The following is a 52,823-nucleotide window of genomic DNA, read 5'->3' on the forward strand; positions in this document are numbered from 1 at the left end:
CCGGAGCCGGAGGCGGCCGCCGCGGCCTGGCCGATGCCGCCGTCGCCGACGAACACCGCACCGGGGATGGTGGAAGCCGCGCCCGCCACCGCCAGGACCGGCGCACCGCCCTGGAGAGCTGCGAGGTAGCCGGAGGCACCGGTGGCACCGAGGACGAGCGGGAGCAGGACGAGGGCGAGGCGCTTCGAGACGTCCTTGGCCTCGGCCGCGACGATCATGCAGCGGGCGCACTCGTCGAGGTGCAGCTCGAGGCGACGGTGATCACGCGTGGCGAGGTTGCCGCGCGAGTAGGCGCCGAGATGCTCGATCGTCCACTGGCACTCGGAGCCGGGGCTCGCGCTGCGCAGGTGTGCCTGGATCCAGGCCTCTCGAAGTCCTTCGCGGGCGCGGAAGGCGAGCTGCGACACCGCGCCGGCCTTCATGCCGAGGAGCGGAGCCACCTCCTGGGGCTTCATCTGCTCGATCTCGGTGTACCAGAGCACCTCCTGCCACCGGGAGGGGAGGCTGCGGAACGCCTGGGCCGTGAGGCTGCGATCGAGCGCCTCGTTGGTGGCGTGCTCGGTGCTGTCCGGGTCGGCGACCGTGTCGAGTTCGTCGATCGCGGTCTCGCGGCGGGCTCGTCCCCAGGCGGCCGCCGTGTTGCGGATGCTCGTGAAGAGGTAGGCGCGGAACGAGCCGTTGGGACCGCCACCCTTGAGGATCGCCTGGTAGATGCGGGTGTAGGACTCCTGCACCAGGTCGTCCGGATCGATGGAGGAGGTCACCGAGCGTGCGACCGCCATCCCGGACGGGTAGTGCCGCCTCCAGAGTTCCCCGAACGCCCCCTTGTCGCCGGAGCGGACGCGGAGGATTAGGTCGGCATCGCCGATGGTGTCGTCTGGTGTGGTGTTCTCTCGGTGCACGGTCATCCATCTGGTCCCGGGGCACACAGCCGTCCCCAGGAGGAGAGACGCGAGAAGGCGTCTTTCATTACGCGGTCAGACCATTCTCTCGCGAAATCGGCATGGAGGCCAGCCCCGGTGCGGACTCGGAGGAGATGCTCGGGAGGGCTCCGCGGTGCTCAGCGCGGACCGCCCGAGAAGTTTTCTGAACTTTTTTCCGAGAACCGCGTAATGAACCGGGCCGCCCTTCGTCTCATCCCGTAGAGACAGCCGAAATGGACTCCACCGGGGGGCGGAGTTCCGGCGCTGGTGCGGGGGGTACTGCACCAGTGGGCGGGTCGGGATCCTCGGGGGAGGAGCTCCCGGCCCCGCCCGCTCGAGCGGGAGGGAATGGGCCGCCGATCTGGGGAGAACGGCGGCCCACCACTCCCACACCTGCGAGACGCACGTCACCGATCTGGGGAGTCCGGTGACACCGTCTCGTCCGATCGACCGGAGACCGCAGCGCTGCGCGTCGCGCGAAGCGCTGTCCTCCTAGGCGGGCAGCGCCGGACCTGTCCAGACCCGCGCGACGCGCAGCTCCGCGTCCAGAAGCACCGCATCGCCGAGCAGGCCGGGGCGCAGCGCGCCGAGGTGGGCGTCGCGTCCGATCGCGCGGGCCGGGGTCTCCGTGAGCGCCCGCACGACCTCCGCAAGAGGCACGCCCGCCGCCACTGCCCGCTGCAGCGCGACGTCCTGGGTCAGCGTGGAGCCGGCGATCGAGCCGGTGTCGTCGGCGCGGGCCACGCCGTTCTCGACGGTGACCTTCACCGCACCGAGGTCGTACTTGCCGTCGGCGCTCCCGGCCGCGGCCATGGCGTCGGTGATGAGCGCCACGCGGTGCGGCGCCGCGTCGAACACGAGCTTGACGACGTGCGGGTCGAGGTGGACGTCGTCGGCGATGGCCTCCAGGATCACCCGGTGATCCGCGGCCGCGGCGAGCACCGGGCCGGGGGCGCGGTGGTGGATCCCCGGCATCGCGTTGAAGGCGTGGGTCAGCAGCGAGGCGCCGGCCTCGAAGGCGGCGACGGCCATGGCGGCGTCGGCGTCGGTGTGCCCCACTGCGGCCGCGGCACCCGCCGCGACGATCTGACGGACGGCGTCGATCCCGCCGGGGAGCTCCGGCGCGATGGTGACCTGACGGACGGTGCCTTCTCCTGCATCCAGCAGGCGGGTCACGTCGGCCGCGACGGGGTGCCGCAGCAGCGAGGGCTCATGAGCGCCGTGGTGACCGGGGTCGAGGAACGGGCCCTCCAGGTGCGAGCCGAGCACGTCCGCATCGGTCCTGGTCAGGGCGGCGATCAGGGCGACGCTGCGTGCGAGGTCGTCGATCGTGCCGGTGACGAGCGAGATGACGGCCCTGGTGGTGCCGTGCTCGCGGTGCAGATCCCGTCCGGTCCGGATGGCGTTCACGCCGTCGTCGTACGCCGCGCCCGCGCCGCCATGACCGTGGATGTCGACGAAGCCCGGCGTGAGCAGGGCGCCCGCGCCTGCCACGGCCGCGCCATCCACGACCTCGGTCGCCGGCTCCCAGTCCGTCCCCGTGCCGCGCGCGGCGACGACGCCGTCCTCGATGCGCACCCACCCGTCCTCGACGATCTCCCCGCGGTCGACGAGGCGGACGGAGTGGATGACCAGGGAACCGGTCGCGGAGGAGAGGGTCTTCAACGGGCGCTCCAGGGGATCTCGGGGGCGGGGTGGAAATCGACCCCCTCAGCCTTCCACAGCGGCGCGAGGGCGCCGACCCGGGCGCGGAAGGACTCCCATGTGCGGCCCACGCCGTCGCGCGGCGACCAGGCGATCTCGGCCTGGGCGGCGGCACGAGGGAACACGAGCCGCTCCACCTCGTCGAGCGTGCGGGTGGTCTCGGACCACAGCGGAGCCTCGATGCCGAGGATCGCCTCGTCCGGCACGGCGAGCACGTCGGTCGGCTCCCACTCGTACGCGCGACGGACGTCGATGATCGCGGCCCAGGTGAGACCGAGCGGGAAGTCGGCGGTGTACTTCATGTCGAGGTAGGTCGCATCGGCCGCCGACATGATCAGGGCTCCGCCGCGCTCGACGAAGTGCGCGGCCTCCTCGGCGTGCGTGCCCGTCGGCGTCGTCATGCCCCAGTACTGGCCGATCGTGCCGCGGGCGATACCGGCCGCCGAGCCCATCTCGTGCCACGCGACCGGGGTCTTGCCCTCCTCGACGACGATCGCCGTCGCGCGCTCCGCGAAGAGGTCGAAGTCGGCCTGGGGCGTGCCGAGGGACTCGTCGCCGCCGATGTGGATGTAGGGCCCCGGGGTCATCTCGGCGAGCTCGCGGACCACGTCGCGGACGAACCGATACGTCTCCTCCTCGTGGATGCGCACGCTGGAGTGCCCGACCCCCCAGCCCAGATAGGGCTCGCCGGCCACGGGGAGCGGCTGGCCGAGCTGCTCGGACTGGGCGATCAGCGCGTCGTTCAGGACCGGGGCCTCGACCAGCTCCGGGTAGGCGACGCCGATCGCGTGGGTGTGGCCGGGAAGGTCGATCTCGGGGATCACGATCATGTGGCGCGCGGCCGCGTACGCCACGATCTCGCGGTAGTCGTCCTTGGTGTAGTAGCCGCCGGGGGCGCCGTCGGCGGCGGTGGCGGCGGCCCGCTCGGTGAGCAGCGGCCAGGATTCGATGTGCACGCGCCAGCCCTGGTCGTCGGTGAGGTGCAGGTGCAGGTGGTTGAACTTCAGCGCGCTCGTGCTGTCGATGAACCGCTTCACGTCGTCGACGCCGAAGAAGTGCCGCGCCACGTCGAGCATCACGCCCCGGCGGGCGAAGCGCGGGGCGTCCGCGATGTCGGCGCGGAGCAGCGCCCAGCCGGCGTCGTCCTCCCGGAGCAGCTGCAGCAGCGTCTGGACCCCGTAGAAGAGCCCCGCCTCGTCGGCGCCGATGAGGATGGCGCGGTCGCCGACCTCGAGCGTGTAGCCCTCCGGCGCGGACGAGGCCGCGTCGACGAAGAGCTCGATCTCGGCGGGGCCGGAGTCCACCGCGGTGAGACGGAGGCCGGTGCGGCGTTCGACGGCGTCGATCAGCTGTCCGGCGGCGGGGGAGGAGCCGAGCACGCGCGTCGTCGCGGCGAGCGGCAGACGTCCCTCCCTGGCCTTCGCGGACACCGGAGCGGGGACGAGGGGCAGATCAAGAGGTAGGACCATGAACAAAACCTAGCCGCCGAAACACCGCAAGGGAACAGGGGGATCGAAACGATTCTGCAGGTGGTGGGCACGATGCCCGAAACGACCGCGTGCGCGGCGTCGCGCATCGGCTATGCTCGTAACCGTCGCGACTGGCGTCTGGGTGGACAACCACCGGGGAGCGACTGACCACGGAATTCGACCGCGCGCCTGGGCCGATAGGAACACCCTTTTCGAATCCGTCGTCAAAAGGAGCACGTCATGACCGACCGTTACTTCAACGCCCCGCTTTCCGAGGTCGACCCGGAGATCGCCGAGGTCCTCGATCGCGAGCTGAAGCGCCAGCAGACCTTCCTCGAGATGATCGCCTCGGAGAACTTCGTCCCTGTCTCGGTCCTGCAGTCGCAGGGCTCGGTGCTCACCAACAAGTACGCCGAGGGCTACCCCGGCCGCCGCTACTACGGCGGCTGCGAGGAGGTCGACGTCGCGGAGGAGCTCGCCATCTCCCGCGCCAAGAGCCTGTTCGGCGCCGAGTTCGCGAACGTCCAGCCGCACTCCGGTGCGTCCGCGAACGCCGCGGTCCTGCACGCGATCGCCCGCCCTGGCGACACCCTGCTCGGCCTCTCGCTCGACCAGGGCGGCCACCTCACGCACGGCATGAAGATCAACTTCTCCGGTCGCCTGTACGACATCGTGGCCTACGGGGTCGACGCCGAGACCTCGACGATCGACATGGACGAGGTGCGCCGCCTCGCGATCGAGCACAAGCCCAAGGTCATCATCGCCGGGTGGTCCGCCTACCCGCGCACGATGGACTTCGCCGCGTTCCGCGCCATCGCCGACGAGGTGGGCGCGATCCTCTGGGTCGACATGGCGCACTTCGCCGGCCTCGTGGCCGCCGGTCTGCACCCCAACCCGGTGCCGCACGCGCACGTCGTGTCCTCGACGGTGCACAAGACCATCGGCGGCCCCCGCTCGGGCTTCATCCTCACCAACGACGCCGATCTCGCCAAGAAGATCAACACCGCGGTCTTCCCCGGTCAGCAGGGCGGTCCGCTCATGCACGTGATCGCGGCGAAGGCGACCGCCTTCAAGCTCGCCGGCACGCCGGAGTTCAAGGAGCGCCAGGAGCGCGTGCTGCGCGGTGCGAAGCTCATCGCCGAGCGCCTGTCGCAGCAGGACGTGAAGGACGCCGGCATCGCGGTGCGCTCGGGCGGCACGGACGTGCACCTCGTGCTCGTCGACCTCCGCGACGCCGAGATCGACGGCAAGCAGGCGGAGGACCTCCTGCACGACATCCACATCACCGTGAACCGCAACGCCGTGCCGAACGACCCGCGTCCGCCGATGGTGACCTCGGGTCTGCGGATCGGCACGCCCGCGCTCGCGACCCGCGGCTTCGGCGACGCCGAGTTCACCGAGGTGGCCGACATCATCGCCCTCGCGCTGCTCCCCGGTGCCGACATCGAGGCGCTCCGCGCCCGCGTGGACGCGCTCGCCGCGGCCTTCCCGCTCTACCCGGACCTGCAGCAGTGACCGCGGTCGTCCTCGACGGCAAGGCGGCGGCGGCCGAGATCCGCGCCGAGCTGACGGAGCGGGTCGCCGCACTGAAGGAGAAGGGCGTCACCCCCGGCATCGCCACGGTGCTGGTGGGAGCCGACCCCGCCTCGCAGCTCTACGTGGGCATGAAGCACCGGCAGTCCGAGGCGATCGGGATGAACTCGATCCAGCGCGAGCTGCCAGCCGATGCGACGCAGGCTGACGTCGAGGCGCTGATCGACGAGCTCAACGCCGATCCCGCCTGCCACGGGTACATCGTGCAGCTGCCGCTGCCGAAGCACCTCGACACGGACGCGATCCTGGAGCGGATCGATCCGGCGAAGGACGCGGACGGCCTGCACCCGACCAACCTCGGGCGCCTCGTCCTCAACGTCAACGCGCCGATCCACACGCCGCTGCCGTGCACCCCGCGCGGTGTCATCGAGCTGCTGCTGCGCAACGACTACGACCTCAAGGGCAAGCACGTCGTGGTCGTCGGCCGCGGTGTCACCATCGGGCGCTCGATCGGGCTGCTGCTGACCCGTCGCGACCTCAACGCCACGGTCACGCTGACGCACACCGGCACAATCGACATGCCGCGTTACCTGCGGGAGGCCGACGTGATCGTCGCGGCCGCGGGGGTCAAGCACCTCATCCGCGCCGAGGACGTCAAGCCCGGAGCCGCGGTGCTGGACGTGGGGGTCACCCGCGAGACCGATCCGGAGACCGGCAAGAACCTCGTGTTCGGTGACGTCGCTCCCGAGGTCGCCGAGGTCGCCGGGTACCTGTCCCCGAATCCGGGAGGGGTGGGGCCGATGACCGTCGCCCTGCTCATGACCAACGTCGTCGAGGCGGCCGAGCGGACGGTCTGACTTCCGCGCCGCGTCGCAGATTCACGCGAACGCCGCAGGGATCCCCGGGATCCCTGCGGCGTTCGTGCGTTTCTGCGGACTCAGACCTGGCCGTGCAGCGAGCTCTCCACGCCGCTGATCCGGGCCTGCTCGTCGAAGCGGATCGTCGCGGTGCCCGAGGCGTCCGTCACCGTGGCGCCGGAGAAGGACTCGTCCGTCCAGGTGAGGGTCCAGCCGGCGAGACGCGCGAGGTCCCAGACCGCCGTGCGGGCATCGGGAAGGGGTGTCTGCGCGAGGGTGCGGGGGAGGGCCACCACCGTGTCGGCGACCGTGAGCGGAGCGAGCGGGGCGTCGAGCAGGAACACCGCGCGGGTGCCGCCGTCGACGGGGGCCGAGTAGTAGGGGGAGCGCCCGGTGAGCTCCACCGCCACGCCGCCGATCGTGTGCGCCGCGCGGGCGATCCACTCCGCGTCGCCCGAGGCGTCGGCCGGGAACGGGACCTCGGGGGCGGTGAGCTCGGCGATCCCGTGCTGCTCGCCGTACGCGCGGAGCTGCGCGGCGACACCCTGGGGGTCGCCCTGGGGGTGCGCCCACGCCCACAGCAGCGAGCGCGGGCCGGGGGCGATCGTGGCGATGAGGTGCGCGCGGGTCACGAGCTGCCGGGTCGGGTCGTCGTTCGCGGTGAAGGTCAGCGTCCCCGCCGCGAGGTCGGCGTCCCACCGGTGCTCGCCGAGTGCGTCGGCGGCCGCGGAGAGGGCGTCCTGGCGGAGCGCGGTGAAGAGGGCGGCACGGTCGGCGAGGGGCTGCAGCGGGGGGAAGGTCATGCCCACAGTCTCCCCGGGATTGCTATGAATCCGCCACTCCCGCGCGCTCCGTGACGGCCGCCGCGGGCCGCCCCATCCGCCACACCGCGGGGACGAGCAGCGTCACCAGAGCGATCGCCGCATAGAGGACCGCGGAGGTGGTGAGCACGGTGGCCGGCTCCGCATGCGTGATGAGCCAGCCGTACACGAGCGTGCCGATGGGCATCACGACGAAGCTGCCGAGCATGTCGTAGCTCGCGACCCGCGAGAGCTTCTCCCCGGGGATGTTCTCCATCATCGCGAGGTTCCAGCCGGTCGCGAAGACCTCGGCCCCGGCTCCGGCGACGAACGCCGCCATCGCCAGCAGGACCACGGCCGGATGCACGCCGAGGAGGGTGAGTGGCAGGGCGAACGCCGCCATCCCGATCATCCCGTAGCGCAGGGGCCGGCGGAGCGGGAACCACATCAGCAGCAGGGTCATCACGAGGACCCCTGCCCCCTCCGCGCTCACGACCCACCCCCAGCCGGAGATGCCGAGGCGATCGTCGTTCTTCGCGATGTACGGGCCGACGACGCCCCAGGCGCCCACGTGGATCGCGTTCATGATCATGAAGGCCAGCACGATGGTCCACAGCCAGGAGCGGCTCCAGAACTCGTGCCACCCCACCCGGAGGTCGTGGAACATCGTGGTGCCGCCGGAGGCCGCGGGTGGCGGGAGCTTCACGAGCGCGAGGACCGGGATCGCGAGCAGCCACCCCGCCGCCTGCACGACCATGGCCCACGCGGGTCCCGCGGTGGCCACCAGGACCCCGGCGATGACCGGGCCGCCGATCGTGACGGCCGAGCGGACGAACGACAGCATCGCGTTCGCCTGCTGGAGGTGCGCGGGGGTGGTCAGCTGCGGGATGATGCCCTGCATCGCGGGGAGCACGAACGCGGAGGAGGCGCCGTTGATCGCGGAGAGCACGGCGAGGAGCGGGACCGTGGCCGTGCCCGTGAACAGGAGAGCGGCCATCGCCCCGACCGACAGGATGTCCACGACGTAGCAGGACTGGATGATGAGGGCGCGGGGGAGGCGGTCGGCGACGACCCCTCCGAACAGGACGAACACGATGTTGCTGATCGTGAAGGCCGCGAGCACGATCGAGAGCGACCGGGCGTCGTTGTCGATCTCGAGCACCGCGAACGCCAGCGCGATCGCCGACATCGAGCCCGTGACGAGGGTCAGGGCGCGCGCGAGGAAGAACCACCGGAAGTTGCGGTCCTGCATCGCCGCCAGTCTGTGCACCGGCTCATCCTTCCCGCCCGCTCCGAATCGCGCAAATGGCACCATTCCGGCCGCGGATGGAGCCAGGTGCGCGACTCGAAGTCAGTAGCTGGGGCGGCCGGAGGCGTCGGAGCGGGGGAGGAAGCGGGCGGCGAGGGCCTCGGAGGCGCGGGCGAGGAGGGCGACGTCGGCGCCCACGGCCACGAAGTCCGCACCCGCCGCGAGATACGCGTCGGCGGCGGAGGGGTCGAAGGCGTTCACGCCCACGGGTTTCCCTGCGCCGTGCACCGCGGCGAACACCGACTCCACGGCGGCGACCACGTCCGGATGCGTCTGCTGTCCGAGCAGGCCCATCGACGCGGACAGGTCGGAGGGGCCGACGAACACCGCGTCCACCCCGTCGACCGCGGCGATGTCGGCGGCGGCCTCGACCCCCGCGGCCGTCTCGATCTGCACCGTCAGCGACACGTGCTGCGCGGACTCCTGCAGGTAGCGGTCGACGCGGTTCCAGCGGGCGCTGCGGGCCAGGGCGCTGCCGACCCCGCGGACGCCCTCGGGGGGATAGCGGGTCGCGGCCACGGCGGCCCTGGCCTCGTCGGGGGAGGACACCATCGGCACGATGAGGTTCTGCGCACCGAGGTCGAGCACCTGCTTGATCGCGACCGCATCGTTGAAGGGCACCCGCACGAGGGGCGTGACCGGATAGGCCGCGACCGCCTGGAGCTGGGTCAGCACGGACTCGAGCGTGTTCGCCGAGTGCTCCATGTCGATGAGCAGCCAGTCCAGCCCGGAGCCCGCGGCGACCTCGGCCAGCAGCGGGCTGCCGGAGCACACCCACATCCCCACGAACGGCCGGTCGGACGCGGCGAGCTGCGCGCGGAAGGACGGCTCTAGACGAAGCGGCATGTGATGGTCCCCATCGGTCCGTAGTCGCACAGCACCTCGTCGCCGCGCGACACCCACATCGGGCGTGTGAACGATCCTGCCAGGATGATCTCCCCCGCCTCCAGACGCGCGCCGTGCTGATGGAACTTGTTCGCGAGCCACGCCACCCCGGTGGCCGGATGCCCGAGCACGCCGGCGGCGACACCGGTCTCCTCGATCTCCCCGTTGCGGGAGAGCACGCCGGGCACCCACCGCAGGTCGATCTCGTCCGGGCGCTTGCGCACCGTCCCCAGCACCATCGCCCCGTACGCGGCGTTGTCGCTGATGGTGTCGACGATCGTGCGGCCCTCGAGCTCGATGTGCGAGTTCAGCACCTCGAGGGCCGGCACGGCGTAGTCGATCGCGGCGAGGGCGTCCTCCAGCGTGCAGTCGGGGCCCTCCAGCGGTTCCTTGAGCACGAACGCCAGCTCGACCTCGATGCGGACGTTGGAGAAGTGATCCGTGGGGATCTCCGCGCCCGACTCGTACACGGTGTCGTCGAACATGACGCCGTAGTCGGGCTCGGTGATCCCCGTCGCCTGCTGCATGGCCTTCGAGGTCAGGCCGATCTTGCGCCCGACCAGCCGGCGGCCCGCCGCGACCTGCGAATCCCGCCACACGCCCTGGATGGCGTAGGAGTCCTCCACGGTCGCCTCGGGGTACCGCGCGGTGATGCGCGGGATCACCCCGTGCGTGCGGTCGGCCTCCGCGAGCTCCGCGGCGATCTGCGCGATCGTCTCCTCAGACAGCATGAGCGTCTCCTAGAGCTGGTGGCCGAGCTTGTACTCGCCCTGCTTGTACTCGGGCATCGAGGTCTCGCCCTCGTCCGCGCGGGTGTAGGAGAAGCCGTCGGCGCCGATCGTCACGGCCATCTCGCTGGAGTCCGTGCGGGCGACGACGGGCTGCGGGTTGCCGTCGAGGTCGAGCACGAGCGAGGCGTCCGTGTACCAAGAGGGCACCACCGGGGTGCCCCACCAGTCGCGGCGCTGGTTGTCGTGCACGTCCCAGGTGACGACCGGGTTGTCCGGGTCGCCGGTGTAGTAGTCCTGCGTGTAGATCTCGACGCGGTGGCCGTCGGGGTCGCGCAGGTAGAGGTAGAACGCGTTGGAGACGCCGTGCCGGCCGGGGCCGCGCTCGATGGCGTCGGAGCGGCGCAGCGCCCCGAGCTTGTCGCAGATCGCGAGGATGTTGTGCTTCTCGTGCGTCGCGAAGGCGACGTGGTGCATCCGCGGACCGTCGCCGCCCGTTGCCGCGGTGTCGTGGACGGTGGGCTTGCGGCGCATCCACGCGGCGTACACGGTGCCCTCGTCGTCCTGGATGTCCTCCGTCACGCGGAAGCCGAGGTCCTGGTAGTGGCGCACCGCGCGCGGCACGTCAGGGGTGACCTGGTTGAAGTGGTCGAGGCGCACGAGCTCGCCGGGGGTGTGCAGGTCGTACCGCCAGGACAGGCGCTCCACGTGCTCGGTGGCGTAGAAGAACTCGTACGGGAAGCCGAGCGGGTCGACGACGCGCACGGAGTCGCCGATGCCCTTCACGAAGCCGTTCTCCTGACGACGGACGTCGCAGCCGAGCTCCGTGTAGAACTCCACGGCGCGGTCGAGGTCCTCCGCGGCGCGCACCCGGTACGAGAACGCGGCGACCGCGGCGATGGGTCCCTGACGCAGCACGAGGTTGTGGTGGATGAACTCCTCGGTCGAGCGCAGGTAGATCGCCTCGTCGTCCTCCTCGGTCACGTACAGGCCCAGGATGTCGACGTAGAACTGCCGCGACGCGGCCAGGTCGGTCACGACGAGCTCCATGTACGCGCACCGCAGGATGTCCGGCGGCGTGCTCTTCGGCGTCGCGACGGGGTTGTCGCTCTGGATCGGGGCCTCCTGGCTCACGTAGTAGCCGGAGGAGGTGAGGGTCTTGGCGGTCTTGTCGGTCATGTCAGCGTCCTTGCTTGTGTCCGGCGGGCGTCAGTTCTTGCCGAACGTCGGGTTGTGCGGGGTCGAGGCGAGCGTGATGTGCACGCTCTGCTGATCGGTGTAGAAGTCGATGGAGCGGTAGCCGCCCTCGTGGCCCAGGCCCGATGCCTTCACGCCGCCGAACGGCGTGCGCAGGTCGCGGACGTTGTTGCTGTTCAGCCACACCATGCCGGCCTCGACGGACTGCGCGAACGTGTGGGCGCGCTTGAGGTCGTTCGTCCAGATGTAGGCCGCGAGGCCGTACTTCGTGTTGTTCGCGAGTGCCAGCGCCTCCTCGTCGGAGTCGAACGGGGTGATCGCGACGACCGGGCCGAAGATCTCCTCCTGGAAGATGCGGGCGTCGGGGGCGACGTCGGCGAACACCGTCGGGGCGACGAAGTTCCCCTCCTCGAAACCCTCGGGACGACCGCCACCGGCGACCAGGCGGCCCTCGGTCTTGCCGATCTCGACGTAGGACATCACCTTGTCGTAGTGCTCGGGGTGCACGAGAGCGCCGACCTCGGTCTCGGGGTCGTGCGGGTAGCCGACCTTGACGCGCTGCGCCTGCGCGGCATAGCGCTCCACGAACTCCTCGTAGATCGAGCGCTCCACGAGGATGCGGGACCCGGCGGTGCAGCGCTCGCCGTTGAGGGAGAAGACGCCGAAGATGGTCGCGTCGACGGCGGCCTCCAGGTCGGCGTCTGCGAAGACCACGGCGGGCGACTTGCCGCCGAGCTCCATCGACAGGCCCTTGAGGAACGGCGCGGCGTTGCCGAAGATGATCTGCCCCGTGCGGCTCTCGCCGGTGAAGGAGATGAGCGGCACGTCGGGGTGCTTCACCAGCGCGTCGCCGGCGTCTTCGCCGAGGCCGTTCACGAGGTTGAAGACGCCCTGCGGCAGGCCCGCCTCCTCGAAGATGCCCGCCCACAGCGAGGCGGAGAGGGGCGTGAACTCGGCCGGCTTGAGGACGACCGTGTTGCCGGTCGCGAGCGCGGGGCCGAGCTTCCAGGACTCGAGCATGAACGGCGTGTTCCACGGGGTGATGAGCCCGGCGACGCCGATCGGCTTGCGGTTGACGTAGTTCATCTGCTTGCCCGGCACCTTGAAGGCGTCGTCGGCCTGGGCGACGATCAGATCGGCGAAGAAGCGGAAGTTCTCCGCGGCGCGGCGGGCCTGACCGAGGGCCTGCGTGATCGGCAGCCCCGAGTCGTACGACTCCAGCTCCGCGAGCCGGGCGTCGCGCGACTCCACGATGTCGGCGATCCTGTGCAGCACGCGCGAGCGCTCCCGCGGGAGCATCCGCGGCCAGGGACCCTCGTCGAAGGCGCGCTTGGCGGCGGCGACGGCCCGCTCGATGTCGGCCTTCTTGCCGGCGGCGGCCGTCGTGTAGGTCTGGTTCGTCACCGGGTCGAGCACGTCGAACGTGTCGCCGTCGATCGAGTCGACGAAGGCGCCGTCGATATAGTGCTGGATGTGGTCGGGCAGGTCGGCGGGGATGCGGGAGTCGGTCATGATGCTTCTCCTTCGGCGGGGACGGAACGGGTGTGCAGGGCGTCGAGGAACGCGTCCCTCGTGCGCCACCGGTGGTTGCGGGCGGCGAGCTCGATCTCCAGCGGCTCGGCGCCGTCGCGGATCAGCTCGAGGATCTGGGCGTGCTCGTCGACCGAGTGGTGGGCGCGGCCGGGCACGTAGGCGAAGGTCGAGTCGCGGATGCCGGACAGCCGGGCCCAGCCGCGGTGCACGAGGTCGAGCAGGTGCGGGTTCGGGCACGGCTCGAACAGCACGGAGTGGAACTGCCGGTTGAGCTCGGTGAACGTGTGCGGGTCGAAGTGGTCGAGCAGGCGGCTCATCCGCTCGTTGACCTCCGCGGCCTGCGCGAGCGCGTCCGCGCCGAGCAGGGGAGCGGACAGCGCGGTGGCCGCGCCTTCGACGAGTCCGAGCGTCTGCATGGTGTGGGCGTACTCGCCCTCATCCACGAGGGTCACGCGGGCGCCGACGTTGCGCTCGAAGGTCACGAGCCCCTCGGCCTCCAGGCGGCGGATCGCCTCGCGCACCGGGACCACACTCATCCCCAGCTCCTCGGCGATCGGACCGAGGACCAGGCGGTAGCCGGGACCGTAGGTGTGCGCCGAGATGCGCGCGCGGATCCAGGCGTACGCCTGCTCCGACTTGCTGGCGCTCTCGACCGTGCTCACTTCCGCTCCGCTCCGGTGCCGGTCGCCTGCTCGTAGCGGGCGCGCCACTCGGCGTTCATCGGGAAGAGGCCGTCGACCGGGTGCCCGGCGGCGACCTGCTCGGCGATCCAGGCGTCCTCGATCTCCTGGGCCACGGCGTCGGCGGCGACCTCGGCGGCGAGAGCCGGCGGGATCACGATCACGCCGTCGCCGTCGCCGACGATGATGTCGCCGGGCTGCACGGTGGCGCCGCCGCACGAGATCGTCACGTCGACGTCCCACGGCACGTGCTTGCGGCCGAGCACCGAGGGGTGCGCGCCCTGCGAGAAGACGGGAAGCCCGATCTCGGCGACGGCCTGGAAGTCGCGCACACCGCCGTCTGTGACCACGCCCGCCGCGCCGCGGGTCTGCGCGCGCAGGGCGAGGATGTCGCCGAGCGTTCCGGTGGTCGCGTCGCCGCGGGCCTCGATGACGATGACCTCGCCCTCGGCGACCGCATCGAACGCGCGCTTCTGGGCGTTGTACCCGCCGCCGTGGGTGCGGAAGAGGTCTTCGCGGAACGGCACGAAGCGCAGGGTCTTGGCGGTGCCGACGATCTTCGTGCCCGGGAGGTTGGCGGAGACGCCGTCGATGAAGCAGGAGTGGTGTCCGCGCTTGCGCAGCTGGGCCGAGAGGCCGGCGGTGGGGGCTTCGAGGAGCTGGGCGCGGAGCTCGGGGGTGAGCGTGGGCGCGGTGTCCTCGGCGGGCAGGCCGGCGAGCTCGCGGGAGCCCCAGGCCTCGGTGCGCTGGAGGTCGTCGACCGCGGGGAGCGAGCCGAGGTCGCCGTCGAAGGGGACGTCGCCCTGCGTGACCGTCGTGACCAGGCGGCCGGACGTGGGAGCGCCGGGGGCGTCCGGGGCGTCGACCTCGATCTCGACCACGTCGCCGGGGACGATGACCGATGAGCCCGCGGGGGTGCCCGTGAGGATCACGTCGCCGGTCTCCAGCGTGAAGTGCTGGGAGAGGTCGGCGACGAGCTGGGCCAGCGGGAAGATGAGCCCGGCGGTGGTGTCGTCCTGGCGGAGCTCGCCGTTCACCCAGGCGCGCACGCGGAGGGCCGCCGGGTCGACCGTGCGGGCGTCGATCAGCTCCGGACCGAGCGGGGTGTACCCGTCGCCGCCCTTGGAGCGGACGTTGGAGCCCTTGTCGTTGGCGCGCAGGTCGTAGAGGCCGAGGTCGTTCGAGGCGGTCACCCACTGCACGTGATCCCAGGCGTCGGCGAGGGCGACCCGGCGGGCCGGGGCGCCGATGATCAGCGCGATCTCCCCCTCGAACGCGAGCAGCTCGGTACCGGCGGGGCGCTCGACGGTACCGCCGGAGACCCCGACCGAGCTGGCCGGCTTGAAGAAATAGGAGGGGTGGGCGGGGCGTCGACCACGCTGGTCGGCCCGCGAGGCGTAGCTCAGGTGGATCGCGATGATCTTCCCCGGGCGGGCGATGGTGTCCGTCACGGATGCGCCTCCTCGCGCTCGTCAGGACGCGTTGTGCGTCGTATCCGAAATCATATATCATCGTCTCACCCCTCGGCAAGCAGATCGGATTCACGTCCGTGCGCGCCGTGACAACGCGGTCACAAGCACAAAGGAGACACCCCATGAGCGGGCAGTCACAGGATGGGTTCACGCCCACCGGAACCATCGCGACGGCGGCCGACCGGCGTCGTGTCGTCTTCGCCACCGTCGTCGGGACCACCGTCGAGTGGTACGACTTCTTCATCTACGCCACGGCGGTCGGGCTCGTCTTCGGACAGCTCTTCTTCGCTCCGCTCGGCGCCAACAGCGCTCTCGTCGGCTTCGCCACGGTCGGTGTGAGCTTCCTCTTCCGTCCCCTCGGCGCGTTCCTCGCGGGCCACTACGGCGACAAGTTCGGCCGCAAGGCCGTGCTGATGTGGACGCTGATCCTCATGGGTGCCGCGACCGCCCTGATCGGTCTGCTCCCCACCTACGAGACCATCGGCGTGCTGGCGCCGATCCTCCTCGTGCTGCTGCGCATCGTGCAGGGCATCTCGGCCGGCGGCGAGTGGGGTGGCGCGGTGCTGATGGCCGTCGAGCACGCCCCGCGCAAGAAGCGCGGCATCTTCGGCGCCTCCCCGCAGATCGGCGTGCCGCTCGGCCTGCTGCTCGCGTCGGGCGTCATGGCGCTGATGACCGTGATCGCTCCGGGAGACCAGTTCCTCGCCTGGGGCTGGCGCGTGCCGTTCCTGCTGAGCGTCGTGCTGATCCTCGTGGGCTACTACGTCCGCCGTCGCGTGGAGGAGAGCCCGGTGTTCGCCGAACTCGCCGAGCGCAAGGAGAAGGCGAAGATGCCGATCGTGCAGCTCTTCCGCAAGCACCTGCTGCTCGTCATCATCGCGGCCCTCGTCTTCGCCGGGAACAACGCGGTGGGCTACATGACCACCGGCGGCTACATCCAGGGCTACGCCACGAACCCCGACGGACCCATCGGCCTCGAGCGCGGACCGGTGCTGTGGGCGGTCGCCGGATCGGCCGTGACCTGGCTGCTGACCACGCTGCTGGCCGGCTGGGTGTCGGACCGCATCGGCCGTCGCACGACCTACCTCATCGGCTGGGTGCTCCAGCTCGTCGGCGTGTTCACGCTGTTCCCGCTCGTCAACACCGGCGAGGTGGGGCTGCTGTTCGCCGGTCTCGCGATCCTCACGATCGGCCTGGGCTTCACCTACGGGCCGCAGGCGGCGCTGTACACCGAGCTGTTCCCTGCGAGCATCCGGTTCTCCGGCGTCTCCATCTCGTACGCGATCGGCGCGATCGCCGGCGGCGCCTTCGCGCCCACCATCGCGACGTTCATCGTCGATCAGACCGGCTCCACCGAGGCGGTCACCTGGTACCTCGCGGGCATGACGCTCCTCGGCCTCGTCGCCACGCTCCTGCTGCGCGACCGCTCGGGCATCCCGCTCGGTCCGGACCACGAGGAGGAGCAGTCCGTCAGCCCGATCCGCGGGCTCGCGAAGGTCTGACCTCCCCGCCACGAGAGCGCACGTCCCTGAGGGGCGTGCGCTCTCGCGCGTCCGGCTCAGCCGTCGAGGGCCTCGCGGATGAGATCGGCGGAGCGCCGGAGGCGCGCGGCGATCTCCCCGTCGTCCAGGTCGGTCGCGACGTGTACGACGGCGATCGCGGCGGGCCGCTGACCGCGCAGGCGGAGCGGGACGGCGACCGACTGGACCGTGGGGATGACCTCGTCGTGGCTCGTGGCGTAGCCGCGCGCGGCGGCGGCGTCGACGTCGGCGCGCAGGGCGGGGGAGATGTCGACGTCGACCTCCGCGCCGTCGAGCTGCGCGAGGATCGCCTTCCCGGGGGCGCCGACCGTGACGGAATGCCGCGCGCCGGGGCGCTGGGCGACGCTGGCGACGGCGTGCCGCGGCTCGACGCTGGCGAGGGTGATGCACTCGGCCCCGTCGAGGACGGCGAGGAAGCAGGTCATGCCGAGCTCGTTCGCGATGGCGGTGAGCTCCGGCAGGGCCTCGGCCTGGAGGTCGTGGGCGACGCCGGCGGCGAGGGCGGCCATGCGGGCGCCGAGGCTCACGGCGCCGCTCGCGTCGCGGATCACGAGACCGTGGTCCTCCAGTGTGCGGAGCAGGCGGTAGGCGATGGACCGATGCACATCGAGGCGCCCCGCGATGTCGTCGATGGTCAGCGCACCGCGGGCGTCGGCGAGCACCTCGAGGATGCGGATGCCGCGGCTCAGCGTCTGCGAGGCGGGGGCGACGGGGCGCTCGGGCATGGCTCTCCTTGCGATGCGCGAGGCACCGGTCTAGGCTGTGTTCAATAGTAGAACACTGTGTTCGAATATAGAACACGATGCTCCTGGGCGCAAGACCCGACGAAGACGTCCGGAAGGAATCGACGACGATGCAGTTCCACCACCACGGCTATGTGTCCGGAGACCCGCGCGTGCAGGACGCCGCCGGCACCGGGATCGACCGCCCCGCCGCCCTGCCCGACGAGGTCGACGTCCTCATCGTCGGCTCCGGCCCCGCGGGCATGCTGCTCGCGGCGCAGATGTCGCAGTACCCCGACATCACGACCCGCATCATCGAGAAGCGCGAGGGCCGCCTCGTCCTCGGACAGGCCGACGGCATCCAGCCCCGCAGCGTGGAGACCTTCCAGGCCTTCGGCTTCGCCGAGCGCATCATCGCCGAGGCCTACAACATCGGCTGGATGAACTTCTGGGGCCCCGACCCCGAGCACCCCGATCGGATCGTGCGGACCACCCGCACCGCCGACTACGCCTACGACATCTGCGAGTTCCCGCACCTCATCGTCAACCAGGCCCGCGTGCTGGACTACTTCGCCGAGGCGGCGGCCGACGGTCCCGGACGGATCGTGCCGGACTACGGCGTGGAGTTCCTCGGGCTCACCGTGCACGACGAGGGCGAGTACCCGGTCGAGGTGAGCGTCCGCCATGTCGGCGAGGCCGACGAACGCGTCGTCCGGGCGAAGTACGTGGTGGGCTGCGACGGCGCCCGGAGCGGGGTGCGTCAGGCGATCGGACGCACGCACGTCGGCGCGAGCGCCGCGCACGCCTGGGGCGTCATGGACGTGCTCGTCAACACCGACTTCCCGGACTGGCGCACCAAGTGCGCGATCAACTCGAAGGCCGGCAACATCCTGCACATCCCGCGGGAGGGCGGTTACCTCAGCCGCATGTACATCGACCTCGGCGAGGTCGCGGCGGACGACGATCACCGCGTGCGCCAGACGCCGATCGAGGAGATCATCCGGCGCGCCAACGCGATCCTCCACCCCTACACGCTCGATGTGAAGCAGGTGGCCTGGCACAGCGTCTACGAGGTCGGCCACCGCGTGACCGACGGCTTCGACGACGTGGACCCGGGCGTCGACCGCAGCCCGCGTGTCTTCCTCACCGGCGACGCCTGCCACACCCACAGCGCCAAGGCCGGCCAGGGCATGAACGTGTCGATGCAGGACGGGTTCAACCTCGGCTGGAAGCTCGGGTCCGTGCTGAGCGGCCGTGCGCCCGAGTCGCTGCTCGCCACGTACGGCGCCGAGCGTCGTCCCGTCGCGCAGCAGCTCATCGACTTCGACCGCGAGTGGTCCAGCCTCATGGCGCGCAAGCCGGAGGAGATCTCCGACCCCAACGAGCTGGCCACGTACTACCTGGCGACGGCCGAGTTCCCGTCCGGGTTCATGACCCAGTACACGTCCTCCATGATCACCGGCACGGACGCGCACCAGGCGCTCGCGGTCGGCTACCCGCTGGGCAAGCGCTTCAAGTCGGCGGAGGTCGTGCGGGTCGGGGACGGCAACGTCGTCCACCTCGGACACCACGCGAAGGCCGACGGCCGGTGGCGGGTCTACGCGTTCGGCGACCGCACCGGCGACGCGCTCGCCGCGTGGGCGGAGGAGGCGGCGCCCGTGTTCGCACGGTTCACCCCGGCGGACGCCGACGCCGACGCCGTGTTCGACGTGAAGGCCGTGTATCAGCAGCCCTTCGAGGAGGTCGAGGTCACGACGACGCCCGAGCTCTTCCAGCCGAAGACCGGCCCGCTCGGACTCACCGACTGGGAGAAGGTCTACGCCGCGGGACCGAGCAAGTGGTGCGGCACGGACATCTTCGAGGCGCGGGAGCTGTCCCGCGACGGCGTCGTGATCGTCGTGCGTCCGGACCAGTACGTCGCCGCGATCCTCCCGCTGGACGGCGTGGACGAGCTGGCGGGCTTCCTGGACGGGGCGCTGCTGCCGGTGCGCTGAACCTCGGCATGACACGTGTCATGCCGAGGAGATGACACCGCCCTCCGGACGGCCGCGCGCTCCGGCGCGAGGCTGGAGGCATGAACGAGACATCCGTGCAGGAGGCGGCACCGCGCGTCGCGTCGTCCTCCGCGTCCCCCGCCGTCGATGACAGACCCGTGGCGCTGGAGCTGATCGACGTGCGCAAGCACTTCGGCAGCGGCGAGCGCCGCGTGTCGGCCGTCGACGGTGTCGATCTCTCCATCCGGCGCGGCGAGGTGGTCGCCCTGCTCGGCCCCAACGGCGCGGGCAAGACCACCACGCTCGACATGCTCCTCGGGCTCACCGCCCCCAGCAGCGGGACCGTGCGCGTGCTCGGGACGGCTCCGGAGCGGGCCACCGCGAACGGGGCCATCGGGGCCGTGCTGCAGACCGGGGGCCTGCTCGGCGACCTCACCGTCGGCGAGACCGTGCGGCTGATCGCCTCGCTGTACGGGCGGGAAGCCCTCGCGCGCGTGCCGGAGGTGATGCGCCGTGCCGACCTCGCCGGTCTCGCGCGCCGCCGGGTGTCCAAGTGCTCGGGCGGCGAGCAGCAGCGCGTGAAGTTCGCGCTCGCGATGATCTCCGATCCCGACATCCTCGTGCTCGACGAGCCGACCGCCGGTATGGACGTCACCGCGCGGCGTCACTTCTGGGACGTGATGCGCGCCGACGCGGACGCCGGGCGCACGATCGTGTTCGCCACGCACTATCTGGAGGAGGCGGAGCAGTTCGCCCGCCGCACGGTGGTCATGCATCGGGGCACCGTCGTCGCGGACGCGCCCACCGCCCTGCTCCGCGCGAGCCTGGGCGAGCGCACGGTCTCGGCCACCGTGCCCGCCGTGTCGGACGCGCTGGTCGCCGCCCTGACCGCCGCGGAGGGCGTGACGGGCGTGCGCATCGACGGGAACCGCCTCAGCCTCCGCGCCACCGACTCCGACACCGCCGCCCGCCTGCTGCTCGACGGGGGAGCGCACGACCTGGAGATCGCCGCCCCCACGCTCGAGACCGCCTTCACCGCCCTCACGGAGGACTGACATGACCATGACCGTCTCGCCCACCATGCTGCGCATCGAGGGGCTGCGCCAGCTGCGCAACCCCTACACGCTCGCCTTCACCCTGGCCATGCCCGTGGCCATGTACCTGCTCTTCGGTGCGGGCATGGGGTACGGCACGCTCTCCGCCGGCAACGGCAACGTCTCCTTCTACGTGATGGTCTCGATGGCGGCCTACGGCACCGCGGTGGCGATGAGCTCGCTCACCTCGCTCGCGGCCACCGAGGCCAAGCAGGGGTGGGGAAGGCAGCTCGCGATGACGCCGCTGACGACCACCGGCTACGCCCTGACGAAGCTGCTCACCGCCGTGTCGTTCGCGGCGCTCGCCCTCGTCGCGGTGTTCGTCGCCGGGCTGCTCACCGGCGCGGAGGCGGACGGCGCCTGGCGGTGGGTCGTGACCGCCGCCCTCATCCTCGGCATCGGGCTCATGTTCGGCCTCTACGGGCTCGGGGTCGGCCTGTTCTTCGGCTCCGACTCCGCCGCCGCGCTCGCGTCCATCTCGATGACCTTCTTCGCCTTCTTCGGCAACGTGTTCATGCCGCTCGACGGCGTCATGCTCGAGATCGCCCGGTTCACCCCGTTGTACGGCTTTGTCGCCCTGAGCCGGTGGCCGCTCACGGAGGGCGTGCTGACGACGGGGCAGACGGATGAGCTGTGGATGCTGCTCCTCAACGTCGCGGTCTGGCTCGTCGTCTTCGCGGTGCTGGTGACGATGGGCGTGCGGCGCTCGCGGTCACGACGGTGAGCGCCCCGCGCGACAGTAGGTTGGACGGATGACGATGCAGGAGGGCCGGGAGGCGGACGCCCGATCCGGGACGGGCAAGGACCCCTGGGCACGGTTCGGCTGGCTGATGGCGGTCGTCTGGCTCGTGTTCCTGATCTATCCGGTCCTCGCGCTGCTCGCCTCCGCCGCTCCGCAGGCGTGGGTCGTCACGGGTTGGGTGGCGCTGGTCGCGTTCATCGTCCTCTATGTGACGGGGTTCATGCACGGCATGCGCGGCGGAGGCGGCCTCGGTCGTACCCCCTCGCGGCGACAGTGGATCACGTTCGCCGCGCTCATCGTGTGCGCGCTGGCCACGATCCCGGCCGTGGGCGGGTCGGCGCTGAGCTTCCTGCCGTTCATCATGTCGTTCGCCTCGTACGGACTGACCCGTGCTTGGCACTGGATCACGACCATCGCCGCGCTCGTGGTGGCGGCCGGCTGCGTCTTCCTCATCCCCGACAACCTCTCCTACCTGTCCGTCCTCGCGATCGTCGCCCTCCTCGGCGTCGTGAACACGGTCTCGACCTGGCTCATCGTGCGCTCGGCAGAGGCGGAGCGGCTGGGCAGGGAGCTGGCGACCAGCGAGGGGCGGGAGGCCGTGGCGCGCGACGTGCACGACCTCATCGGCCACTCGCTGACGGTCGTCGGACTCAAGGCACAGCTCGTGCGGCGGTTGATGGACTCCGACCCGGAGCGCGCCAAGGCCGAGCTCGCCGACATCGAACGTCTGACCGCGGAGGCCATCGCCGGAGTGCGGCAGACTGTCGCCGGTGCGCGGGCGACGACCCTCGTCGAGCAGCTCGCGTCGACCGAGGACTCGCTGCGCGCCGCGGACATCGCGCTCGTCGTGGACGGGACCCCGGACGCCCTCTCGCCTGTGCAGGCGATCACGGCGAGCTGGATCCTCCGCGAGGCGACGACCAACACGCTGCGGCACTCCGGTGCCGCGGCCGTCCGCGTGCGCATCGCTCCGGGCGTGCTCACCGTGGAGGACGACGGTGTCGGGCCCGCGTCCGCGACCGGGCATCGCGAGGGCAACGGCATCCGGGGGATGCGCGAGCGCGCGGCGGCGGCCGGCGCCGGGTTCACCGTGCGGCCCGGCGAGGCGGCGGGCACGCGGGTGGAGGTGACGTGGTGACGGCGGCCCCGACGGTTCCGATCCGGCTGCTCATCGCCGACGACCAGGCCCTCGTGCGCGGGGCGCTCGGGGCCCTGCTCGACCTGGAGCCGGATCTCGAGGTGCAGGGTCTGGCGGCGGACGGTGCGGAGGCGCTGCGCCTGGCGGAGGAGCTGCAGCCGGACGTGTGTCTGATGGACATCCAGATGCCGGGCGTGGACGGCGTCGAGGCGACGACGCGGATCCGCGCGGTCAGTCCGCACACGCGCGTGCTCGTGGTGACCACGTTCGCACGACCCGGGTACCTGCGCGCGGCGCTCGACGCCGGGGCGAGCGGTTTCGTGGTGAAGGACACCCCGGCCGAGGAGCTCGCCGCGGCCGTGCGCCGCGTGCACGCCGGACTCCGGGTGCTCGATCCGAAACTCGCCGAGGAGAGCCTGTTCGAGGGAGCCAACCCGCTGAGCGACCGGGAGCGGCAGGTGCTGCGGCTCGCCGCCGACGGACGATCCGCGGCGGCCATCGCGGCGGAGGTGTTCCTGTCGGCGGGCACCGTGCGCAACCACCTCTCCGCCGCGATCGGCAAGACCGGCGCCGAGAACCGGGCGCAGGCGGTGCGGATCGCGTCCGACAAGGGCTGGCTCTGACTCCTCTGGCGGGTGTCGGAGGCCGCGCGTACTGTGAGGGCCGACGGGTGACGGAGCCCGACAGGAGGAGTGCGTGATGGACTGGAAGATCGAACTCATCTTCGTGCCGGTCAGCGATGTCGACCGGGCGAAGGACTTCTACGTGAAGATCGGTTTCCACGCCGACCATGACCAGGTGCCGTACGAGGGGCTGCGGTTCGTGCAGATGACGCCGCCGGGGTCGGCCTGCTCGATCGCCTTCGGCACGGGGCTGGACACCGGCCTGGCACCGGGGCAGCAGAACACCATCCAGGTGGTCGTCCCCGACGCCGACGAGGCTCTCGCCCATCTGCGGGGGCTCGGGGTGGAGGCCGAGGGCGTGGACGAGCAGGACTGGGGTCGCTTCGTGCGCTTCGACGACCCGGACGGCAACACCTGGACCCTGCAGGAGCTCCCGGACTACAGCGCCCAGGGGTGACGACGGTCCCCGGGCCGGGTCTGGGGACGGGGGTCGTGTCCGGTTCAGGTTCGTCTCGGGTCTGGTTCGGTTCTGGGGGCTCGGGGGTTGTGTGCGGTCACAGATGCACGACCTCGTGACGGATGCACGACCGGCGACAGTGTGTGGTCGTGCAGATGGAACGGGGTCGTGCAGGTGTAGGCGGGCTCGGGACGCGGGTCCCCTGTCGGGGCGGAGATGCACGGCTGAGGACGAGTGCACGACCTGGGGTGGGTCGTGGTCGTGCACCCGTCACCGTGTCGTCCTCCTGTGCGTTATGCCCATGTGTGCCGTTGGTCGCGCCCGAGGGGTCGATGTCTCGTCGGCCGCGACGGATGCACGGCCGGGTGACGGATGCACGACCGAGGGTGGGTATCGCTCGTGCGGGCGGCACCGGGTCGTGCGGGTGTGCCTGTGGGGAAGGTCCGGAGTCGGGCGACGGATGCACGGCCGGGTGACGGATGCACGACGAGGGGTCGGGTGTGGTCGTGCGGGCGGAACCGGGCCGTGCAGGCGGTCCGGGATCAGGGTGGTCCGGGATCAGAGAGGTCCGGGGGGTCAGGGAGGTCAGGGGGTCAGGGAGGTCCGGGGGTCAGGGGAGGCGCGTGGCCCCGCCGGAGACGACGAGGCCGCCGGAGGCCGGGATCGCGACGCGGAGTTCGCTCGGGCGACCGACGTGGGCGCCCTGACGGATGCGGACGGTGTCGCCCGGATAGCCCTGCGCGCGGAGGTAGGCGCCGACCGAAGCGGCTGCGGACCCCGTCGCGGGGTCTTCGGTGATGCGGCCCACGGGGAAGAGGTTGCGGGCCTCGATCTCGGCCGGATCCTCGGCGTGCAGCACCGTCACCGTGCCCTGCCAGCCCTGTGCGCGCATGAGGGCCGCCACGTCGGCGGGGGAGAAGCGGAACTGATGGAAGAGCTCCCGGTCGGCGACGAAGACGATCGGGTGCCAGTTGCCCGCGAACGCCTCGCGGACCGGGAAGCGCGGGTCCACGTCGGCCGGCGCCATCCCCAGCAGCGCGAGGAGGCGGTCCCGCACGACGGGGTCGAGGTCGCGGACCTCCGGCTCGACGCTCGTGAACGACACTGTCACCCTGCCGTCCGCGTCCGCGAAGGACTCCATCGACACGTCTCCGGCCGCGGTCTCGAACACGACCGTCCCCGGCCCCTGCCGTTCGGCGAGGGCCACCGCGGTCGCGACCGTCGCATGCCCGCAGAACGGCACCTCCGCGGCGGGCGACCAGTAGCGCACCCGGAAGCGGGAGCCGTCCGCCGCGGCGTCCTGCACGAACGCGGTCTCCGAGTAGCCGACCTCGCCCGCGATCCGCTGCATGTCTGCCTCATCGAGCCTGTCCGCGGCGAGCACGACACCCGCGGGGTTGCCGCCGTCCGGCGTCGCGGCGAAGGCGCTGTAGCGCAGGACCTCGGGAGCATCCGTCATTCCGGGAGCCTATCGGCCCGCACGGGTCAGGAGTTCACGCGGATGATCTCCTGCTGGTATGGCGCGATCACGTCGCCGGAGATCCGGAGGTCGAGGACGAGGAAGCGCCGGGTCGCCGGGTCCTCCTCGGCCCACGCGGCGAGGCGACCCAGGTCGTCGAGCGTCCGCACCACGACGCCCTCGGCGCCGACCGCGGCCCCGAACGCGGCGAAGTCGACCTCGGGGATGCGCATCGGACCCTCGGCCAGGCCCTTCAGTCCGTAGAGGTTGACCTCGGCGCCGTACGCGGCGTCGTTCCAGACCACGGCCATGCCGCGTCCGCCCGCCGCCCGCACGGCCGATTCGAGGTCGGCGATCGCCATGAGCCCGCCGCCGTCGCCGGAGGTGAGCACGATGGTCGCGTCACGACGGGCGAGGGCCGCGCCCACCACGCTGGGCCAGCCCTGTCCGATCGACTGGAACGCGGTGCCGATCATCATCATCCGGTCGGGCGCGGCGACCGGCCAGTACATGTTCGCCCAGCCGATGAAGTGCCCGCCGTCCGAGACCACGACGCGGTCTTCGGGAAGGAGCTCGGCGATCCGGCGCGCGGCGGAACGCGGGTCGAGGCGGCCGTCCGGTGCGAGCTCGTCCCCGGGCTCGTACGCACGGGCCGCGGCGACATCGACCGTCTCCCGCCAGGGTCGGGCGGGCACAACTGCGGAGTCCGCGCCCGACACGCCGCCGGAGCCGGGGGTGGCGCCGGCGAGTCCGGCGGCATCTCCGAAGTCGTGCCCAGAGGAGAGAGAGGAGAGGCGGGCGACGAGGGCCTCGGCGGCGAGACGGGCGTCGGCGCGCACGAAGCCGCCGACGTGGGCGTGCGTGGCGGCCGGAGCGGTGTCGATCTGGAACACCCGGGTGCCCGGGGCGAAGAGGTCGCCGAAGCGCATCGTGAACTGGTTCAGGCTGGCGCCGAAGACCACCGCGACGTCGGCCGTCCGCACGAGCTCCATCGCCCCCTCGGCGCCGAAGCCGCCGGTGACCCCGAGGTCGTACCGGGCGTCAGGGAAGATGCCGCGGCCGAGGGCGGAGGAGGCGGTGAGCGCCCCGGTCTGCGCGGCGAGGGCGCCGAGAGCCTCGCCCGCGCCGGCCAGCCAGGCCCCGCGCCCGGCGAGGAGGAACGGACGCTCGGCGTCGCGCAGGGCGGCGGCGATCTCATCCAGCATGCCCTCGGCGAAGTCCCCGCGCGGGGCGAGCGGCGCGGGGAGCCGAGGAGCCGGGGCCGCTGGCACCGCACCGGCCTCGAGGGCGGCGACGTCGTAGGGGATGGCGAGCACGACGGGCACGCGATAGGTGAGGGCGTGCTCGACGGCGATGACGGTGGTCGCGGCGGCATCCGTCCGCCCGACGGTGTAGGTGCGCGCGCCCACCGCCGAGGCCAGAGCGATCTGGTCCACGTCCCACGGCCGCGGACCCGAAGTCGGCTCGTCGCCCACCACGAGGACGAGCGGCACGTGCGCCTGCACGGCTTCGGCCAGCGCCGTGATGGTGTTCGTGAAGCCGGCGCCGTAGGTGGAGGTGCCCGCGGCGATGCGGCCCGAGGCGCGGAAGTGCGCGTCGGCCGCGACGACCGCGCCCTGCTCGTGCCGCACGGCGGTGAAGGTGGCGTCGGTCTGCGTCTCGAGGGCGTCGAGGAAATAGGCGTTGCCGTTGCCCATCACGCCGAAGACGGCATCGACGTGCTGGGCGAGGGTGAGGGCGACGTGCGCGGAGACGGAGGGCATGGAGAAGCCTTTCGAGACAGGGACGGAGAAGGGGGATCCGTATGTGTCTCGCCCTCGCGGCGATGCGAGGTGCTTCGTGCCTCTTTTTCAGGCACCGGCAGGGCCGGACCTGCTCAGTCTAGCGGCGGCTCGGACGGAGCGGATGCGCGAGAATGGACCGATGACGGATGCATCGATCGAGCGCGAGACGCTCACCTGGGACGGCTTCGGCGCGGCGACGCGCGATCTGGCGCGCAACATCATCGCGACGGGCTTCGAGCCGGAGGTCGTGGTGGCGATCGCGCGCGGCGGCCTGCTCCCGGCCGGCGCCATCGCGTACGGGCTCGGCGTGAAGAACTGCGGCGCCATCAACGTCGAGTTCTACACCGGCATCGGCACCGTGCTGGACGCCCCGGAGGTGCTGCCGCCCGAGCTCGACATGGCCTATCTCGACGGCCGCCGCGTGCTGCTCGTGGACGATGTCGCCGACTCCGGTCGCACGCTGGCGCTCGCCGTCCAGCTGCTGCAGGAGAAGGGCGCCGACGTGCGCTCCGTCACGATCTACACGAAGCCCTCGACGATCATCCAGCCGGACTTCGCGTGGAAGGACACCGACCTCTGGATCGACTTCCCCTGGTCGTTCCGAGGCACGGTGCGTCAGGAGGACGAAGGCCTCCCGCCCACGGCCTGATCAGGCGTCGTCCGTCGCACCCCGCCGCAGCGCCAGGAGCGTCTGGATCGTGTCGGCCTCCGCCGCGGTCTTATCCGGACGGTAGCCCTTGACCCTGGCGAACCGGAGTGCGAGACCGCCGGGGTAGCGCGGGGACCGCTGCACGCCGTCGATCGCGATCTCGACCACGAGCTCCGGCCGGAGGAACACCGTCGACGCGGAGCGATGGGTCTCGTGCGCCGGGAACTCGTCGGTCTGCCACTGCAGCAGCGCATCCGTGAGGCCCTTGAAGGTCTTGCCCACCATCACGAACCCGCCGGGGTCGCCGAAGTCGCCGTCCGGATCCCGGGCGCCGAGGTGCAGGTTCGACAGCCATCCGCGGCGGCGCCCCGACCCCCACTCGGCGCCGAGCACCACGAGGTCGAACGTGAGGACCGGTTTCACCTTGACCCAGGACTTGCCGCGGCGGCCGGCGGCGTACGGCGCATCCACGGCCTTCACGAGCACGCCCTCGTGGCCGGTCGCCAGGGCTTCGCGGGACAGGCGCTCGGCCTCTTCCGCGCTGTCGGTCACGATGCCGGGCATGCGCCACTCGCCGGCGACCTCGGCCAGGACCTCCTGGCGCACCGACAGCGGCTCGTCCAGCAGGTCGCGGCCGTCCACGTGCAGGACGTCGAAGAACCAGGGGCGCAGGGCGAGCTCGCGCGCCGCGTCCGCGCCGAACCGGGACATCGTCTCCTGGAACGGCCGGGGACCGCCGTCCTCGTCGAGCGCCAGGGTCTCGCCGTCGAGGATGACCTCCTGCGCGGGAAGACCGCGGACGACCTCGACGATCTCGGGCAGGCGGTGGGTGACGTCCGCGAGGCTTCGTGTGTAGATGCCGACCTCGTCGCCGCGGCGGTGCACCTGCATGCGCGCGCCGTCGAGCTTGTACTCCACCGAGGCGCGGCCGGTGATCTCCAGGGCGGCCGTGGGCGTCGGTGCGGTGGCCGCGAGCATCGGGAGGACGGGGCGTCCCACCCGGAGCCCGACCTCGTCGAGTGCGCCCTCGGCGCCGGTGAGCGCGAGCAGCGCCGTCTCGCCGAGGTCGCCGGAGAGCATGGCCGCTCGTCGCACCGTGGCAGGCGGGGCCTCGGCGGCGCGGGCGATCGCGTCGAGGAGCACGCCGCTCAGCGCTCCGGTGCGGAGCTCCCCGAGCATCGCCCTGGTCAGGAAGTCCCATTCGGGAGCGGTGGCTCGGGCGGCGAGGTCGTGCAGCAGCTCGCTGCGTACACCCGCCGAACCGGAGCCCGAGGTGTGCGCGAGGGTGTCGAAGGCGTGGTCGACCTCCGCGATGGTCAGCATCGGCGTCGTGGTGTGCTCGATGGCGAGGGCCGTCAGCCCCCGCCACCCCACGCCGAGGCGACCCTGGCGGGGTGCCGCGAGGAGCAGCCCCACGAGAGGCGGGATGTCGTCGGCGTCGGCCCGGCGCAGCAGCGCCGCGATCGCCTCGACCTTGGCCAGGCGGGACGAGGTCGCGGCGACCTGGTCGGTGGTGGTGACGAGCTCCGAGAGCAGCATGCGGGCATCCTCCCACCGGGGTCGGACACCGCGCGAGACGGTTGACACCGACGGCCGGGCCGTGGCGTCAGCGCCCGTGGAACTCCGGCTTCCGCTTCTCCTGGAACGCGGCGAAGCCCTCGCGGTAGTCCTCGGTGTCGCACAGGGCGGCCTGCGCCGCGTTCTCGACGTCGATGGACTCCCACAGGGTGAGGCGTTCGTCGCGGATGCGGGCGACGAGCTCCTTGCTCGTCCGGAAGGCGGCCGTGGCGCCGTGGGCGGCCTTCCCCGCAGCGGCCGTCGCGGCGGCCTGCACCTCGTCGTCCGGGAGCACCTGGGAGAAGAGCCCCGAGCGCACGGCTTCCGTGCCGCTCATGAGCCGGCCGGTGTAGATGAGGTCGAGCGTCTTGTGCGGGCCGAGCCGGTCGAGGAACAGCGCGTGCCCGCCGGAGTCGAGGGTCGCGCCGAGCGCGGCGAACGGGGAGCCGATCTTCGCGGACTCGGCGACGTACACGACGTCGGTCGCGATGAGCAGCCCGAGTCCTACGCCGAGGCAGGCGCCGTGGGCGACGGCGAACGTCGGCGCCGGGAAGCGGGACATCCGCTGCAGCAGGGGCGTCACGCGTCCGCCGAGGTAGCCGAGCACATCGTCGTCGCGCGGATCGACGGCGGAGATGTCCCGCCCGGCGCAGAACGCGCGTCCCTCGCCGCGGAGCAGCAGCGCCCGCACCCCGGCGGCCTCGGCCTCCCGGTACGCGGCGTCGAGCTCCGCGAGGGCGGTCTCGTCCAGGGCGTTGAGCTTCGCGGGGGCGTCGAGCACCACGGTGGCGACGTCGTCGGCGATGGCGAGATCGATCATCAGGACTCCTCAGACGTCGTAGTCCACGACCACGCGGTCGCTGGTCGGATGGGACTGGCAGGTGAGCACGTAGCCGCGCTCCAGCTCGTCGGGCTCCAGGGCGTAGTTCTCGGTCATCGTGACGCTGCCCTCGAGCACGCGCGCGCGGCAGGTGCCGCAGACGCCGCCCGCGCACGCGAACGGGGCGTCGGGGCGCACCCGCAGCGCGGCGTTCAGCACCGACTCGCGCGCCGCGACCGGGCTCTCCACCGTGGACGAGACGCCGTCGAGGTTCACCTCGATCCGCACGGTCTTCTCGCCCGAGCGCACCGTGACCGGTCGGGCGGTCCGCACCGGCTCGTCGCCGGTCGTGAACAGCTCGAAGCGCACGTGCTCGCGGGGCACGCCCACGTCGGCCAGCACCTCCCGGCACAGGTCGACGAGCGCGAGCGGTCCGCACAGGAACCACTCGTCCACGTCGGCCGGGTCGATCAGCGCGTCGAGGATCGTCCGCAGCTTGGGCTCGTCGATGCGGCCGGAGAGCACCGGCGCGGTCCGCTGCTCGCGGGACAGCACGTGGTGCAGCGTGAGCCTCGTCGGGTAGCGGTCCTTGAGGTCGGCGAGGTCTTCCAGGAACATGACGTCCAGCGTCGACCGGTTCGTGTAGAGGAGCGTGAACCGCGAGGTCTGCGACCGGGAGAGCACGGTGTGTGCGAGGGCCATCAGCGGCGTGATCCCGGAGCCGGCCGCGATGCCGACGACGTGCTTCTCGTCCAGGTCGTCGAGACCGGAGGTGAACGTGCCCTGGGGGCTCATGACGTCGATGCGGAAACCCGGGTGCAGTCCGGTCTGGGCCCACGTGGAGAACGTCCCGCCCTCGTCGCGCTTCACGGCGACGCTCAGGCGCGTGGGTGCCCCGTCGGTGCGATGCTCGGGCGCCCGGCAGAGCGAATAGGAACGCCGCACCTCCACGCCGTCCAGCGTCGTGCGCAGCGCCACGTACTGCCCGGGGAGGTGGTCGTAGTCGTCGGCGAGCTCCGCGGGCACCGTGAAGGTCACCTCGACGGAGTCCTCGGTGAGCGGGCGGACGTCCTCGACCTCGAGCGTGTGGAACCGGGCACGGCTCCGTGCCCGGGCGGGGGAGGCGGGAGAGGGCGCCGGCGTCGTCGCCGGAGCCGGGGAGAACAGCGACATCAGTGCACCTTGAAGTGATCGAAGGGTTCCAGGCAGGCCCGGCACTCGTGCAGCGCCTTGCACGAGGTCGACCCGAAGCGGGAGACCTCCCGGGTGTCGAGGGAGCCGCACCGGGGGCAGCGCACGCTGAGGGCGAGCCGGATCGGACCGGCGGGTACGGCCGCGCGGCCGCTGGGAGGCGCGATCCCGTACGCGCGGAGCTTCTGCTTCCCGGCGTCGGTCATCCAGTCGGTGGTCCACGCGGGGGAGAGCACGAGCCGCACCTCGACGTCCGCGAAGCCCGCGGCCGTGAGCGCGAGCACCACGTCGTCGCGGATCGTGTCCATGGCCGGGCACCCGCTGTAGGTCGGCGTGATGTCGACGACCACGCGCTCGCCGCGGAGCTCGACCGCCCGCAGCACCCCGAGGTCCTCGATCGTGAGCACCGGCACCTCCGGGTCCGGCACGGCGGCGGCGATCCGCCAGGCCTCGGCCGTCGCGTCGCCGGTGGTCCGGGTCACCATGACGCCCCCGGGTGCCGTCGCGCCAGCACCTGCATCTCGGCGAGGATGTGCCCGAGCGGCGTCGCGTGGGCGCCGTTCCGGCCGCCCGCCGACGACGCCGGCACCTCCGGCACCGCGAGCTCGGCCTCGGCGAACACCGTGTCGATGACCGCGTCGAACGGAGCGCGGAGGGTCGACGGCCGCACGGCGGCATCACCGAGGCGATCGATCAGCGGCTCGTCGCGGAACAGCTCGTCGACGTACGGCCACACATCCGCGAGGGCGCGGATCATCCGCCGCCGGGACTCCTCCGTTCCGCCCGCCAGGCGCAGCACCCACTGCACGGCGTGGTCGCGGTGGTAGTCGACCTCCTTGAGCGCCTTCTCCGCGATCGCGGCGAACGTGGGCTCGGTGCTCGCGCGGAGGGCGGCGTAGAGCTCCACCAGGTAGACCGAGGCGACGAGCTGGCGCGCGATGGTCTGCGCGAAGTCGCCGTTCGGCTGCTCCATGATCCAGGCGCTGCGGAACTCCGGCTCGTCGCGGAAGTACGCGAGATCGTCCTCGGAACGGCCGTCCCACGTGCCCGCGAAGTGCAGGAAGGAGCGGGCGTGGCCGAGCAGGTCGAGGGCGATGTTGCCGAGCGCCACGTCCTCCTCGAGCTCGGGGGCCCGGGAGATCCAGGCGCCGAGCTGCTGCGACAGGATGAGGGCGTCGTCGCCGAGCCACAGGGCGTACTCGGCGATGTCGGCGCTCGCCGCGGTCGTGCCCGCGCCGGCGAGCTCCTCGCTGAGCCGCAGCTCGTCGACGGAGACGTCGCCGTGCGCCTCCCCGTGGACGTCGCCGGGTGCCTGAGCGGAGCTGGGTCCCTGAGCTCGGCCGGTTTCCTGAGCGGAGCTGGGGCCCTGAGCCTGTCGAAGGGTCACAGGTGCGGCACCCCCTCGGACGCGGTGTAGTACACCGCGTGCCGGTAGTTCTTGCCGGCGGGGCTCTCGAAGTACGCCCCCTTGGCATCGGGGTCGCTCGTGGTGATCGCCTCGGCGGGGACCGCCCAGATCGACACGCCCTCGCCCCGGCGGGTGTAGAGGTCGCGCGCGTTGCGGATGGCCATGTCGGCGTCGGGGGCGTGCAGCGAGCCGACGTGCACGTGGCTCAGCCCGCGGTTCGCCCGCACGAAGATCTCCCACAGGGGCCAGACCTCGCGGCCCTGGGTCCCTGAGCTCGTCGAAGGGTCGGCTCCGGGGGTCGCCATCACGCCACCGCCCCTGCGACAGGCTCAGGACGCAGACGGGAACGCTGCTTGCGGGCGTACTCCGCGGCGGCCTCCCGCACCCACGCGCCCTCGTCGTGCGCCGTGCGCCGGCGCTCCAGCCGCTCGGCGTTGCACGGCCCATTGCCGCGCAGCACCTGGAAGAACTCGTCCCAGTCGATCTCGCCCATCTCGTAGCGACCGGTCTCCTCGTCGAACCGCAGGTCGGGGTCGGGGAGGGTGACGCCGAGGATCTCGGCCTGCGGCACGAGCATGCTCACGAACCGCTGACGCAGCTCGTCGTTGGAGAAGCGCTTGATCTTCCACGCCATCGACTGGGCGGAGTTGGGGGACTGGTCGTCGGGCGGCCCGAACATCGCCAGGCTCGGCCAGTACCAGCGGTCCACCGCGTCCTGCGCCATCTGCCGCTGCTCGTCGGTTCCGCGCATGAGCGAGAGCAGGATCTCGAACCCCTGGCGCTGGTGGAACGACTCCTCCTTGCAGATGCGCACCATCGCGCGCCCGTAGGGGCCGTAGGAGGCGCGGCACAGCGGCACCTGGTTGCAGATCGCGGCGCCGTCGACGAGCCAGCCGATCGCGCCCATGTCGGCCCAGGTCGGGGTGGGGTAGTTGAAGATCGACGAGTACTTCGCCTTGCCGGAGATGAGCTGGTCCATCATCTCGTCGCGGGTGATGCCGAGGGTCTGGGCGGCGGAGTAGAGGTAGAGGCCGTGACCGGCCTCGTCCTGCACCTTCGCCATGAGGATCGCCTTGCGCTTGAGGCTCGGGGCGCGGGTGATCCAGTTGCCCTCGGGCTGCATGCCGATGATCTCGGAGTGGGCGTGCTGGGAGATCTGCCGGATGAGCGTCTTGCGATAGGCCTCGGGCATCCAGTCGCGCGGCTCGATGCGCTGCTCGTTCGCGATCAGCTCGTCGAACAGGCGTTCCTCGTCGGAGGTCTCGCCGTCCACGAGGGACAGGTCTGCGGGACTGGTCATCGTCGACTCCTCGGGCTCCGGTCCTTCTTTACTGACCGATCGTTAGGTAATTCTGACACACGCGACGGCCCGATTCAACAGGACGTGTCAGCGTGAGCGCGAGATCAGTGCCAGCAGCGCGCGGCCGTAGGCCTCCGCCGGGTCCGGGTGCTCGAACCGCAGGGGAGCACCGCCGAGCTCGATCTCGACGCGGAACGTGTCAGGGAGGCGGGTGAGGGCACGGAACGTCCCGCGGAGGAGGTCGCGCAGCTGGTCCTCGCGCGGCAGCCACACCGCATCGGCGAGGGTCACGGCGTCGAGCGCCCACTCCGTCGTGCCGTTGAAGGCGAGATCCGTGCCGGCCGGCGTCTGCCGCGCCTCGATGGTCATCGCGCTCACCGTGAAGACGTCGGCCTCCGCCTCCAGCTCCACCTCGTCCGGCAGGTCGAGCTGGAACCGGTCACCCTCCGCGGGCTTCCAGGTCAGACCGGCATCGCGGAGGGCGACGGCGAGTTCGCGGGTGATCATTCCTCCACGCTACGGCTTCTACGGCGGTCATCCACCGAGACCGGGCGGCGGTCGGAGTCCTGTCGGAGGTCTGCGGCAGAGTGGAGGGCATGACCTCCCCGACCGCCGTGCCCCTCCGCGAGGCCGCCCGCGCCGCCCTCGGCGAACTCGTCGGCCGTCCCGACGTCGACTTCCATGACGGCCAGTTCGAGGCGATCGAGGCGCTGGTGGAGGGGCGTCGCCGCGCGCTCGTGGTGCAGCGCACGGGGTGGGGGAAGTCGGCGGTGTACTTCGTCGCGACCCTGCTCCGCCGTCGGCAGGGGGCCGGCCCCACCGTGCTCGTCTCTCCGCTCCTGGCGCTCATGCGCGACCAGATCGCCGCAGCGGAGCGGGCGGGCGTGCGCGCCGTGGCGATCAACTCGACCAACGCCCACGAGTGGGCGGAGGTGCAGGAGAGGCTCGCCGGAGACGACGTGGACGTGCTGCTCGTCTCGCCGGAGCGGTTGAACAACCCGGCCTTCCGCGAGGAGCAGCTGCCCGCGCTGGTGGCGCGGCTCGGCATGCTCGTCGTCGACGAGGCGCACTGCATCAGCGACTGGGGGCACGACTTCCGTCCGGACTACCGCCGACTGCGCGACCTCATCGCGCAGATGCCCGCCGATGTGCCGGTGCTGGCGACGACCGCGACGGCGAACTCCCGCGTGGTGGCGGACGTGGCCGAGCAGCTCGGGGCGCTGCCTGGTGGCGCGGGGGCAGCGGAGGCGGTGCCCGTGCTCACGATCCGCGGGCCGCTCGCCCGCACCTCGCTGCGGCTCGGCGTGCTCCGCCTCAAGGACTCGGCGAGCCGCCTGGCCTGGCTGCTCAGCCACCTCGACGACCTCCCCGGCAGCGGGATCATCTACACGCTGACCGTGGCGGCGGCGGTCGACACCGCGCGGTTCCTGCGTGATCACGGCCACGACGTGCGCGCCTACACGGGGCAGACCGACCCCGAGGAGCGTGCGGAGTCGGAGGGCATGCTCAAGCGCAACGAGGTGAAGGCGCTCGTGGCCACCAGCGCCCTCGGCATGGGGTTCGACAAGCCGGACCTCGGATTCGTCGTACACCTCGGAGCCCCGTCCTCGCCCGTGGCGTACTACCAGCAGGTGGGACGAGCGGGGCGTGCCAGCGAGAGCGCCGACGTGCTCCTGCTCCCCGGTGTCGAAGACCGCGAGATCTGGCACTACTTCGCGACCGCGTCGATGCCCGATCGGGAGCGCGCGGAGCGGGTGATCGCCGCGCTCGGCGACAGCCCGATCTCGACGCCGGCGCTGGAGGCCCTCGTCGACATCCGCCGCACGCCCCTCGAGCTGCTGCTGAAGGTGCTCGACGTGGACGGTGCCGTGCGTCGCGTGCAGGGCGGCTGGATCGCGACGGGACACCCCTGGACGTACGACGCCGAACGCTACGAGCGCATCGCCGCCGAGCGGGTCGCGGAGCAGGAGCACATGCTCGAATACGAGCGCACGGACGGCTGTCGGATGGCCTTCCTGCAGCGGGCTCTCGACGACGACACCGCGGCCCCCTGCGGCCGGTGCGACAACTGCGCGGGCGTGTGGTTCCCGGCGGAGGTCGCGCAGACGGCGAGCGCGCAGGCGGCGGCCTCCCTCGACCGGGTCGGCGTGCCGGTCGAGCCGCGTCGCGCGTGGCCGACCGGGGCCGACCGCCTCGATGTGCCGGTGCGCGGCCGCATCCCCGCAGGAGAGCAGGCCGATGAGGGGCGTGCCCTCGCCCGGCTGACCGACCTCGGCTGGGGCGGCACGCTGCGCGAGATCTTCGCGGCAGGTGCCCCGGACGCCCCGATCAGCCCGGCGCTGCTGCAGGCGTGCGTGCGCGTGCTCGCGGGGTGGGGCTGGGCGGAGCGGCCGGTGGCCGTGATCGCGATGCCGTCGCGGTCGCATCCGCAGCTCGTCGACTCCCTCGCCCGCGGGCTGTCCGAGATCGGGCGGCTGCCGTACCTCGGCGCGCTGGAGTGGCGGGGCGGAGGGCCTTCGGGGCAGGCGGGTGGGAACAGCGTGTTCCGGCTCGCGGGGGTGTGGGACCGGTTCGACGCGGCGCGTCTCGAGGTCCCCGCCGGTCCGGTGCTGCTCGTCGACGACCTCATCGACAGTCGCTGGACCCTGACGGTCGCGGCGCGCGCGGTGCGGAAGGCCGGGGCCACGGCCGTGCTGCCGTTCGCGCTCGGCCTGCGCGGCTGACCGCCGCCGTCAGTCCTCGGCGGGGGCCACGGGCGGTGGCCAGGACGTCGCGCCGAGTTCGCGGGAGATGTTCCGTGCCGTCTCGCGGAGCGCGTGCACGACGGCGTCGGATGCCGGTGCCTCCGCGGTCGGCAGCACCACGGCCACCGCGGCGACGATCGTGTTCGAGGCGTCGGCGATCGGCGCCGCGAGGGACGACTCGCCGAGGACGGCCTCATCGCTCTCCGCCGCCGTCCCGCGTTCCGTGATCCCCGGCAGCTCGAGGGTCAGTCGCGCCACGTCGGTGACCGTGTCGCCGGTGAGGCTGCGCAGGGGCTCGGCGAACACGCTCTGCTGGAAGCCCTGGTCGTACGCGAGGAGCACCTTCCCCATCGCGGAGGCGTGTGCGGGGACCGCCATCCCCGTCTCCAGCATCTGCGGGCTGTCGTCGGGGCGGAGGTTGTGGTGGATCACGAGGACGTCCGTGAGGTGCGGGGCGCCCAGACGCACGGACAGCTCCGTCCGCCGCGCCAGGTCCTGCGTCCAGCGCATCGCCCGTGCCCGCACGTCCAGGGTGTCGAGGTACACGTTGCTCAGTCGCAGCAGCGTGGGGCCGAGCATGTACCGCTGTCCGCCGCGCTCCTTCGCGACGAGGCCGTGCGCGCGCAACGACTTCACCAAACCGTGCACGGTCGACGGCGGCAGGCTCAGGGCCGCGGAGAGGTCCGTGATGCCGAGGTGGCGGGCGCCCTGGAGCAGGTCGAGGATCTTCGCCGCGCGGTCGATCGCCTGGATCATGCGCGTCCTCCTTCCGGTCGTCGTCGAGCCGGGTCTCCGGTCGCCGGATCGATCTTGACAACCCGGCAGGCTCCGAGCATATTCGACATTGACGAATCCCTTTCGGATTTTCGCTCGAGACTCACGCCGCATCAAAGGAGATCGCAGGATGAAGAAGCTCATCAACGCCCCGGAGGACGTCCTCGTCGAGTCCCTGAAGGGCGTCGCCGCCGCGCACCCCGAACTCTCCGTCGACCTGGAGAACCACGTCATCACCCGGGCGACACCGAAGGAACAGGGCAAGGTGGCCGTCGTCTCCGGAGGGGGATCCGGCCACGAGCCGCTGCACGGCGGCTACGTCGGCACCGGCATGCTCGACGCGGCCGTCGCCGGCGAGGTCTTCACCTCGCCCACCCCCGACCGTGTTCAGGTCGCCACCCAGGCGGTCGACCGCGGGGCCGGCGTGCTGCACATCGTCAAGAACTACACCGGCGATGTGCTGAACTTCGAGATGGCCGCCGAGCTCGCCGCCATGGAAGGGATCGAGGTCGGCACGGTCGTCGTGGACGACGACGTGGCCGTGCAGGACTCGCTCTACACCGCGGGGCGCCGAGGCGTCGGCCTCACCGTCCTGCTGGAGAAGCTCGTGGGGGCGGCCGCGGAGGAGGGCCGCGACCTCGCGGCCGTGGTCGACCTCGCGAAGCGCATCAACGGTCAGGGACGCTCGATGGGCATGGCCCTCACCAGCTGCACGGTCCCCGCGGCGGGCAAGCCCACCTTCGACCTCCCCGACGACCAGATGGAGATCGGCATCGGCATCCACGGCGAGCCGGGACGCCACCGTGAGCCGCTCGCCCCCGCGTCGGAGATCGCGCGGCAGCTCGTCGAGCCGATCCTGGGCGACCTCGACGCCACCGGGCCCGCGATCGTGATGCTCAACGGCATGGGAGCCACGCCCCTGATCGAGCTCTACCTCATGTACGGCGAGGTCGCGTCGATCCTGGAGAAGTCCGGCGTGCAGATCGCGCGCAACCTGGTCGGCAACTACATCACCTCCCTCGACATGGCCGGGTGCTCCGTCACGGTGCTGAAGGCCGACGACGAGCTGCTGCGCCTGTGGGACGCACCGGTGAACACCCCCGGCCTGCGGTGGGGCGCGTGATGGCGGCCGTCGGCACCGACGTCCTCGTCGACTGGATCTCCCGCTACCGGGAAGTCGTCACCGCGCAGCGGGACTGGCTCACGGAACTGGACTCCGCGATCGGGGACGCCGATCACGGTGCGAACATGGCGCGCGGCTTCACGGCGGTCGGGGAGAAGCTCGCGGCGACGACACCCGCGACGATCGACGAGCTGCTCAAGTCCGTCGGCATGGCCTTGGTGAGCTCGGTGGGCGGCGCGAGCGGCCCCCTCTACGGCACGTTCTTCCTGCGCATGGGGATGTCCGCCGGTGCGGTGACGTCGCTCGACGGACCGGCGCTCGCCGCCGCGCTCCGGGCGGGGCTGGAGGGCATCGTCGCGCGGGGCAAGCCCGAGGCGGGCGACAAGACCATGTTCGACGCCATGGCGCCCGCGGTGGACGCCTTCGACGCCGCGCTCGCCGGAGGAGCCGACACCGCGGCCGCCGCCAGGGCGGCGGCGGCTGCCGCGGCCGCCGGCCGCGACGCCACGGAACCTCTCGTCGCCCGGAAGGGCAGAGCGAGCTACCTCGGTGAACGCAGCGCCGGCCACCTCGACCCCGGTGCCGCCTCGACCGCGCTCCTGTTCGAGGCGCTCGCGGCGGCCCTCGCGGACGCCGGATGATCGGGATCGTCGCCGTCTCCCACAGCGCGCGGCTCGGGGAGGCGGCGCTCGAACTCGCCCTGCAGATGGTGCCGGGCGGCGGCGTGCCGGTGCGTGTGGCGGCCGGGGCGGGCGTGGACGCCGACGGCGCGCCCATTCTCGGGACGGATGCCGTCGCCGTGTCCGCGGCGATCGACGAGCTCGCCGCCGAGGTCGACGGCGTGCTCGTGCTGATGGACCTCGGGTCGGCCGTGCTGAGCGCCGAGCTCGCGCTGGAGCTGCGCAGCAGCGACGTGCCGGTGCGGCTCGCTCCGGCGCCGTTCGTCGAGGGGCTCCTCGCCGCGGTCGTGGCCGCGGCGGCAGGGGCCGACCTCGATGCCGTCGCCGGTGAAGCCGCGTCGGCCCTCGCCGCGAAGACCGGTCAGCTCGGCCCGACGGACGATGCGACCGCAGAAGACACCGAGCGGTCGCCCGCGGAGCCCGCTCCTGACGGGTCGGAGCCGGCCGGGGAGACCGTGTCGCGCCGTGTGCGGGTACGCAACCCTCTCGGCATCCATGCCCGACCCGCTGCGCTCATCGCGGAATCGGCGGCGGGCGCGGACGTCCGTCTGCGGCGACTGCCGGACGGCCCGGAAGCCGCGGCCGGGAGCCTGACCCGGTTGCTGGCACTCGGCGCGCGGCAGGGGACCGAGATCGAGCTCACCGGTCGAGGAGCGGATGCCGAGGCGGCGGTCGATCGCCTGGCCTCGCTCTTCGAGGGAGGGTTCGGCGAGGGCGTCGAGACGGACGAGGGCGCCGCCGGGACCCCCGGAACCGCACCCGCGCCCGCGCGCGCCACCGCCGGGGACGATCAGGCGGGAGCCCGGGCCGACCGCGAGTCGGCGCCGACGCCGGAGATCGTATCCGGATCCGTGCTGCAGGGCCGCGGCGTCAGCCCCGGACGTGTGGCCGCGAGGGCGGTGTCCCTCGCACCGGCACTCCCGGAACCCGATGCCGATGCCGTCGTCTCGCCGGAGGGCCGGGAGGCCGAGGTCTCCACGATCGAGTGGGCGGCGGTCGCCGTCGCCGATCAGCTGCGTTCGCGCGCCGAACGAGCGCGCGGAGAGGCACGGGCGATCCTGGACGCGTCCCGGCTCCTGGCCTCCGATCCGGAGCTCGTCGCCGAAGCCACCGCCCTCGTGCGCGCACAGGGGCGGACGGCGGCACGGGCGGTCTGGGAGACGTCCGCGGCGCACGAGGCGGCGCTCGCGGCGCTCGGTGGGAGGATGGCGGAACGCGCCGCCGACATCCGTGACGTGCGTGATCGCATGATCGCCGAGATCCTCCGGGTGGACATGCCGGGGGTCCCCGAACGAGACGAGCCGTTCACGCTCGTCGCGACCGACCTCGCCCCCGCCGACACGGCTGCGCTGGACGGCGGGAACTGCGTCGCACTCGTGACCGCAGACGGCGGGCCGACGTCGCACACGGCGATCATCGCGCGGGCGCTGGGACTTCCTGCCGTGGTCGGGGTGCCAGGGGCGACCGGCATCCCCGAGGGTGCCATGCTCCTCGTCGACGGGGATCGGGGCACGATCCACGTCGACCCGGACGAGGCGGAGATCGCCGAGGCGCGGGCCGCGGTCGTGGTGACCTTCGACGGACGGGGCCGTCTTGCGGACGGGACCCGCGTGCCCCTCCTGGCCAATGTCGGAGGAGCGTCGGATGCCGGGAGCGCGGCCGCGGCGCACGCCGAGGGGGTCGGGCTCTTCCGCACCGAGTTCTGCTTCCTCGACCGGACAGCGGCGCCGAGCATCGAGGAGCAGGTCGAGGCGTACCGCGGGGTGCTGCGTGCGTTCCCCGGGCGGAAGGTCGTCGTGCGCACCCTGGATGCGGGGAGTGACAAGCCGCTGCCGTTCGCGAACGACGACGACGAGGAGAACCCCGCGCTCGGCGTGCGGGGTCTGCGCCTCTCCCGACGACGTCCCGCCCTCCTCGACGACCAGCTCCGGGCGCTGGCCAGGGCCGCCGATGCGGAATCCGCCGAAGTGGAGGTCATGGCCCCGATGGTCGCCACGGTCGACGAGGCCGCGGACTTCGCGGCGCGGTGCCGTGCCGCGGGCCTGGACAGAGCGGGGATCATGATCGAGACCCCGGCGGCGGCGCTGCTGGCCGCCGAGCTGTTCGAGGTCGTGGACTTCGTGAGCCTCGGGACCAACGATCTCGCGCAGTACACCCTGGCCGCGGACCGGCTGTCCAGTGCGCTCGCCGATCTCAACGATCCCTGGCAGCCGGCGGTGCTGCGGCTGATCGGGACGGTCGGCGCCGCGGGACGGGCGGCGGGAAAGCCGGTCGGGATCTGCGGGGAGGCGGCCGGGGACCCGGCACTCGCCCCCGTGCTCGTCGGGCTCGGCGCGACCTCGCTGTCGATGACGCCCCGTGCGCTCGGGCGGGTGGCGGCCGCACTCGACGCGGCGGACCCGGACGAGTGCCGTCGGGCGGCCGAAGATGCGAGCGGCGCGGCGACCGCCGCGGAGGCGCGGAGCGCAGCAGCTCTCGTGCTCGGCGGAGGCCAGACCGGCTGAGTCGAACCGCCTTCCGACCGCTACTCTTCCCTCAGGGGGCGCCGTGTTCACGGCGCATATGATCATGCGGAGGGTTCATGTCGGCGACGGTGCGCGGCGGGCGGAAGATACGAGGAGCGGCGCTCCTCTCGGCGGTGGTGGCGGGAGTGCTGGCGGTGCTCCCGGGGTGCGCGGCGACGCCGGAGGCGACACCCACGGCGACCGCATCACGGGCGCCGGAGACTCCGACCCCCACTCCCGATCCCTATGCCGGGCCCCTCCTCTTCGTCGGCTACGAGCTCGACGCGTTCGCGCTCACGCCGGAGGAGGTCGCACAGCTGTTCCCGTCCGCTCCGCCCGCAGCCGTGGTCGACGACACGCTGCTGCAGTACTCGGACGGCGGGGGGCCCGAGTTCAGCCCCGCGGTCTGCCTGCTGCTGATCGTCGAGACGTCGATGCGCAGCATCGGGGCGCGCACGGTGCCCTGGGTGGACGAGGACGACACCGGGAACAGCGGCAAGCAGGAGATCCTCCAGTTCGCGTCGGAAGAGGTCGCCGCGGCACGGATGGACGACCTCCTCTCCACGGTCGAGCGGTGTGCGCAGTTCGACGCACAGGGTGCGGGCACCTTCGCGGCGGTCGCTGCGCCGGAGACCGACGGGGTGCGCGCGTTCGGCGGCACCCTGGACATGGGGTCAGGGGACGGCGCCTGGCGGGCGCATCACGCGTTCGCCGCCGTGGGAAACGTCATCGTGCACGTGTGGCAGCCCGCTCTCGACGGCTCGGAGTTCGACGCGGAGCGCGCGGCGCTGCTCGTGCGCGACCGCGCCCGCGAAGCGAAGTCCGCACTCGTCGAGAAGCTGACGGAGAGCCCGCCTGCGCCCGAGACTCCGGAAGCCGCGGATCCCGGCGCCCCCTGGAGCGAATGGGAGATGACGGCGACGGGCGTCGGACCGCTCGAGCTCGGGATGCCCCGCGAGGATGCGCTGGCGGCGATCCCGGGGGCGACCGCCCAGGCGACCGGTGGCACGCACACGCTCGTGCGCCTCGTGAGTGCCGACGATACGAGCACGCTCCTGCTGCATTTCACGGACGACGGCACGACCCTCGCAGCGGTCACCGCCGGGATCGCGAACGTGCAGGGTGACCTGGAGCCCGACGGCGCGGTCCTTCCCGCCACGGGCGGGGTCCGCATCGGTGCCCCGCTGTCGGACGCCGTCGCCGCCTTCCCGGAGGGCACGTTCCTCCGCGTCGTCTCCTCCGCAGAGTTCTTCTACGTGTGGTCGACGAGGGAAGGCGGCACGATCCGGTTCCGGGCGGACCGCGACTACACGGACCCTGCTGCCCTGATCACGGGCGTGACGGTGGAGGACGCGTCGCTCTGGCCGCCGCTCGACTTCGAGTGACGGCACGGCATGATCCGCCGACCTCCTTGCGTTACTGACCGATCGTTCAGTTAGTATGGGCGGACGGGACGCGGTCGTCCCGTCCCAGCGCGACGAGGAGGTCGGCGATGACGGAGGCGACGGATACGGCGGAGGCCGTGCGGCCGAACCGGGCCATGATGGAACGCGATCGGGCCTCGGCGATGCTCGGGCTCGTGGTCGAACGCGATGACCCGGGGCACGCGGTCGTGTCCATGCGCGTCCGTGACGACATGACCAACGGCTTCCAGATCACCCACGGCGGGCTCGTGTTCGCGCTCGCCGACACCGCCTTCGCGATCGCCTGCAACGAGGACGACCGGGTGACCGTCGCCGCCGGCGCCGACATCTCGTTCCTCAAGTCCACCGTCGTGGGGCAGACGCTCACCGCGACGGCTGTCCGCCGCACCCGCAGCGGTCGCTCCGGCCTCTACGACGTGACGGTCGTGGATGAGCAGGGCGACGCGGTCGCCGAGTTCCGCGGCCGCTCCCGCACCACCTCCCGCACCTTCTGACCCCACCCGTTCCGAGGAGTCCCCGTGTCGACGATGACCGCCCCCGCCTCCGCCCTCCGCCCGCCGATGACCGACGAGCTCGACCCCGAGGAGCGGATGAGCCGCGCCGAGATCGAGCGCCTGCAGCTCGAGCGCCTCCGGTGGACCGTGCAGCACGCCTATCGCAACGTGCCGCTCTACACGCGGAAGTTCGACGAGGCGGGCGTGCATCCCGACGACATCCGCACGCTCGACGACGTGCACCGGCTGCCCTTCACCACCAAGGACGACCTGCGCGAGACGTACCCGTTCGGGATGTTCGCGGTGCCGATGGCCGATGTCGCCCGCATCCACGCGTCCAGCGGCACCACCGGGCGCCCGACCGTCGTCGGCTACACGCGCGGCGACCTCGATCGCTGGGGGACGCTGGTGGCCCGGTCGCTCCGCGCCAGCGGAATCCGGCGCGGCATGAAGGTGCATAACGCCTACGGGTACGGCCTGTTCACGGGCGGGCTCGGAGCGCACGCCGGCATCGAGGCGCTGGGCGCCACGGTGATCCCGATGTCGGGCGGACAGACCGCCCGACAGGTGCAGCTCATCCGCGACTTCGAGCCGGACGCGATCCTGTGCACCCCGAGCTACCTCCTCACGATCGCCGACGCGATGGCCGCGCAGGGCATCGACCCGCGGTCCACCTCGCTCAAGGTCGCGGTGCTCGGCGCGGAGCCCTGGACCAACGAGATGCGGCACGAGCTGGAGCAGCGGCTCGGCATCGACGCCCTCGACATCTTCGGGCTCAGCGAGGTCATGGGGCCTGGCGTCGGCAATGAGTGCCTCGAGACCAAGGACGGCCCGCACCTGTGGGAGGACCACTTCCTGCCGGAGGTGATCGACGGCGACACCCTGCAGGCGCTGCCGGACGGCGAACGGGGCGAGCTCGTCTTCACCTCGCTCACCAAGGAGGCGTTCCCCGTCATCCGGTACCGCACGCGCGACATCACCCGCCTGCTCCCCGGCACGGCGCGTCCGGGTATGCGGCGGATGGAGAAGGTCACCGGGCGCAACGACGACATGATCATCCTGCGCGGCGTCAACCTCTTCCCGACGCAGATCGAGGAGCTGGTGCTCGGGATCGAGCAGCTCACGCCGCACTTCATCCTGGAGCTGACGAAGGAGGGCCGGATGGACGCCCTCACCGTGCGCATCGAGCGTCACCCCGACCTGTCCGTGGAGACGTGCGAGGCGGCGGCGCAGGTGCTCGTGCAGCGCATCAAGGTGTTCATCGGCTCGTCGGTCGCCGTGCGGCTGGAGGAGCCCGGGACGCTGCCGCGCAGCGAGGGCAAGTACAAGCGCGTCTACGACCTGCGCTGACACGCGGGGGTCTCGGCGTCGACCTCCGCGATGCGCGCGGCGGGCGGTGCGAGACTGAGGGGGATGTCCGAGATGCAGACCACGCGGCGCGGCCGCCCCGGGTACGACCAGCAGGGGATCCTCGCCGTCGCGGTGGCCGCCTTCAACGAGCACGGCTACGACGCGACCTCGATCGGGATGCTCGCCGAGCGCCTCGGGCTGTCGAAGTCGGCGATCTACCATCACTTCGGGTCGAAGGACGAGATGCTCGACCGGGCCCTCGACAGCGCTCTCGGCGGGCTGGAAGCCGTGGTCGACGCGCCCCTCCCGGTCGACGCGGGAGCGACCGACGCCGTCGCCCGGCTGGAACACGTGCTCCGCGGCGCCGTCCATGTGCTCGTCGACCAGCTCCCCGCCGTGACGCTGCTGCTGCGCGTGCGCGGGAACACCGACGTCGAGCGCCGCGCCCTCACCCGGCGGCGGGCGTTCGACCGCCGCATCACGGCCCTCGTCGCGGAGGCCCAAGCCGAGGGCGCCCTGCGCTCCGACATCGATGCGGCCGTCGTCGCCCGCCTGACGTTCGGCATGATCAACTCGATCGTCGAGTGGTACCGCCCCGGTGGTCGCGAGGGCGCCGACCGTCTCGCGGACGACGTCGTCGCGCTCGCCCTCGACGGCCTCCGCCACCCCTGACTCGCGAAACCCCTGACTCGCGAGACCCCGTCTTCGCGCCGAGGCCCCGCCATATCCGCGTGGGAAGGGCGGGGCCTCGACGAGAAGCCGGGGTCTCGGGGCCAGGCGGGAGCTACGCGGCGGGGGTGAGCTCCTTCGCGACGAGAGTCAGGACGTCGTAGGTCGCGACGAGCTCGTCGTCCTGGTTCTTCAGGACCGCGTCCCAGCGCACCTCGCCGTACTCGTCGGTCTCCCGCGGCGTGATCTGCTTGGCGGTGAGCTCGACGCGGATCTCGTCGCCGGGGGAGACCGGGGTCACGAAGCGCAGGTTCTCCAGCCCGGAGTTCGCGAGCACGGGCCCGGGAGCCGGGTCGACGAAGAGCCCCGCCGCCCACGACACGAGCAGGTAGCCGTGGGCCACGCGTCCGGGGAAGAAGGGGTTCGCCGCCGCCGACGCCTCGTCCATGTGCGCGTAGAACGTGTCGCCCGTGAACGCCGCGAACGTCTCGATATCGTCGAGGGTGACGGTGCGCGAGGGGCTGACGACCTGATCGCCGATGCGCAGCTCCGCCAGCGACTTGCGGAAGGGGTGCACGCCGTCGTCGGTGTCGAACGGACGGGCCGAGGCCCCCTGGTGCCAGACGCCGGTGAGCGCGGTCATCATCTCCGGGGAGCCCTGCACCGCGGTGCGCTGCATGTGGTGCAGCACCGCCCGGATGCCGCCGAGCTCCTCTCCGCCGCCGGCGCGACCGGGACCGCCGTGCACGAGGTTCGGGAGCGGGGAGCCGTGGCCGGTCGAGCTGCGGGCGTCGTCGCGGTCGAGGAAGAGCACGCGGCCGTTGTACGCCGCGATCCCCGCGGCGAGCGTGGTCGCGACCTCCGGGTCGTGCGTCGCGACACTCGTCACGAGCGAGCCGCCGCCGCGGGCCACGAGCTCCGCCGCCTCGTCCAGCGTGCGGTAGCCGAGGATGCTGGAGACGGGGCCGAACGCCTCGATCTCGTTCACGGCGGGGCTCGTCGCATCGGTGAAGCGCAGGAGCATCGGCGCCACGAACGCGCCGTCCTCCGCCGGGCCCTCGCTGCCGTCCGCACGGCGGACCGTCGGCGTCTCGGGGGAGCCGATCACGAGCTCGCCGCCGCCCTCGCGGAGTCGAGCCACCTGCCGGAGCACCTCGTCGCGCTGGGCCGTCGAGGCGAGCGGTCCCATCGTCACGCCCTCCGCGCGCGGGTCGCCCACGACGATCCGCGCGGCGAGCCGGTCGCGCACCGCGGCGATCACGTCGTCCACCGCGTCCTCGGGCACGATCGCCCGCCGGATCGCGGTGCACTTCTGCCCGGCCTTCGACGTCATCTCCGCGACGAGCTGCTTCACGTAGGCGTCGAACTCCGGCGTGCCGGATGCCGCGTCCGTGCCGAGCACCGAGGCGTTGATCGAGTCGGTCTCGCTGGTGAAGCGGACCCCTCCGGTCTGCACCGCGTCGTGCGCCCGCAGCCGCTCCGCCGTCGACGCCGAGCCGGTGAACGCGACGAGGTCGCCGAGGCGGAGGTGGTCGAAGAGGTCTGGCACGCTGCCGGACACGAGCTGCAGCGATCCCTCGGGCAGCAGTCCGGACTCGACCATCACGCGCACCATGGCCTCGGTGAGGTAGCCGGTGGGGGTGGCGGGCTTCACGACCGTGGGGACACCGGCGAGGAAAGCCGGCGCGAACTTCTCCAGCGAGCCCCATACGGGGAAGTTGAAGGCGTTGATCTGCACCGCCACGCCGGGCAGCCGGGTGTAGATGTGCCGACCGAGGAAGGAGCCGTCCCGCGACAGGTTCTCCACGGCGCCGTCGACGTAGACCTTCGCATTCGGCAGCTCGCGGCGGCCCTTGCTGGAGTACGCGAAGAGAACGCCGATGCCGCCGTCGATGTCGACCCAGGAGTCCTGCGCGGTGGCGCCGGTGCGGCTGGAGAGCGCGTACAGCTCCTCCTTGCGGGCGGTCAGCGCGAGCGCGAGCTGCTTGAGCAGCACGGCGCGCTGGTGGAACGTGAGCTCCCCGAGCGCGGCCTGGCCGGTGGTGCGGGCGAAGTCGAGCGCCGCACCGAGGTCGAGACCGGTGGTGGAGACGCGGGCGACCGTCTCTCCGGTCGAGGCGTCGCGCACCGCGGTGGCGTCCGCGTCGGAGGCGGGCGTCCACCAGGAGCCCTGCACGTAGCTGGGGAGGATCTCGGTCATGGGGGTTCCCTTCATCAGTCGTCCCATTCGTAGAAGCCGCGTCCGCTCTTGCGGCCGAGGTGCCCCTCCGCCACGAGGCGGCGCAGCAGGGCCGGGGGTTCGAAGCGCGAGCCGAGCTGTGCCGCGAGATACTCGGCGATGCCGAGCCGGACGTCCAGCCCGACGATGTCGGTGAGCCGGAGCGGTCCCACCGGGTGCTTGTAGCCCAAGGTCATGGCGGCGTCGATGTCGGCGGCGGAGGCGACGCCGTCCTCGAGCATCCGGATCGCCTCGAGGCCGAGGGTGACGCCCAGTCGTGACGACGCGAAACCCGGGGCGTCGGCGACGACGATGGGCGTCTTCCCCAGCGCGCGGACCCAGGAGGCCGCGTCCGCGACCAAAGTCTCCGCGGTCGCGCCGCCACGCACCACCTCCACGAGGGTCGAGGCGGGCACCGGGTTGAAGAAGTGCATCCCGAGGAACCGCTCGGGGCGGTCGAGCACCGCCGCGAGCTCGTCGATCGAGATGGACGAGGTGTTGGACGCGAGGGCCGCGTCCGGCGCAAGGTGGCGCTCGACGCGGGTGAGGGCGTCGATCTTGAGCGACAGCTCCTCTGGGACGGCCTCGACGACGAGGGTGCAGTCCGCGAACAGGGCGGCGTCGGTCCCGGTCGCGAACCGGGACCGGTAGGCCTCGGCCGTCTCGATCGCCGTGCCGCGGGAGAGCGAGGCGTCGATCGACCCGTGCACGCGGGCGGCGGCGGCTGCGGCGGCGTCCTCGTCCCGCTCCACCACGGTCACGGGGGCTCCGGCGAGGAGGAACGCGTGGGCGATGCCGGCGCCCATGCGTCCGCCGCCGAGCACGCCGACACGGGCCGGGGCTGCGGCTTCGGGGGAGGAGGGCGTGCTCATCGGTCTCTCCGTTCCAGGAAGGCGGTCATGCGACGGTGCTTCTCCGGGCTCTCGAACAGCGCGGCCTGTTCCTCGAGGTCGACAGCGGGGTGCTGGTCGCGCGGCGCCCGGAACACCCGCTTGGTCGCGATGGTCGCCGCGGGGTCGTTGCGGGCGATGCGGTCGGCGACCGCGTGGGCGGCGGCGAGGAGGTCTGCGGGTTCGTGCAGTGAGGAGACGAGACCGATGCGGAGGGCCTCCTCGGCGTGCACCGTGCGACCGGTCAGCAGCAGCTCGATGGCGCGGGCGTCGCCCACGATCTCCTTGAGACGCCAGCTCGCTCCGGCGGCGGCGAGGATGCCCAGGCCGGTCTCCGGGTTGCCGATCTTCAGTGTCGGCGTCGCGAGGCGGATGTCGGCGGCATACGCGAGTTCCGCGCCACCGCCGAGCGCGTAGCCGTCGATCGCGGCGATCACGGGCATCGGCAGCTCCGCGACGCGGACGAACGCGTGGGCGTTGATGCCGCGACGGGCGTCGTCGGCGCGGCGTTCGCGCAGCTCGGCGATGTCGGCGCCCGCCGCGAACACCCCGTCGGCGCCGGTGAGGATGAGCGTGCGCGGCGTCTCCTCCAGCTCGGCGCACAGCGCGTGCAGGGCGTCGATCGTGGCCTGGTCGATCGCGTTGCGCTTGTGCGGACGGTTCAGGGTCGCGACGACGCGGTCCGCGGTGCGGGTGACGAGCAGCGGCTCGTCCGCGCCGCTCACACCTTCTCCAGGATCACGGCCGCGCCCTGGCCGACGCCGACGCACATCGTGGCGAGGCCGTAGCGGGAGTCCTCGCGCTCCATGCGTCCCATCAGCGTCACGAGCAGGCGCGAGCCGGACGAGCCGAGCGGGTGGCCGAGAGCGATGGCGCCGCCGTCGGCGTTCACGCGGTCCTCGTCGAGGCCGAGCCGCCGGATGCAGGCGAGCGACTGCGAGGCGAACGCCTCGTTGAGCTCCACGGCGCCGATGTCGTCGAGGGAGAGCCCCGAACGGCGCAGCGCCTTCTCCGTCGCGGGGACCGGTCCGAGTCCCATGATCTCCGGAGCCAGCGCGGCGGAGGTGCCGACGACGATCCGGGCGCGGGGCGTCAGCCCGTGGCGCTCGACGGCTTCGGCGCTCGCCACGAGCACGGCCGAGGCGCCGTCGTTGAGGGCGCTGGAGTTGCCGGCCGTGACGACCTCTCCGCCGGCCACGACGGGACGGAGGCGCGCGAGCACCTCGAGGGTGGTCTCGGGGCGAGGGCCCTCGTCGACGAGCACCTCGCCGTCGCGGACCGGCACGCCGACGATCTCCGGGGCGAAGCGGCCGGCGGCGATCGCGGCGGCGGCGCGCTGCTGCGAGCGGACGGCGAAGGCGTCGGCCTCGGCGCGGGTGATGCCGTCGACGCGGGCGACCTCCTCCGCGGTCTCCGGCATCGTGAAGGTGGCCTTGTCCCGCGCGGCGAGGCGCGGGTTCGGGAAGCGCCAGCCGATCGAGGTGTCGAAGGCGGCTCCGGGCTTCGCCCACGCCTTCTCCGGCTTGGCCTGCACCCAGGGGGCGCGGGTCATGGACTCGACGCCGCCGGCGACGAGGAGATCGGCGTCGCCCGCGCGGATCGCCTGCGCCGCCATGGTGACGGCGGACATCCCGGAGGCGCACAGGCGGTTGACCGTGATGCCCGGCACGGTGTCGGGGAGGCCGGCGAGGAGCACGGCCATCCGGGCGACGTTCCGGTTGTCCTCTCCGGCCTGGTTGGCGGCGCCGAGGATGACCTCGTCCAGCTCCGTACGCGCCGGGTCGAGCCCGGCGCGGCGCACGGCCTCGCCGACGACGAGCGCCGCGAGGTCGTCGGGACGGACCGCGGAGAGGGCGCCGCCGTAACGGCCGACCGGGGTGCGGACCCCTCCGACGAGGTAGGCCTCTGGCATGCGGATCTCCTGACTTCGTCGTCCTGGTGTGGTCCGGGAGCGGCCGGCCGTGAATTACTGACCGATCGTAAGGTAATTATGGCACAGGCACACGGCCGGCCGCGATCCTGGACCAGGAGTCAGACGCTGAGATCCACGCCCTTCGTCTCCTTCACCAGCGAGACGCCGATGAGCGAGATGATCGAGGCGACGGCGATGTACACGCCGATCGTCCACGCGGCGTGGAACTGGTTCAGCAGCGCCTCCGCGATCATCGGTGCGAACGCGCCGCCGAGGATGGCCCCGAGGGCGTAGCCGATCGAGACGCCCGAGTAGCGCACGTTCGCGGGGAACATCTCGGCGTACAGCGCCGCCTGCGGGCCGTACGAGAGTCCGAGCGCGAACGTCATGACGAACAGGGCCACGAAGTACCAGACGATGTTCGCGGTGTCGATGAGGAACCACATCGGGATGGCCCACACCGCGAGGGCGACGTACCCGATCTGGAACGTGCGGATGCGGCCGAGGCGGTCGGACAGCGCGCCGCCCCACAGCGTGAAGATCAGCCAGCCGAACGAGGCGAGCGTGGTCGCCAGCAGCACCGGCGGGCGCTCCATGCCGAGAGCCGTGACGGCGTACGTCGCGAAGAACGCGATCAGCAGGTATCCGGCGGCGTTGTTGGCGATGAAGATGACAGCCGTGAGCACGACCTGCTTCGTGTGTGCCCGGAAGAGCTGCCCGAGCGGCGCCGAGGCCTCCTTGCGGCGGCGACGGAGGTCTTCGAACACGGGGCTCTCGTCGACCGCGCGACGGATCACGTAGCCGACCGCGATGAGCACGATCGAGAGCAGGAACGGGATGCGCCAGCCCCACTCGAGGAAAGCCTCGGGGGACATCGAGCTCGTGAGCGCCCAGAGGGTGAAGGTGGCGAGGATCATGCCGACCGGCACACCGATCTGCGGGAACGCGCCGAAGAGGCCGCGTCGCGCCGTCGGGGCGTGCTCGACGGCCATGAGCGCCGCGCCGCCCCATTCGCCGCCGGCCGAGAAGCCCTGCAGGATACGCAGGAGGATCAGGAGGATCGGGGCGGCGACGCCGATGGTGGCGTACGTCGGCAGCAGGCCGATGAGGGACGTGGACAGTCCCATCATCACGAGGGTGAAGACGAGCATCTTCTTCCGGCCGAGCTTGTCGCCGAGGTGTCCGGCGACGATCGCGCCGAGCGGGCGGAACAGGAACGAGATGCCGATGGTCGCGAACGAGAGCACCTGGGCGAGCCCGGGGCTCGACTCCGCGATGGGGGCGAGGAAGAGCGGGGCGAGCACGAGGCCCGCCGCCTGGGCGTAGATGAAGAAGTCGTACCATTCGATCGACGTCCCCACGAGGGTGCCGGCGAGGACGCGCCGCTCCTCGGCGGGCATCCTTCCGGTCGACGAGGCGGCTGTGGTGGCTGAGGTCATGCGAACTCCGTTGTTCTGCGAGGGGGAACGCCGAGGCGGGTACGTCGGCGATGACTTACCGAATGATCGGTCAGTAATCGCCGAGCGTAGCGTATCGGCGCTCCGCCCACGAGGGTTCGCCGGCCGGGTCGACCTCAGACCCGCCCGAAGGCGCGGAGCGGATGCTCGATGAGCTCCACCACGCGGCGGAGGAATCCGGCCGCATACCCGCCGTCGCAGACCCGGTGGTCGAACACGAGCGAGAGCTGGACGATGCGACGGGGCACGATCGCCCCGTCCACGACCCAGGGGCGCTCGATGATCCGGCCGATGCCGATGATCGCGACGTCGGGGTGGTTGATGATCGCCGCGGAGCCGTCGACGCCGAGCCCGCCGTAGTTGTTGAGGGTGAAGGTCGATCCGCGGAGCCGCTCGGGCGGCAGGGTGCCGGCGCGCGCGGTGGCCGCGAGCTCGCGCAGGGCGACGTCGAGGTCGGTGACCGTGAGCCGGTGCGCGTGCGGGACGACCGGGACGAGGAGGCCGCGTTCGGTGTCGGCCGCGACGCCGAGGTTCACGCCGTCGAACGAGATCAGCTCGGAGCCGTCCTCGCTGAGTCGGGAGGCGAGCACCGGGTAGTCCTCCAGTGCCAGCAGCACGAAGCGCGCGAGCAGCGCCGTGATCGACGGGGCCTTCGCGCCTTCGGGAGCCATCTGCCCGCGGAGGCCCCAGAGCTCGGTGGCGTCGACGTCGACCCACACGGTGGCCTCGGGGATCTCCGAGCGGCTGCGGGCGAGCCGGGCGCTCACGGTACGGCGCAGCGGGGACAGGCGCTCGCGGCTGCGGACCGGGAGGCCGTCGATCTCGCCGGTGGGAGCGGTCGCGGAGGTCGGCGCCGGGGCCGCGGCGACGCCGTCCACGGCGTGGTCCACGGCGGCGCGCAGCACGTCGGCGCGGGTGATCGCCCCGTCCGCTCCGGTGGGGGAGATCGCGTGCACGTCGAGGCCCAGGTCGCGGGCGAGGCGCCGCACGAGCGGCGACCGCACCGCGACCGGAG

At 72.0% G+C, this 52,823-nt stretch carries 47 protein-coding genes and 1 riboswitch; of the genes, 18 read left to right on the forward strand and 29 right to left on the reverse strand.

The genetic code is table 11. The features are described 5' to 3' along the window. The 3 genes from DW296_RS09065 to DW296_RS09075 form a co-directional block, all read right to left on the reverse strand. Positions 1-908: sigma-70 family RNA polymerase sigma factor (locus DW296_RS09065; RefSeq protein ID WP_136051959.1), on the reverse strand; the 908-nt coding region annotated here is incomplete at its 3' end. Between the two features lie 507 nt (positions 909-1,415). Beyond that, complete coding sequence (nagA, locus tag DW296_RS09070) at positions 1,416-2,588, reverse strand: N-acetylglucosamine-6-phosphate deacetylase (protein ID WP_136051960.1); 1,173 nt, start codon at positions 2,586-2,588, stop codon at positions 1,416-1,418. Then, complete coding sequence (locus DW296_RS09075; protein WP_136051961.1) at positions 2,585-4,096, reverse strand: family 20 glycosylhydrolase; 1,512 nt, start codon at positions 4,094-4,096, stop codon at positions 2,585-2,587. The genes nagA and DW296_RS09075 overlap by 4 nt, the downstream gene beginning before the upstream one ends. Before the next feature lie 117 nt (positions 4,097-4,213). Next, positions 4,214-4,298, forward strand: a riboswitch (ZMP/ZTP riboswitch). 38 nt (positions 4,299-4,336) lie between these two features. On the opposite strand from DW296_RS09075, the gene glyA reads away from it, so the two are divergent. Both glyA and DW296_RS09085 read left to right on the forward strand, forming a co-directional pair. Continuing rightward, complete coding sequence (glyA, locus tag DW296_RS09080) at positions 4,337-5,611, forward strand: serine hydroxymethyltransferase (protein WP_025103803.1); 1,275 nt, start codon at positions 4,337-4,339, stop codon at positions 5,609-5,611. Beyond that, positions 5,608-6,486, forward strand: a complete 879-nt coding sequence (locus tag DW296_RS09085) for a bifunctional methylenetetrahydrofolate dehydrogenase/methenyltetrahydrofolate cyclohydrolase (RefSeq protein WP_136051962.1) — start codon at positions 5,608-5,610, stop codon at positions 6,484-6,486. The genes glyA and DW296_RS09085 overlap by 4 nt, the downstream gene beginning before the upstream one ends. 80 nt (positions 6,487-6,566) lie before the next feature. Here DW296_RS09085 and DW296_RS09090 read toward each other — a convergent pair whose 3' ends face one another. From DW296_RS09090 to DW296_RS09125, 8 genes are all read right to left on the reverse strand, one after another. Beyond that, complete coding sequence (locus tag DW296_RS09090; protein ID WP_136051963.1) at positions 6,567-7,289, reverse strand: DUF6882 domain-containing protein; 723 nt, start codon at positions 7,287-7,289, stop codon at positions 6,567-6,569. 22 nt (positions 7,290-7,311) lie between these two features. Next, positions 7,312-8,556, reverse strand: coding sequence for an MFS transporter (locus DW296_RS09095; protein WP_168429006.1), 1,245 nt, complete (start codon positions 8,554-8,556; stop codon positions 7,312-7,314). Between the two features lie 81 nt (positions 8,557-8,637). Continuing rightward, complete coding sequence (locus DW296_RS09100; RefSeq protein ID WP_136051965.1) at positions 8,638-9,441, reverse strand: HpcH/HpaI aldolase family protein; 804 nt, start codon at positions 9,439-9,441, stop codon at positions 8,638-8,640. Next, entirely contained in the window at positions 9,426-10,211 is a 786-nt protein-coding gene (locus DW296_RS09105) for a fumarylacetoacetate hydrolase family protein (protein WP_060922855.1), read from the reverse strand. Before DW296_RS09105 ends, DW296_RS09100 begins: the two co-directional genes overlap by 16 nt. Before the next feature lie 9 nt (positions 10,212-10,220). Continuing rightward, entirely contained in the window at positions 10,221-11,387 is a 1,167-nt protein-coding gene (hpaD, locus tag DW296_RS09110) for a 3,4-dihydroxyphenylacetate 2,3-dioxygenase (RefSeq protein ID WP_025103809.1), read from the reverse strand. A 30-nt stretch (positions 11,388-11,417) separates the two neighbouring features. Next, entirely contained in the window at positions 11,418-12,917 is a 1,500-nt protein-coding gene (gene hpaE / locus DW296_RS09115; RefSeq protein ID WP_136051966.1) for a 5-carboxymethyl-2-hydroxymuconate semialdehyde dehydrogenase, read from the reverse strand. Continuing rightward, positions 12,914-13,600, reverse strand: coding sequence for a GntR family transcriptional regulator (locus DW296_RS09120; RefSeq protein ID WP_136051967.1), 687 nt, complete (start codon positions 13,598-13,600; stop codon positions 12,914-12,916). The genes hpaE and DW296_RS09120 overlap by 4 nt, the downstream gene beginning before the upstream one ends. Beyond that, positions 13,597-15,069 (reverse strand): fumarylacetoacetate hydrolase family protein, encoded by a 1,473-nt coding sequence (locus tag DW296_RS09125; protein ID WP_136051968.1) that lies wholly within the window; start codon positions 15,067-15,069, stop codon positions 13,597-13,599. The genes DW296_RS09120 and DW296_RS09125 overlap by 4 nt, the downstream gene beginning before the upstream one ends. 143 nt (positions 15,070-15,212) lie before the next feature. On the opposite strand from DW296_RS09125, the gene DW296_RS09130 reads away from it, so the two are divergent. After that, positions 15,213-16,592 (forward strand): MFS transporter, encoded by a 1,380-nt coding sequence (locus tag DW296_RS09130; RefSeq protein ID WP_136051969.1) that lies wholly within the window; start codon positions 15,213-15,215, stop codon positions 16,590-16,592. Between the two features lie 56 nt (positions 16,593-16,648). On the opposite strand, the gene DW296_RS09135 is transcribed toward DW296_RS09130, so the two are convergent. Next, positions 16,649-17,356 (reverse strand): IclR family transcriptional regulator, encoded by a 708-nt coding sequence (locus DW296_RS09135; RefSeq protein ID WP_136051970.1) that lies wholly within the window; start codon positions 17,354-17,356, stop codon positions 16,649-16,651. 128 nt (positions 17,357-17,484) lie between these two features. Here DW296_RS09135 and DW296_RS09140 point away from each other — a divergent pair, with 128 nt between their 5' ends. The 6 genes from DW296_RS09140 (at position 17,485) to DW296_RS09165 (ending at position 23,401) form a co-directional block, all read left to right on the forward strand. Then, entirely contained in the window at positions 17,485-19,347 is a 1,863-nt protein-coding gene (locus DW296_RS09140) for an FAD-dependent monooxygenase (protein ID WP_136051971.1), read from the forward strand. Positions 19,348-19,427: 80 nt separating this feature from the next. Further along, positions 19,428-20,402 (forward strand): ABC transporter ATP-binding protein, encoded by a 975-nt coding sequence (locus DW296_RS09145; RefSeq protein ID WP_136051972.1) that lies wholly within the window; start codon positions 19,428-19,430, stop codon positions 20,400-20,402. 1 nt (position 20,403) lies between these two features. After that, entirely contained in the window at positions 20,404-21,165 is a 762-nt protein-coding gene (locus tag DW296_RS09150) for an ABC transporter permease (RefSeq protein ID WP_240743047.1), read from the forward strand. A 28-nt stretch (positions 21,166-21,193) separates the two neighbouring features. Beyond that, positions 21,194-22,321, forward strand: a complete 1,128-nt coding sequence (locus DW296_RS09155; protein WP_136051973.1) for a sensor histidine kinase — start codon at positions 21,194-21,196, stop codon at positions 22,319-22,321. After that, on the forward strand, positions 22,318-22,944 hold the full coding sequence (locus DW296_RS09160) for a response regulator transcription factor (protein WP_136051974.1): 627 nt from the start codon (positions 22,318-22,320) through the stop codon (positions 22,942-22,944). Before DW296_RS09155 ends, DW296_RS09160 begins: the two co-directional genes overlap by 4 nt. 76 nt (positions 22,945-23,020) lie before the next feature. Beyond that, positions 23,021-23,401 carry a VOC family protein gene (locus tag DW296_RS09165; RefSeq protein WP_071327416.1) on the forward strand — a complete coding sequence of 127 codons (381 nt, stop codon included), beginning with the start codon at positions 23,021-23,023 and terminating at the stop codon, positions 23,399-23,401. A gap of 610 nt (positions 23,402-24,011) precedes the next feature. Here DW296_RS09165 and DW296_RS09175 read toward each other — a convergent pair. Together DW296_RS09175 and DW296_RS09180 are read right to left on the reverse strand one after the other, a co-directional pair. After that, positions 24,012-24,860: a PhzF family phenazine biosynthesis protein gene (locus DW296_RS09175; protein ID WP_136051975.1), complete on the reverse strand. Its 849-nt coding sequence runs from the start codon at positions 24,858-24,860 to the stop codon at positions 24,012-24,014. A 26-nt stretch (positions 24,861-24,886) separates the two neighbouring features. Beyond that, the gene (locus DW296_RS09180) at positions 24,887-26,623 is read right to left on the reverse strand and encodes a thiamine pyrophosphate-binding protein (protein WP_136051976.1); all 1,737 of its coding nucleotides are present in this window, start codon (positions 26,621-26,623) and stop codon (positions 24,887-24,889) included. A gap of 160 nt (positions 26,624-26,783) precedes the next feature. Between DW296_RS09180 and DW296_RS09185 the strand changes: the two genes are divergently transcribed. Then, positions 26,784-27,293, forward strand: a complete 510-nt coding sequence (locus tag DW296_RS09185) for a phosphoribosyltransferase (RefSeq protein WP_060923485.1) — start codon at positions 26,784-26,786, stop codon at positions 27,291-27,293. On the opposite strand, the gene DW296_RS09190 is transcribed toward DW296_RS09185, so the two are convergent. The 8 genes from DW296_RS09190 to DW296_RS09225 all read right to left on the reverse strand — a co-directional run bounded on the left by DW296_RS09190 (position 27,294) and on the right by DW296_RS09225 (position 34,076). After that, a complete protein-coding gene (locus DW296_RS09190) occupies positions 27,294-28,832 on the reverse strand; it encodes an ATP-dependent DNA ligase (RefSeq protein WP_136051977.1) in 1,539 nt (512 codons plus the stop codon). Between the two features lie 67 nt (positions 28,833-28,899). Continuing rightward, a complete protein-coding gene (locus tag DW296_RS09195) occupies positions 28,900-29,670 on the reverse strand; it encodes an enoyl-CoA hydratase/isomerase family protein (RefSeq protein ID WP_136051978.1) in 771 nt (256 codons plus the stop codon). Between the two features lie 9 nt (positions 29,671-29,679). Beyond that, a complete protein-coding gene (gene paaE / locus DW296_RS09200) occupies positions 29,680-30,843 on the reverse strand; it encodes a 1,2-phenylacetyl-CoA epoxidase subunit PaaE (RefSeq protein WP_136051979.1) in 1,164 nt (387 codons plus the stop codon). After that, complete coding sequence (gene paaD, locus DW296_RS09205; protein WP_136051980.1) at positions 30,843-31,346, reverse strand: 1,2-phenylacetyl-CoA epoxidase subunit PaaD; 504 nt, start codon at positions 31,344-31,346, stop codon at positions 30,843-30,845. The genes paaE and paaD overlap by 1 nt, the downstream gene beginning before the upstream one ends. Next, on the reverse strand, positions 31,340-32,248 hold the full coding sequence (gene paaC / locus DW296_RS09210; protein WP_136051981.1) for a 1,2-phenylacetyl-CoA epoxidase subunit PaaC: 909 nt from the start codon (positions 32,246-32,248) through the stop codon (positions 31,340-31,342). Before paaC ends, paaD begins: the two co-directional genes overlap by 7 nt. Continuing rightward, a complete protein-coding gene (paaB, locus tag DW296_RS09215; protein WP_025103829.1) occupies positions 32,245-32,574 on the reverse strand; it encodes a 1,2-phenylacetyl-CoA epoxidase subunit PaaB in 330 nt (109 codons plus the stop codon). Before paaB ends, paaC begins: the two co-directional genes overlap by 4 nt. After that, a complete protein-coding gene (gene paaA, locus DW296_RS09220; RefSeq protein WP_136051982.1) occupies positions 32,574-33,569 on the reverse strand; it encodes a 1,2-phenylacetyl-CoA epoxidase subunit PaaA in 996 nt (331 codons plus the stop codon). The genes paaB and paaA overlap by 1 nt, the downstream gene beginning before the upstream one ends. A gap of 87 nt (positions 33,570-33,656) precedes the next feature. Further along, the gene (locus DW296_RS09225) at positions 33,657-34,076 is read right to left on the reverse strand and encodes a pilus assembly protein CpaE (protein ID WP_136051983.1); all 420 of its coding nucleotides are present in this window, start codon (positions 34,074-34,076) and stop codon (positions 33,657-33,659) included. A gap of 89 nt (positions 34,077-34,165) precedes the next feature. On the opposite strand from DW296_RS09225, the gene DW296_RS09230 reads away from it, so the two are divergent. Continuing rightward, positions 34,166-36,292: a RecQ family ATP-dependent DNA helicase gene (locus DW296_RS09230; protein WP_136051984.1), complete on the forward strand. Its 2,127-nt coding sequence runs from the start codon at positions 34,166-34,168 to the stop codon at positions 36,290-36,292. Between the two features lie 9 nt (positions 36,293-36,301). Here the strand turns inward: DW296_RS09230 and DW296_RS09235 are convergent, their stop codons facing one another. Next, positions 36,302-37,069: an IclR family transcriptional regulator gene (locus DW296_RS09235; RefSeq protein ID WP_136051985.1), complete on the reverse strand. Its 768-nt coding sequence runs from the start codon at positions 37,067-37,069 to the stop codon at positions 36,302-36,304. A gap of 148 nt (positions 37,070-37,217) precedes the next feature. Here DW296_RS09235 and dhaK point away from each other — a divergent pair, with 148 nt between their 5' ends. The 7 genes from dhaK to DW296_RS09270 all read left to right on the forward strand — a co-directional run bounded on the left by dhaK (position 37,218) and on the right by DW296_RS09270 (position 45,334). Further along, positions 37,218-38,210: a dihydroxyacetone kinase subunit DhaK gene (gene dhaK / locus DW296_RS09240; protein ID WP_071327402.1), complete on the forward strand. Its 993-nt coding sequence runs from the start codon at positions 37,218-37,220 to the stop codon at positions 38,208-38,210. After that, positions 38,210-38,851, forward strand: coding sequence for a dihydroxyacetone kinase subunit DhaL (dhaL, locus tag DW296_RS09245; protein ID WP_136051996.1), 642 nt, complete (start codon positions 38,210-38,212; stop codon positions 38,849-38,851). The genes dhaK and dhaL overlap by 1 nt, the downstream gene beginning before the upstream one ends. Next, positions 38,848-41,394 (forward strand): phosphoenolpyruvate--protein phosphotransferase, encoded by a 2,547-nt coding sequence (ptsP, locus tag DW296_RS09250; RefSeq protein ID WP_136051986.1) that lies wholly within the window; start codon positions 38,848-38,850, stop codon positions 41,392-41,394. The genes dhaL and ptsP overlap by 4 nt, the downstream gene beginning before the upstream one ends. A gap of 77 nt (positions 41,395-41,471) precedes the next feature. Continuing rightward, the gene (locus tag DW296_RS09255; RefSeq protein WP_136051987.1) at positions 41,472-42,779 is read left to right on the forward strand and encodes a sensor domain-containing protein; all 1,308 of its coding nucleotides are present in this window, start codon (positions 41,472-41,474) and stop codon (positions 42,777-42,779) included. Positions 42,780-42,886: 107 nt separating this feature from the next. Then, positions 42,887-43,312 (forward strand): hydroxyphenylacetyl-CoA thioesterase PaaI, encoded by a 426-nt coding sequence (paaI, locus tag DW296_RS09260; RefSeq protein WP_136051988.1) that lies wholly within the window; start codon positions 42,887-42,889, stop codon positions 43,310-43,312. 33 nt (positions 43,313-43,345) lie between these two features. Then, positions 43,346-44,662: a phenylacetate--CoA ligase PaaK gene (gene paaK, locus DW296_RS09265; RefSeq protein ID WP_136051997.1), complete on the forward strand. Its 1,317-nt coding sequence runs from the start codon at positions 43,346-43,348 to the stop codon at positions 44,660-44,662. Between the two features lie 63 nt (positions 44,663-44,725). After that, positions 44,726-45,334, forward strand: coding sequence for a TetR/AcrR family transcriptional regulator (locus tag DW296_RS09270; protein WP_136051989.1), 609 nt, complete (start codon positions 44,726-44,728; stop codon positions 45,332-45,334). Between the two features lie 112 nt (positions 45,335-45,446). On the opposite strand, the gene paaZ is transcribed toward DW296_RS09270, so the two are convergent. The 6 genes from paaZ to DW296_RS09300 form a co-directional block, all read right to left on the reverse strand. After that, positions 45,447-47,531 carry a phenylacetic acid degradation bifunctional protein PaaZ gene (gene paaZ / locus DW296_RS09275; RefSeq protein WP_136051990.1) on the reverse strand — a complete coding sequence of 695 codons (2,085 nt, stop codon included), beginning with the start codon at positions 47,529-47,531 and terminating at the stop codon, positions 45,447-45,449. A 14-nt stretch (positions 47,532-47,545) separates the two neighbouring features. Continuing rightward, positions 47,546-48,421 carry a 3-hydroxyacyl-CoA dehydrogenase family protein gene (locus tag DW296_RS09280; protein WP_136051991.1) on the reverse strand — a complete coding sequence of 292 codons (876 nt, stop codon included), beginning with the start codon at positions 48,419-48,421 and terminating at the stop codon, positions 47,546-47,548. After that, positions 48,418-49,164: an enoyl-CoA hydratase/isomerase family protein gene (locus DW296_RS09285; RefSeq protein ID WP_205807919.1), complete on the reverse strand. Its 747-nt coding sequence runs from the start codon at positions 49,162-49,164 to the stop codon at positions 48,418-48,420. Before DW296_RS09285 ends, DW296_RS09280 begins: the two co-directional genes overlap by 4 nt. Further along, complete coding sequence (locus DW296_RS09290; RefSeq protein ID WP_136051992.1) at positions 49,161-50,351, reverse strand: thiolase family protein; 1,191 nt, start codon at positions 50,349-50,351, stop codon at positions 49,161-49,163. The genes DW296_RS09285 and DW296_RS09290 overlap by 4 nt, the downstream gene beginning before the upstream one ends. A 119-nt stretch (positions 50,352-50,470) precedes the next feature. Further along, positions 50,471-51,790: an MFS transporter gene (locus DW296_RS09295; protein WP_136051993.1), complete on the reverse strand. Its 1,320-nt coding sequence runs from the start codon at positions 51,788-51,790 to the stop codon at positions 50,471-50,473. 134 nt (positions 51,791-51,924) lie between these two features. Further along, a partial coding sequence (locus tag DW296_RS09300; protein ID WP_136051994.1) for a dihydrolipoamide acetyltransferase family protein occupies positions 51,925-52,823 on the reverse strand: 899 nt, incomplete at its 5' end.

This window comes from Microbacterium sp. K36, assembly GCF_004794355.1.
Lineage (GTDB): Bacteria > Actinomycetota > Actinomycetes > Actinomycetales > Microbacteriaceae > Microbacterium > Microbacterium paraoxydans_D.

Excerpts from the sequence above, each read along its gene's own strand:
- dhaK (WP_071327402.1), top strand. The coding sequence starts at position 37,218 with ATGAAGAAGCTCATCAACGCCCCGGAGGACGTCCTCGTCGAGTCCCTG.
- DW296_RS09090 (WP_136051963.1), bottom strand. The coding sequence starts at position 7,289 with ATGACCTTCCCCCCGCTGCAGCCCCTCGCCGACCGTGCCGCCCTCTTC.
- DW296_RS09175 (WP_136051975.1), bottom strand. The coding sequence starts at position 24,860 with ATGACGGATGCTCCCGAGGTCCTGCGCTACAGCGCCTTCGCCGCGACG.
- DW296_RS09290 (WP_136051992.1), bottom strand. The coding sequence starts at position 50,351 with ATGCCAGAGGCCTACCTCGTCGGAGGGGTCCGCACCCCGGTCGGCCGT.
- DW296_RS09295 (WP_136051993.1), bottom strand. The coding sequence starts at position 51,790 with ATGACCTCAGCCACCACAGCCGCCTCGTCGACCGGAAGGATGCCCGCC.
- DW296_RS09180 (WP_136051976.1), bottom strand. The coding sequence starts at position 26,623 with ATGCCCTCCGTCTCCGCGCACGTCGCCCTCACCCTCGCCCAGCACGTC.
- paaZ (WP_136051990.1), bottom strand. The coding sequence starts at position 47,531 with ATGACCGAGATCCTCCCCAGCTACGTGCAGGGCTCCTGGTGGACGCCC.
- paaI (WP_136051988.1), top strand. The coding sequence starts at position 42,887 with ATGACGGAGGCGACGGATACGGCGGAGGCCGTGCGGCCGAACCGGGCC.
- DW296_RS09150 (WP_240743047.1), top strand. The coding sequence starts at position 20,404 with ATGACCATGACCGTCTCGCCCACCATGCTGCGCATCGAGGGGCTGCGC.
- DW296_RS09225 (WP_136051983.1), bottom strand. The coding sequence starts at position 34,076 with ATGATCACCCGCGAACTCGCCGTCGCCCTCCGCGATGCCGGTCTGACC.
- DW296_RS09075 (WP_136051961.1), bottom strand. The coding sequence starts at position 4,096 with ATGGTCCTACCTCTTGATCTGCCCCTCGTCCCCGCTCCGGTGTCCGCG.
- DW296_RS09280 (WP_136051991.1), bottom strand. The coding sequence starts at position 48,421 with ATGAGCACGCCCTCCTCCCCCGAAGCCGCAGCCCCGGCCCGTGTCGGC.
- DW296_RS09165 (WP_071327416.1), top strand. The coding sequence starts at position 23,021 with ATGGACTGGAAGATCGAACTCATCTTCGTGCCGGTCAGCGATGTCGAC.
- glyA (WP_025103803.1), top strand. The coding sequence starts at position 4,337 with ATGACCGACCGTTACTTCAACGCCCCGCTTTCCGAGGTCGACCCGGAG.
- DW296_RS09235 (WP_136051985.1), bottom strand. The coding sequence starts at position 37,069 with ATGATCCAGGCGATCGACCGCGCGGCGAAGATCCTCGACCTGCTCCAG.
- paaA (WP_136051982.1), bottom strand. The coding sequence starts at position 33,569 with ATGACCAGTCCCGCAGACCTGTCCCTCGTGGACGGCGAGACCTCCGAC.
- dhaL (WP_136051996.1), top strand. The coding sequence starts at position 38,210 with ATGGCGGCCGTCGGCACCGACGTCCTCGTCGACTGGATCTCCCGCTAC.
- hpaD (WP_025103809.1), bottom strand. The coding sequence starts at position 11,387 with ATGACCGACAAGACCGCCAAGACCCTCACCTCCTCCGGCTACTACGTG.
- paaK (WP_136051997.1), top strand. The coding sequence starts at position 43,346 with ATGACCGCCCCCGCCTCCGCCCTCCGCCCGCCGATGACCGACGAGCTC.
- DW296_RS09145 (WP_136051972.1), top strand. The coding sequence starts at position 19,428 with ATGAACGAGACATCCGTGCAGGAGGCGGCACCGCGCGTCGCGTCGTCC.
- ptsP (WP_136051986.1), top strand. The coding sequence starts at position 38,848 with ATGATCGGGATCGTCGCCGTCTCCCACAGCGCGCGGCTCGGGGAGGCG.
- DW296_RS09100 (WP_136051965.1), bottom strand. The coding sequence starts at position 9,441 with ATGCCGCTTCGTCTAGAGCCGTCCTTCCGCGCGCAGCTCGCCGCGTCC.
- DW296_RS09155 (WP_136051973.1), top strand. The coding sequence starts at position 21,194 with ATGACGATGCAGGAGGGCCGGGAGGCGGACGCCCGATCCGGGACGGGC.
- DW296_RS09135 (WP_136051970.1), bottom strand. The coding sequence starts at position 17,356 with ATGCCCGAGCGCCCCGTCGCCCCCGCCTCGCAGACGCTGAGCCGCGGC.
- paaD (WP_136051980.1), bottom strand. The coding sequence starts at position 31,346 with ATGGTGACCCGGACCACCGGCGACGCGACGGCCGAGGCCTGGCGGATC.
- paaB (WP_025103829.1), bottom strand. The coding sequence starts at position 32,574 with ATGGCGACCCCCGGAGCCGACCCTTCGACGAGCTCAGGGACCCAGGGC.
- DW296_RS09190 (WP_136051977.1), bottom strand. The coding sequence starts at position 28,832 with ATGCTGCTCTCGGAGCTCGTCACCACCACCGACCAGGTCGCCGCGACC.
- DW296_RS09130 (WP_136051969.1), top strand. The coding sequence starts at position 15,213 with ATGAGCGGGCAGTCACAGGATGGGTTCACGCCCACCGGAACCATCGCG.
- DW296_RS09255 (WP_136051987.1), top strand. The coding sequence starts at position 41,472 with ATGTCGGCGACGGTGCGCGGCGGGCGGAAGATACGAGGAGCGGCGCTC.
- DW296_RS09185 (WP_060923485.1), top strand. The coding sequence starts at position 26,784 with ATGACGGATGCATCGATCGAGCGCGAGACGCTCACCTGGGACGGCTTC.
- DW296_RS09140 (WP_136051971.1), top strand. The coding sequence starts at position 17,485 with ATGCAGTTCCACCACCACGGCTATGTGTCCGGAGACCCGCGCGTGCAG.
- hpaE (WP_136051966.1), bottom strand. The coding sequence starts at position 12,917 with ATGACCGACTCCCGCATCCCCGCCGACCTGCCCGACCACATCCAGCAC.
- DW296_RS09105 (WP_060922855.1), bottom strand. The coding sequence starts at position 10,211 with ATGCTGTCTGAGGAGACGATCGCGCAGATCGCCGCGGAGCTCGCGGAG.
- DW296_RS09230 (WP_136051984.1), top strand. The coding sequence starts at position 34,166 with ATGACCTCCCCGACCGCCGTGCCCCTCCGCGAGGCCGCCCGCGCCGCC.
- paaE (WP_136051979.1), bottom strand. The coding sequence starts at position 30,843 with ATGTCGCTGTTCTCCCCGGCTCCGGCGACGACGCCGGCGCCCTCTCCC.
- DW296_RS09195 (WP_136051978.1), bottom strand. The coding sequence starts at position 29,670 with ATGATCGATCTCGCCATCGCCGACGACGTCGCCACCGTGGTGCTCGAC.
- DW296_RS09270 (WP_136051989.1), top strand. The coding sequence starts at position 44,726 with ATGTCCGAGATGCAGACCACGCGGCGCGGCCGCCCCGGGTACGACCAG.